This is a genomic window from Actinomadura monticuli (genome assembly GCF_041463655.1).
Lineage (GTDB): Bacteria > Actinomycetota > Actinomycetes > Streptosporangiales > Streptosporangiaceae > Spirillospora > Spirillospora monticuli.
Genome location: NZ_JAXCEI010000020.1, coordinates 54,621 through 108,908 on the forward strand (window position 1 = coordinate 54,621; position 54,288 = coordinate 108,908).

Annotated in this window: 62 protein-coding genes (2 of these 62 running past the window's edge); 32 read left to right on the forward strand and 30 right to left on the reverse strand. The window is 76.3% G+C overall.

The window, feature by feature from the left end; genetic code table 11:
* From SM611_RS32280 to SM611_RS32290, 3 genes are all read left to right on the forward strand, one after another.
* Positions 1–716, forward strand: the 3' portion of a protein-coding gene (locus tag SM611_RS32280) for a methylated-DNA--[protein]-cysteine S-methyltransferase (protein ID WP_371954112.1). It extends 76 nt beyond the left edge of the window; 716 of the gene's 792 nt are visible here — the last part of the coding sequence; the start codon falls outside the window, past its left edge; the stop codon is at positions 714–716.
* Positions 717–848: 132 nt separating this feature from the next.
* Entirely contained in the window at positions 849–1,970 is a 1,122-nt protein-coding gene (locus tag SM611_RS32285) for an NAD-dependent epimerase/dehydratase family protein (RefSeq protein WP_371954113.1), read from the forward strand.
* Between the two features lie 106 nt (positions 1,971–2,076).
* Complete coding sequence (locus tag SM611_RS32290; RefSeq protein ID WP_371954114.1) at positions 2,077–2,328, forward strand: hypothetical protein; 252 nt, start codon at positions 2,077–2,079, stop codon at positions 2,326–2,328.
* A 104-nt stretch (positions 2,329–2,432) separates the two neighbouring features.
* On the opposite strand, the gene SM611_RS32295 is transcribed toward SM611_RS32290, so the two are convergent.
* Genes SM611_RS32295 through SM611_RS32310 form a run of 4 tightly spaced genes read right to left on the reverse strand, consistent with a single transcriptional unit; the run spans position 2,433 to position 5,866 of the window.
* Entirely contained in the window at positions 2,433–2,687 is a 255-nt protein-coding gene (locus tag SM611_RS32295; protein ID WP_371954115.1) for a CDGSH iron-sulfur domain-containing protein, read from the reverse strand.
* A complete protein-coding gene (locus tag SM611_RS32300; protein ID WP_371954116.1) occupies positions 2,662–3,396 on the reverse strand; it encodes a HemK2/MTQ2 family protein methyltransferase in 735 nt (244 codons plus the stop codon). The genes SM611_RS32295 and SM611_RS32300 overlap by 26 nt, the downstream gene beginning before the upstream one ends.
* Positions 3,393–4,574 carry an iron-containing redox enzyme family protein gene (locus tag SM611_RS32305; protein ID WP_371954117.1) on the reverse strand — a complete coding sequence of 394 codons (1,182 nt, stop codon included), beginning with the start codon at positions 4,572–4,574 and terminating at the stop codon, positions 3,393–3,395. Before SM611_RS32305 ends, SM611_RS32300 begins: the two co-directional genes overlap by 4 nt.
* Positions 4,571–5,866, reverse strand: coding sequence for a carboxylate-amine ligase (locus SM611_RS32310; RefSeq protein WP_371954118.1), 1,296 nt, complete (start codon positions 5,864–5,866; stop codon positions 4,571–4,573). The genes SM611_RS32305 and SM611_RS32310 overlap by 4 nt, the downstream gene beginning before the upstream one ends.
* A gap of 177 nt (positions 5,867–6,043) precedes the next feature.
* Here SM611_RS32310 and SM611_RS32315 point away from each other — a divergent pair, with 177 nt between their 5' ends.
* Both SM611_RS32315 and SM611_RS32320 read left to right on the forward strand, forming a co-directional pair.
* Positions 6,044–6,637, forward strand: coding sequence for a cysteine hydrolase family protein (locus tag SM611_RS32315; RefSeq protein WP_371954119.1), 594 nt, complete (start codon positions 6,044–6,046; stop codon positions 6,635–6,637).
* 7 nt (positions 6,638–6,644) lie between these two features.
* Positions 6,645–7,613: a GlxA family transcriptional regulator gene (locus SM611_RS32320; RefSeq protein ID WP_371954120.1), complete on the forward strand. Its 969-nt coding sequence runs from the start codon at positions 6,645–6,647 to the stop codon at positions 7,611–7,613.
* Between the two features lie 17 nt (positions 7,614–7,630).
* Here SM611_RS32320 and SM611_RS32325 read toward each other — a convergent pair whose 3' ends face one another.
* Positions 7,631–8,401 carry a sulfite exporter TauE/SafE family protein gene (locus tag SM611_RS32325; RefSeq protein WP_371954121.1) on the reverse strand — a complete coding sequence of 257 codons (771 nt, stop codon included), beginning with the start codon at positions 8,399–8,401 and terminating at the stop codon, positions 7,631–7,633.
* A gap of 337 nt (positions 8,402–8,738) precedes the next feature.
* On the reverse strand, positions 8,739–9,362 hold the full coding sequence (locus tag SM611_RS32330; RefSeq protein ID WP_371954122.1) for a TetR/AcrR family transcriptional regulator: 624 nt from the start codon (positions 9,360–9,362) through the stop codon (positions 8,739–8,741).
* 207 nt (positions 9,363–9,569) lie between these two features.
* On the opposite strand from SM611_RS32330, the gene SM611_RS32335 reads away from it, so the two are divergent.
* Positions 9,570–9,734: a hypothetical protein gene (locus tag SM611_RS32335; protein ID WP_371954123.1), complete on the forward strand. Its 165-nt coding sequence runs from the start codon at positions 9,570–9,572 to the stop codon at positions 9,732–9,734.
* Between the two features lie 9 nt (positions 9,735–9,743).
* Here the strand turns inward: SM611_RS32335 and SM611_RS32340 are convergent, their stop codons facing one another.
* The gene (locus tag SM611_RS32340; protein ID WP_371954124.1) at positions 9,744–10,367 is read right to left on the reverse strand and encodes an IMPACT family protein; all 624 of its coding nucleotides are present in this window, start codon (positions 10,365–10,367) and stop codon (positions 9,744–9,746) included.
* A gap of 52 nt (positions 10,368–10,419) precedes the next feature.
* On the opposite strand from SM611_RS32340, the gene SM611_RS32345 reads away from it, so the two are divergent.
* Complete coding sequence (locus SM611_RS32345; RefSeq protein ID WP_371954125.1) at positions 10,420–10,827, forward strand: ester cyclase; 408 nt, start codon at positions 10,420–10,422, stop codon at positions 10,825–10,827.
* Between the two features lie 60 nt (positions 10,828–10,887).
* On the opposite strand, the gene SM611_RS32350 is transcribed toward SM611_RS32345, so the two are convergent.
* Entirely contained in the window at positions 10,888–11,667 is a 780-nt protein-coding gene (locus SM611_RS32350; protein WP_371954126.1) for an HAD-IIA family hydrolase, read from the reverse strand.
* Positions 11,668–11,845: 178 nt separating this feature from the next.
* Between SM611_RS32350 and SM611_RS32355 the strand changes: the two genes are divergently transcribed.
* Positions 11,846–13,615, forward strand: coding sequence for a class I adenylate-forming enzyme family protein (locus SM611_RS32355; RefSeq protein WP_371954127.1), 1,770 nt, complete (start codon positions 11,846–11,848; stop codon positions 13,613–13,615).
* 120 nt (positions 13,616–13,735) lie between these two features.
* On the opposite strand, the gene SM611_RS32360 is transcribed toward SM611_RS32355, so the two are convergent.
* Positions 13,736–14,311 carry a TerD family protein gene (locus tag SM611_RS32360; RefSeq protein WP_371954128.1) on the reverse strand — a complete coding sequence of 192 codons (576 nt, stop codon included), beginning with the start codon at positions 14,309–14,311 and terminating at the stop codon, positions 13,736–13,738.
* A gap of 510 nt (positions 14,312–14,821) precedes the next feature.
* On the opposite strand from SM611_RS32360, the gene SM611_RS32365 reads away from it, so the two are divergent.
* A complete protein-coding gene (locus SM611_RS32365; protein ID WP_371954189.1) occupies positions 14,822–14,890 on the forward strand; it encodes a hypothetical protein in 69 nt (22 codons plus the stop codon).
* A gap of 127 nt (positions 14,891–15,017) precedes the next feature.
* Positions 15,018–15,974, forward strand: a complete 957-nt coding sequence (locus SM611_RS32370) for an SgcJ/EcaC family oxidoreductase (RefSeq protein WP_371954129.1) — start codon at positions 15,018–15,020, stop codon at positions 15,972–15,974.
* A gap of 178 nt (positions 15,975–16,152) precedes the next feature.
* Here SM611_RS32370 and SM611_RS32375 read toward each other — a convergent pair whose 3' ends face one another.
* From SM611_RS32375 to SM611_RS32410, 8 genes are all read right to left on the reverse strand, one after another.
* Complete coding sequence (locus SM611_RS32375; RefSeq protein WP_371954130.1) at positions 16,153–17,505, reverse strand: hypothetical protein; 1,353 nt, start codon at positions 17,503–17,505, stop codon at positions 16,153–16,155.
* Positions 17,502–17,918 (reverse strand): hypothetical protein, encoded by a 417-nt coding sequence (locus SM611_RS32380; RefSeq protein WP_371954131.1) that lies wholly within the window; start codon positions 17,916–17,918, stop codon positions 17,502–17,504. The genes SM611_RS32375 and SM611_RS32380 overlap by 4 nt, the downstream gene beginning before the upstream one ends.
* Positions 17,915–19,072 (reverse strand): molybdopterin-dependent oxidoreductase, encoded by a 1,158-nt coding sequence (locus SM611_RS32385; RefSeq protein ID WP_371954132.1) that lies wholly within the window; start codon positions 19,070–19,072, stop codon positions 17,915–17,917. The genes SM611_RS32380 and SM611_RS32385 overlap by 4 nt, the downstream gene beginning before the upstream one ends.
* The gene (locus SM611_RS32390; RefSeq protein ID WP_371954133.1) at positions 19,048–19,665 is read right to left on the reverse strand and encodes a methyltransferase domain-containing protein; all 618 of its coding nucleotides are present in this window, start codon (positions 19,663–19,665) and stop codon (positions 19,048–19,050) included. Before SM611_RS32390 ends, SM611_RS32385 begins: the two co-directional genes overlap by 25 nt.
* Entirely contained in the window at positions 19,662–20,300 is a 639-nt protein-coding gene (locus SM611_RS32395) for a TIGR04282 family arsenosugar biosynthesis glycosyltransferase (RefSeq protein ID WP_371954134.1), read from the reverse strand. The genes SM611_RS32390 and SM611_RS32395 overlap by 4 nt, the downstream gene beginning before the upstream one ends.
* Positions 20,297–20,965, reverse strand: a complete 669-nt coding sequence (locus SM611_RS32400) for a glycosyltransferase (RefSeq protein ID WP_371954135.1) — start codon at positions 20,963–20,965, stop codon at positions 20,297–20,299. Before SM611_RS32400 ends, SM611_RS32395 begins: the two co-directional genes overlap by 4 nt.
* A 37-nt stretch (positions 20,966–21,002) precedes the next feature.
* Complete coding sequence (locus tag SM611_RS32405; protein ID WP_371954136.1) at positions 21,003–22,064, reverse strand: NAD-dependent epimerase/dehydratase family protein; 1,062 nt, start codon at positions 22,062–22,064, stop codon at positions 21,003–21,005.
* A 100-nt stretch (positions 22,065–22,164) separates the two neighbouring features.
* On the reverse strand, positions 22,165–23,247 hold the full coding sequence (locus SM611_RS32410) for an aminotransferase class V-fold PLP-dependent enzyme (RefSeq protein ID WP_371954137.1): 1,083 nt from the start codon (positions 23,245–23,247) through the stop codon (positions 22,165–22,167).
* An 84-nt stretch (positions 23,248–23,331) separates the two neighbouring features.
* Between SM611_RS32410 and SM611_RS32415 the strand changes: the two genes are divergently transcribed.
* Complete coding sequence (locus SM611_RS32415; protein ID WP_371954138.1) at positions 23,332–24,222, forward strand: LysR family transcriptional regulator; 891 nt, start codon at positions 23,332–23,334, stop codon at positions 24,220–24,222.
* Here SM611_RS32415 and SM611_RS32420 read toward each other — a convergent pair.
* Complete coding sequence (locus SM611_RS32420; RefSeq protein ID WP_371954139.1) at positions 24,219–24,995, reverse strand: IclR family transcriptional regulator; 777 nt, start codon at positions 24,993–24,995, stop codon at positions 24,219–24,221. The genes SM611_RS32415 and SM611_RS32420 overlap by 4 nt on opposite strands.
* 61 nt (positions 24,996–25,056) lie before the next feature.
* On the opposite strand from SM611_RS32420, the gene SM611_RS32425 reads away from it, so the two are divergent.
* On the forward strand, positions 25,057–26,436 hold the full coding sequence (locus tag SM611_RS32425; protein WP_371954140.1) for a cytochrome P450: 1,380 nt from the start codon (positions 25,057–25,059) through the stop codon (positions 26,434–26,436).
* Positions 26,437–26,468: 32 nt separating this feature from the next.
* On the opposite strand, the gene SM611_RS32430 is transcribed toward SM611_RS32425, so the two are convergent.
* Entirely contained in the window at positions 26,469–26,840 is a 372-nt protein-coding gene (locus SM611_RS32430) for a VOC family protein (RefSeq protein WP_371954141.1), read from the reverse strand.
* A gap of 97 nt (positions 26,841–26,937) precedes the next feature.
* The gene (locus SM611_RS32435) at positions 26,938–27,408 is read right to left on the reverse strand and encodes a PPOX class F420-dependent oxidoreductase (RefSeq protein ID WP_371954142.1); all 471 of its coding nucleotides are present in this window, start codon (positions 27,406–27,408) and stop codon (positions 26,938–26,940) included.
* A gap of 95 nt (positions 27,409–27,503) precedes the next feature.
* Here SM611_RS32435 and SM611_RS32440 point away from each other — a divergent pair, with 95 nt between their 5' ends.
* Entirely contained in the window at positions 27,504–28,028 is a 525-nt protein-coding gene (locus SM611_RS32440; RefSeq protein ID WP_371954143.1) for a pyridoxamine 5'-phosphate oxidase family protein, read from the forward strand.
* A gap of 768 nt (positions 28,029–28,796) precedes the next feature.
* Here the strand turns inward: SM611_RS32440 and SM611_RS32445 are convergent.
* On the reverse strand, positions 28,797–30,155 hold the full coding sequence (locus tag SM611_RS32445) for a hypothetical protein (RefSeq protein ID WP_371954144.1): 1,359 nt from the start codon (positions 30,153–30,155) through the stop codon (positions 28,797–28,799).
* A 2-nt stretch (positions 30,156–30,157) separates the two neighbouring features.
* A complete protein-coding gene (locus tag SM611_RS32450) occupies positions 30,158–30,574 on the reverse strand; it encodes a cupredoxin domain-containing protein (protein WP_371954145.1) in 417 nt (138 codons plus the stop codon).
* 129 nt (positions 30,575–30,703) lie between these two features.
* On the opposite strand from SM611_RS32450, the gene SM611_RS32455 reads away from it, so the two are divergent.
* From SM611_RS32455 to SM611_RS32465, 3 genes are read left to right on the forward strand one after another with little or no spacing between them, the layout of a single operon-like run.
* Complete coding sequence (locus tag SM611_RS32455; RefSeq protein ID WP_371954146.1) at positions 30,704–32,563, forward strand: hypothetical protein; 1,860 nt, start codon at positions 30,704–30,706, stop codon at positions 32,561–32,563.
* Entirely contained in the window at positions 32,560–32,778 is a 219-nt protein-coding gene (locus SM611_RS32460; RefSeq protein ID WP_371954147.1) for a hypothetical protein, read from the forward strand. The genes SM611_RS32455 and SM611_RS32460 overlap by 4 nt, the downstream gene beginning before the upstream one ends.
* A gap of 11 nt (positions 32,779–32,789) precedes the next feature.
* Positions 32,790–33,581: an SDR family NAD(P)-dependent oxidoreductase gene (locus tag SM611_RS32465; RefSeq protein WP_371954148.1), complete on the forward strand. Its 792-nt coding sequence runs from the start codon at positions 32,790–32,792 to the stop codon at positions 33,579–33,581.
* Between the two features lie 67 nt (positions 33,582–33,648).
* On the opposite strand, the gene SM611_RS32470 is transcribed toward SM611_RS32465, so the two are convergent.
* From SM611_RS32470 to SM611_RS32480, 3 genes are all read right to left on the reverse strand, one after another.
* A complete protein-coding gene (locus SM611_RS32470; protein WP_371954149.1) occupies positions 33,649–34,122 on the reverse strand; it encodes a TIGR00725 family protein in 474 nt (157 codons plus the stop codon).
* Positions 34,123–34,129: 7 nt separating this feature from the next.
* Entirely contained in the window at positions 34,130–34,429 is a 300-nt protein-coding gene (locus tag SM611_RS32475; RefSeq protein ID WP_371954150.1) for a 4a-hydroxytetrahydrobiopterin dehydratase, read from the reverse strand.
* Positions 34,430–34,908: 479 nt separating this feature from the next.
* The gene (locus SM611_RS32480; RefSeq protein ID WP_371954151.1) at positions 34,909–36,204 is read right to left on the reverse strand and encodes a hypothetical protein; all 1,296 of its coding nucleotides are present in this window, start codon (positions 36,202–36,204) and stop codon (positions 34,909–34,911) included.
* 394 nt (positions 36,205–36,598) lie between these two features.
* Here SM611_RS32480 and rsgA point away from each other — a divergent pair, with 394 nt between their 5' ends.
* Both rsgA and SM611_RS32490 read left to right on the forward strand, forming a co-directional pair.
* Positions 36,599–37,678 (forward strand): ribosome small subunit-dependent GTPase A, encoded by a 1,080-nt coding sequence (rsgA, locus tag SM611_RS32485; RefSeq protein ID WP_371954152.1) that lies wholly within the window; start codon positions 36,599–36,601, stop codon positions 37,676–37,678.
* The gene (locus tag SM611_RS32490) at positions 37,636–38,190 is read left to right on the forward strand and encodes a GNAT family N-acetyltransferase (RefSeq protein ID WP_371954153.1); all 555 of its coding nucleotides are present in this window, start codon (positions 37,636–37,638) and stop codon (positions 38,188–38,190) included. Before rsgA ends, SM611_RS32490 begins: the two co-directional genes overlap by 43 nt.
* Positions 38,191–38,260: 70 nt before the next feature.
* On the opposite strand, the gene SM611_RS32495 is transcribed toward SM611_RS32490, so the two are convergent.
* Positions 38,261–39,127: an ABC transporter permease gene (locus SM611_RS32495; protein ID WP_371954154.1), complete on the reverse strand. Its 867-nt coding sequence runs from the start codon at positions 39,125–39,127 to the stop codon at positions 38,261–38,263.
* Complete coding sequence (locus SM611_RS32500) at positions 39,124–40,095, reverse strand: ATP-binding cassette domain-containing protein (RefSeq protein ID WP_371954155.1); 972 nt, start codon at positions 40,093–40,095, stop codon at positions 39,124–39,126. The genes SM611_RS32495 and SM611_RS32500 overlap by 4 nt, the downstream gene beginning before the upstream one ends.
* A 95-nt stretch (positions 40,096–40,190) precedes the next feature.
* Here SM611_RS32500 and SM611_RS32505 point away from each other — a divergent pair, with 95 nt between their 5' ends.
* From SM611_RS32505 to SM611_RS32530, 6 genes are all read left to right on the forward strand, one after another.
* Positions 40,191–40,907 (forward strand): TetR/AcrR family transcriptional regulator, encoded by a 717-nt coding sequence (locus SM611_RS32505; RefSeq protein ID WP_371954156.1) that lies wholly within the window; start codon positions 40,191–40,193, stop codon positions 40,905–40,907.
* Between the two features lie 70 nt (positions 40,908–40,977).
* Complete coding sequence (locus SM611_RS32510; protein WP_371954157.1) at positions 40,978–41,454, forward strand: helix-turn-helix domain-containing protein; 477 nt, start codon at positions 40,978–40,980, stop codon at positions 41,452–41,454.
* Positions 41,447–41,815 (forward strand): DUF4180 domain-containing protein, encoded by a 369-nt coding sequence (locus SM611_RS32515; RefSeq protein WP_371954158.1) that lies wholly within the window; start codon positions 41,447–41,449, stop codon positions 41,813–41,815. Before SM611_RS32510 ends, SM611_RS32515 begins: the two co-directional genes overlap by 8 nt.
* 350 nt (positions 41,816–42,165) lie before the next feature.
* Positions 42,166–43,623, forward strand: coding sequence for a benzaldehyde dehydrogenase (locus SM611_RS32520; protein ID WP_371954159.1), 1,458 nt, complete (start codon positions 42,166–42,168; stop codon positions 43,621–43,623).
* A gap of 63 nt (positions 43,624–43,686) precedes the next feature.
* The gene (locus tag SM611_RS32525; RefSeq protein WP_371954190.1) at positions 43,687–44,655 is read left to right on the forward strand and encodes an alpha/beta hydrolase; all 969 of its coding nucleotides are present in this window, start codon (positions 43,687–43,689) and stop codon (positions 44,653–44,655) included.
* Between the two features lie 128 nt (positions 44,656–44,783).
* Positions 44,784–45,044 (forward strand): hypothetical protein, encoded by a 261-nt coding sequence (locus tag SM611_RS32530; RefSeq protein WP_371954160.1) that lies wholly within the window; start codon positions 44,784–44,786, stop codon positions 45,042–45,044.
* 90 nt (positions 45,045–45,134) lie between these two features.
* Here SM611_RS32530 and SM611_RS32535 read toward each other — a convergent pair whose 3' ends face one another.
* The 3 genes from SM611_RS32535 to SM611_RS32545 all read right to left on the reverse strand — a co-directional run bounded on the left by SM611_RS32535 (position 45,135) and on the right by SM611_RS32545 (position 48,379).
* Positions 45,135–46,781 carry a DUF885 domain-containing protein gene (locus tag SM611_RS32535; RefSeq protein WP_371954161.1) on the reverse strand — a complete coding sequence of 549 codons (1,647 nt, stop codon included), beginning with the start codon at positions 46,779–46,781 and terminating at the stop codon, positions 45,135–45,137.
* A 67-nt stretch (positions 46,782–46,848) separates the two neighbouring features.
* Positions 46,849–47,493: a LysE family translocator gene (locus SM611_RS32540; RefSeq protein ID WP_371954162.1), complete on the reverse strand. Its 645-nt coding sequence runs from the start codon at positions 47,491–47,493 to the stop codon at positions 46,849–46,851.
* 76 nt (positions 47,494–47,569) lie between these two features.
* On the reverse strand, positions 47,570–48,379 hold the full coding sequence (locus SM611_RS32545) for a hypothetical protein (RefSeq protein ID WP_371954163.1): 810 nt from the start codon (positions 48,377–48,379) through the stop codon (positions 47,570–47,572).
* Between the two features lie 204 nt (positions 48,380–48,583).
* Between SM611_RS32545 and SM611_RS32550 the strand changes: the two genes are divergently transcribed.
* The 8 genes from SM611_RS32550 to SM611_RS32585 form a co-directional block, all read left to right on the forward strand.
* Entirely contained in the window at positions 48,584–49,600 is a 1,017-nt protein-coding gene (locus tag SM611_RS32550) for an AAA family ATPase (RefSeq protein WP_371954164.1), read from the forward strand.
* Complete coding sequence (locus tag SM611_RS32555; RefSeq protein ID WP_371954165.1) at positions 49,597–50,640, forward strand: DUF58 domain-containing protein; 1,044 nt, start codon at positions 49,597–49,599, stop codon at positions 50,638–50,640. The genes SM611_RS32550 and SM611_RS32555 overlap by 4 nt, the downstream gene beginning before the upstream one ends.
* On the forward strand, positions 50,637–51,584 hold the full coding sequence (locus SM611_RS32560) for a VWA domain-containing protein (protein ID WP_371954166.1): 948 nt from the start codon (positions 50,637–50,639) through the stop codon (positions 51,582–51,584). The genes SM611_RS32555 and SM611_RS32560 overlap by 4 nt, the downstream gene beginning before the upstream one ends.
* Before the next feature lie 56 nt (positions 51,585–51,640).
* The gene (locus tag SM611_RS32565) at positions 51,641–52,255 is read left to right on the forward strand and encodes a class I SAM-dependent methyltransferase (RefSeq protein WP_371954167.1); all 615 of its coding nucleotides are present in this window, start codon (positions 51,641–51,643) and stop codon (positions 52,253–52,255) included.
* Positions 52,252–52,803, forward strand: a complete 552-nt coding sequence (locus SM611_RS32570; RefSeq protein WP_371954168.1) for a TrmH family RNA methyltransferase — start codon at positions 52,252–52,254, stop codon at positions 52,801–52,803. The genes SM611_RS32565 and SM611_RS32570 overlap by 4 nt, the downstream gene beginning before the upstream one ends.
* Positions 52,804–52,926: 123 nt before the next feature.
* Complete coding sequence (locus SM611_RS32575; RefSeq protein ID WP_371954169.1) at positions 52,927–53,271, forward strand: TraR/DksA family transcriptional regulator; 345 nt, start codon at positions 52,927–52,929, stop codon at positions 53,269–53,271.
* Positions 53,268–54,086 carry a rod shape-determining protein gene (locus SM611_RS32580; RefSeq protein ID WP_371954170.1) on the forward strand — a complete coding sequence of 273 codons (819 nt, stop codon included), beginning with the start codon at positions 53,268–53,270 and terminating at the stop codon, positions 54,084–54,086. Before SM611_RS32575 ends, SM611_RS32580 begins: the two co-directional genes overlap by 4 nt.
* Positions 54,087–54,230: 144 nt before the next feature.
* Positions 54,231–54,288, forward strand: the beginning of a protein-coding gene (locus SM611_RS32585) for an MFS transporter (protein WP_371954171.1). 1,778 nt of this gene lie beyond the right edge of the window; only the first 58 of its 1,836 coding nucleotides appear in the window; its start codon is at positions 54,231–54,233; its stop codon lies beyond the right edge, outside the window.

Consider the following 54,288-nt stretch of genomic DNA (forward strand, 5'->3'; position numbering starts at 1 on the left):
CGGCCGACGCGCCGCCCGGCCTGCTGGACCGCATCGCCGCGCGGCGGATCCGGCTGCCGGGGCCGCTGGAGGACGGGCCGCTGGCGGGCCTGCAGGTCGCCTTCACCGACCATGGCGTCGCCTACCTGCGCGCCGGGATGGGCGAGCGGGAGTTCGCCGAGGCGTTCCGGGAGCGGTTCGGGCGGCCGCTGCTGCCCGCCGACCGTCCGCCGGCCGGGCTGGTGCCGGCGCTGCGCGGCGGACGGCCGGGCGGCCTGGCGCTGGATCTGCGGGGGCTCAGCGGTTTCGAGGCCGCGGTGCTGGAGGCCGCCGCGCGGATCCCGCGCGGGCAGACCCGCCCGTACGCGTGGGTGGCGCGGCAGGCGGGGCGGCCGAAGGCGGTGCGGGCGGTGGGGTCGGCGCTGGGCCGCAACCCGGTTCCGCTGCTGATCCCCTGCCATCGGGTGACCCGGTCGGACGGGTCGCTGGGCGAGTACGTGTTCGGCGCCGACGCCAAGGAGCGGCTGCTGCGCGCCGAGGACGTGGACGTCGACGAGGCCGCGGAGCTGGCGCGGCGGGGGGTGCGGCTGGTGGGGTCGGACACGACCGGGATCGTGTGCTACCCGACGTGCGGGGACGCGCGGCGGATCGCGCCCGGGCACCGGCGCGGGTTCGGCGGGCTGGCGGCGGCGCTGGCTGCGGGATACCGGCCGTGCCTGCGCTGCCGCCCCGCCTGACCCCGCCCCGCCTCCCCCATCCGTGTGACCCGGCCGTGTGACCCGGCCGTGTGACCCGGCCGTGTGACCCGGCCGTGCGGGCATAGAACGGTGCAGGCCGGGAATGGGCCGTCCACCTGCGGGGACGAGTCCATGCCCGTCCCCGCTCCGAGGACCGCCGACGAGGGGGAGATCGCCATGCGCGTCGTCGTCACCGGCGCCACCGGCAACATCGGGACCAGTACGCTGCGCGCGCTCGCCGGGGACCCGGCCGTCACCGCGGTGATCGGCCTGGCGCGCCGCGTGCCGGGGCCCGGCGCGGAGCGGGAGGCCGATCCGGCCGGCACGGGGAAGATCGAATGGGCGGAGGCCGACGTCACCGACACCGACCTGGTGCCGCTGATGCGCGGCGCCGACGTCGTCGTCCATCTGGCGTGGCTGTTCCAGCCCACCCACCGGCCGGCGGTGACGTGGGACGCCAACGTCGTCGGCAGCAGCCGGGTGTTCGACGCCGTCGCCGAGGCGGGCGTGCCGGCGCTGGTGTACTCCTCGTCGGTCGGCGCCTACTCCCCCGGCCCCAAGGACCGGCCGGTCGACGAGTCGTGGCCGACGCACGGCTGGCCGGGCGCCGCCTACTCCCGGGAGAAGGCCTACGTGGAGCGGCTTCTGGACGTCTTCGAGTCGAATCGGCCGGACTGCCGGGTGGTGCGGATGCGGCCCGGGTTCGTCTTCGAGCGGCAGTCGGCGAGCGAGCAGCGGCGGCTGTTCGCCGGGCCGCTGCTGCCCGGGCGGCTCGCCCGCCCCGGCGGCGTCCCGGTCGTGCCGGACATGCCGGGCCTGCGGATGCAGTTCCTGCACTCGGCCGACGGGGGGCAGGCGTTCCATCTCGCCGTGACGGGCGACGCCCGGGGGGCGTTCAACATCGCGGCCGACCCGGTGATGGACGCGGCGGAGCTCGCCGACCTGCTGGGGGCGCGCACCGTCCGGGTCCCGCAGCGGGGGGTGCGGGCCGCGATCGCCGCGGCGTGGGGCCTGCACCTGGTGCCGGCCTCCCCCGGCCTGTTCGACCTGGCCATGGAGATACCGGTCATGGACACCGGGCGGGCCCGGACCGAGCTGGGCTGGACGCCCCGGCACACCGCACGCGAGGCGTTCACCGAGTTCCTGGACGGCCTGCGCGCCGGTTCCGGGCGCGACACGCCGCCGCTGGCCCCCGGCACGGGCGGGCCGGGCCGCGCCCGCGAGTTCGCCACCGGCGTCGGCCGCAGACCCTGACCCCGCCGGCCGACCCGTTGGCGGCCGGCCGCACCGGACGGCGCCGTCCTGCCGTCCACCGTTCTTCCGTCCACCGCAACGTCCGCGAACATCCGGAGGTCACCCGATGCCGACGATCACTTCCGACCACCTGCACACCCTGCTGGCCTCCACCGACCGCGACGCGGCGCTCGTCGTCGTGGGCGGCCGTGCCACGGTCGTCCCGAACGATCCGAGCCGCGGCGGCGGCCCGGAGGACGCCATGGTGATCACCACGCGGGACGCCGTCATCGCCGAGCTCGACACCGGCGCCAACCAGGAGCGGATCGAGGCCCTGGCGCAGCGCCTTGACGTCGCCCTGGACAGCCTCGGCGGCTGACCCGCCGCGCACCCGCGCCGCCCTGCCGTCGCGCTGCGGGCGGCCGTCCGTACGGCCCTGCGGGGCGGGCCCGGTGCCCGGCCCGCAGGGCCGCGCTCGCGTGCTCAGTCGCGGTTCTCGGCCGCGGTCCTGGTCCGGCGGCGGTGGCTGGTGTCGCAGAACGGGTAGGAGCGGCTGCGGCGGCACGCGCACAGCGCGACCAGCCACCGGTCCGACACGGCCGTGGTGCCGTCCTCCAGGACGACCTCGACCGGGCCCTCCACCAGGACCGGGCCGCCGGGCACCATCCGCACCCGCCGCCGGCCGGTGGCGGGCCGGCTCGCGGGGGCGGGCTCAGGCGGGCTGGTGTTCGCGGGCATGGCCGCCCCCGTCGTCGATGTCGCCGTGCCGCGCGCCGTGCCGCGCGCCGTGCCGGTCGGCGCGCACCACGACGAGGTCCTCGTGCCGCTGCCCCGGCCCCAGCAGGCCCCGTGCCGCCAGCCCGGCCGCGCGGCGCCGCATCACCGGCCCGAACGGCTCCCGATGCCGGGCCACGACCGACGCCCGCATCCCGGCCGAGCGCAGCGACGCCAGTGTCGCCGCCTCGCCGTTCAGCGCCGAGTGCACCAGCAGCAGCGTCCCCGAGGGCGCCAGGTGGTGCGGGGCGAGCGCGCAGATGCGGTCCAGGAGGGCGCGGCCGTCGTGGCCGGCCTCCCATGCGCGGGCGCGTCCGCGGACGGCGGCGGGGTCGGCGTCGCCCGCCACGTACGGGGGGTTGGCGACGATCACGTCGAACACCTCGCCGGCGACGGGGGCGAACAGGTCGCCGCGCAGGACCCGGACCGGCAGGCCGCGCATCCGGGCGTTCGCGCGGGCGGCCAGCACGGCGGTCGCCGACACGTCCACCGCGACGACGTCGCAGCCGGCGCGGGCCGCGGCCAGCGCCACGGCGCCCGTGCCGGTGCCGAGTTCCAGGACCCGGGCGCCGGCCGGGATCCCGGCGCGGGCCAGGGTGCGGGTCAGCGCGTCGGTGAGCAGCGAGGTGTCGGACTGCGGGCGGTACACGCCCGGCGGTCGCAGCAGCATCATGGCCCCTCCTCCTTCGGCTCGCCGTCTCGCCCGGCGGCGGGTGCGTCGGGGGGTGCGTCAGGGGGTGCGTCGGGGAACGGCCGGCGCAGCGCCGGGCGGCCGGCGCGCCAGCGGTCCAGCAGGTGGGCGCCCAGGCGGTCCTCCAGCAGCCCGGTCGCGCGCACGCCCAGCGCGACGTCGGCGGCCAGGCCCGGTTCGTCGGCCAGCAGCGGGCCGATCACGTCGTGGCGCAGGACCTGCTCGTGGACGGCGTCGGCCTCGATGTGCTCGGTGTAGAACAGCAGGGCGCGGGGGCCGGCGCCGAGGCGTTCCATGGCCTGGGCCATTCGCCGCGCGGACGGCGCCGTGGTGATCTCGGCGGCGGCGAAGTGGCCGACCAGGGCGCCGCGCAGCGACCGGTGCAGCCCGAACAGCGACATCATGTTGACCGTCGCGAGCATCTGGGCGGGGGCGGCGTCGACGTAGGCGCCGTAGGAGGGGTCCAGGCCCAGGTCGTCCAGGAGCCCGGCGTACAGGCCCTGGTGGATCATCTCGGGGCGGCCGCCGCCGAACTCGTCGTTCTCGACCGCGACCAGGGCGGTCTTGGCGCGGCCGCGCAGCCGCGGGATGACCCACGCGTGCGGGTCGGCCTCCTTCAGGTGGTACACCGACCGCATCGCGGCGTGCTCGCGGAGCTGCCACGGCTCGGCGTGGTCGCGCAGGTGGTGGGAGACGCCCGTGGAGTCCACCGGTTCGACGAGGAGTTCCCGGAGGGCGCCGTCCACGCCGGCGCCCCCATCGGCGCTCCCATCGGGGCCCGGGGCGGTGTCGCGGCGCAGGGCGGCCAGGAACGCCGTCTCCAGGGCGGCGCGCAGCCGCAGCAGCGCCGGGTCCCATTCCCAGTCGGGGTCGACGCCGGCGAAGCCGCGGTAGTGGAGCTCGTAGCAGGTGTGCAGGGCGAGGTGCAGGTCGTCGCCGTAGGGGTCGGCGGACGCGGTCGCGGCCGTGCCGGGGACGGGGCCGGTGCCCGGGAGGCGGGCCGGGTCGCCGGTGGGCGGGCCGCTCTCCAGGGCAGCGGTCACGGCGTGTGACAGCGGGCCGCGCGGCGGCGGCGGTGCCGGGGGCGCGTCGTGCGGGGCCGGGTCGCGCACGGCCGGGGCGTGCGCGCGGGCCCGGACCGGGGCCTGCGAAGCGGTCATGTGTCCTCCGTCGTGAGGGGTGCGTCCGGCTCCGTTACCCGCTCACACGCGTCCCATACGCCCGGTTTCTCCCCTGGTGCCGCATCGGGTGGCGCGGCGGGCGGGCCAGGGGGGCCGGCCGCCGCGGTCTGCCGCGCCAGCAGGTCCACCGCCGCGCGGGGGCCGCCCCGCCGGGCGGCGCGGCGCTGGCGGTCCGCGCCCGTCCCGGCGCGGCGGACCGCCTCCAGCAGCGCGAGGACGGTGTCCAGGTCGCCGGCGGCGGCCAGCGCGGGGGCGGCGCGGGCGACCAGGTCGTCCACCCTCCGCCACGCCGGGACCGGGCGCCGCGCGACGGGGTCGGTCAGCGTGCCGTCCAGGCCGCGGCGGGCGGCGTTCCACAGCGCCGCCGCGCACAGCTGCGCGTCCGCGCGCGGCGCCTCCCGACCCGCCTCCAGGTCGGCCAGCGCCGCGCCGACCAGGCCCCGCACCAGCGCGGCCTGCAGCAGCGCCTCGTCGGCGGTCGCCGCCGCGTCCGCCGCACGCACCTCCACCGTCGGCCACCGCGGCGACGGCCGCGCCAGCCAGAACGTCATCGCCTCGTCCACCAGGACGCCCGACGCCACCAGCGCCGCGACCCGCGCGTCCCATTCGGCCGCCGACGGCGACCACGGCGGCACCCCCGCCCCCGGGAAGCGCGCCATCTCCACCGCCCGGCGGGCGGCGTAGCCGGTGTCGCGGCCTCGGTCGAACGGCGAGTTCGCCGACAGCGCCAGCAGCACCGGCAGCCAGGGCCGCAGGTGGTTCACCACCGCCACCGCGGTGTCGCGGTCGGGGACGCCGACGTGGACGTGGCAGCCGCACGCCTGGTAGTCCTCCACCACGTCCCCGTAGGCGGCCGCGATCGCGGCGAAGCGGTCGCCGCGCGCGGGCGGCGGCGGGCGGCCGCCCAGCACCGGCGTGCCCGACGCCACCAGCAGCACGCCGGCGTCGCGGGCCGCCGCCGCCAGCCGGGCCCGCCCGAACCGCAGCTGGGCGCCCAGGCCGGCCAGGTCGCGGCACACCCCCGTGGTGGCCTCCACCTGCGAGGTCAGCAGCTCGGCCTGGAACGAGCCGCCCGACTCGGCCCACCGGTGCGCGCCGGCCGCGGCCAGGACGCGTTCGGCGTCCGGGACGCACTCCCCCGACACCGCGTCCACCAGCAGGAACTCCTCCTCCACGCCGACGCTCGCGCCGGGCGCGCGGGCGCCCGCCGCCCGGCGCCCGCCCGTGTGCCGCCCGCCTGTCTGCTGCCTGTCCGTGTGCTGCCCGCCCATGTGGTGTGCCCCCTGATCCGTGCGCGCTCCGTTCCCCGGGGGATGCCCGTCCAGGACGCCCCCTCCCGCCGTCGGCCAAGATCCTTTCCGCGTGCCCTGGGACGGTGACCGGATCGTTCCGCATCGTGCCGTGATGACGCCTGTCGCGCCGGGCGGCGGCGGGCCAGGATCGACCGCATGAACCGTGCGCTTCTCGTCATCGACGTCCAGGAGTCGTTCCGCCGCCGCCCCAACTGGGAGGCGGTGTCGGCGCCCGACATCGCCGCGCGCGCCGCCCGCCTCACCGCGGCGGCCCGCGACGCCGGCGACCTGGTCGTGTGGGTCCTGCACGCCGAGCCCGGCACCGGCGGGGTGTTCGACCCCGACACCGGCCACGTCCGCCTCATGGACGGCCTGGAGCCCGCGCCCGGCGAGCCCGTCCTCACCAAGACCTCGCGGAACGCCTTCACCACCACCGGCCTGCAGCAGCTGCTCACCGCCCGCGGGATCGGCGAGGTGGTGATCTGCGGCATCCAGACCGAGCAGTGCTGCGAGACCACCGCCCGGCTGGCCGCCGACCTCGGCTACCGCGTCACCTTCGTCACCGACGCCACCGCCACCTTCCCCATCGAGCACCGCGATGCCCCGCCCGGCCGGCCGCTCGCGCGGATCCTGGCCGACCCCGCCACCCTGCCCACCGACCAGATCATCGCCCGCACCGAGTACGCCCTGGCCGGGCGATTCGCCGCCATCGCCCGCCTCGACGACCTCGCCCCCACCCCGGTATCATGACCGGATCGTGAACCGCGTCGTCTTCGTGCTCGTCCCGGGCATGCACCTGCTCGACCTCGCCGGGCCCGCCCAGGTGTTCTCGACCGCCGCCGACACCGGCCTGCCCTACCGGCTCGCCTACGTCGCCGACCGGCCCGGCGGGGCCGGGCCGGAGGACGGGCCGGATGACGAGGTGGAGGTGCCGACCGCGCAGGGCCTGCCGGTGCGGGCGCCCGCCGCCTGGCCCGGCCTCACCGCCGCCGACACCGTCCTGGTCCCCGGATGGCGGTGGGGCTCCGGCGCGCCGCACGCCCCGCCGGTGTCCGCCGGCGCCGCCCGCCGCCTGGCCGCCCACCACGCCGCCGGCGGCACCGTCGCGTCCGTCTGCGCCGGCGCGTTCGCCCTCGCCCACGCCGGCCTGCTGGACGGGCGCCGCTGCACCACCCACCACGAGCTGCAGGACGCCCTCGCCCGCCGCCACCCCCGCGCCGCCGTCGTCCGCGACGTCCTGTACGTCACCGACGGCCGCGTCGTCACCTCCGCCGGCATCGCCAGCGGCATCGACCTCGCCCTGCACCTGGTCGCCGCCCGGCACGGCCCCGGCGCCGCCGCCCGCATCGCCCGCGCCATGGTCGTGTACGCGCGCCGCAACGGCGACCAGCCCCAGGCCGGCGCCATGCTCCGGCACCGCGCCCACCTGTCCGACGCGGTGCACCGCGCGCAGGACCTCATCGACGGCGGCTACACCCGTCCCCTCCCCCTGCACCGCCTGGCCGCCGCCGCGGGCGTCAGCGAACGCACCCTCACCCGCCGCTTCGCCGCCGCGACCGGCCTCACACCCCTGCGCTACCAGCAGGAACTGCGGCTGGAGCACGCCGAGCACCTCATCGGGCAGGGCGCCACCGCCGAGGCCGCCGCCCGCGCCGTCGGGTTCACCGACGCCCGCATGCTCCGCCGCCTGCGCGCCCGCGCTCCCGCCTCCCCGCCCCCCTCCTGACACGCCCGGGCGCGGGGTCAGCCGCGCAGCGCCACGTAGGGGGCCAGTACCAGCAGGCACACCACCAGGGCGCCCTTCAGCGCCGCCACCGGGACCGCCCGCGCGATCGCCCACCCCGCCAGCACGCCCGCCAGCTCCGGGACGCCCACCAGCGCCGCCAGCGGCCAGTCGACCGCGCCCGCCGCGACGTACCCGACCGTCCCGATGCCGGCGATCACCACCGACTGGGCCTGCGCCGCCGCCAGCGCCGGCAGCACCGGCATCCCCAGCGCCAGCAGCAGCGGGACGCTCAGCAGCGGCCCCCCGACGCCGAACATCGCGCCGACCACCGCCACCCCCGTCCCCACCGCGACGGCCGCCGGCCACCCCGGCCACCCCGGCTCCCCCGCGGCCTCCCCGCCGCCCGGGCGCCGCCACAGCACCAGCACCGCGACCAGCGCGACGAACGCCCCCAGCAGCACGCCGAACACCCGGCCCGTCACCAGCCCGTTCGTCAGCACGCCCAGCGGCGTCCCCACGACCGCGCCGGCCGCCAGCAGCGCCGCCGTCCGCCCCGTCGAGGCCTCCCGCAGCTGCCCCGACCGCGTGTAGGCGGCCGTGCCGAGCAGTCCCGTCGCGACGTTGGTGACGATCGCCGTCCCCGCCGCCTGCGCCGGCGACAGGTCGGTGAACGCCACCAGCCCCACCGTGATCAGCACCCCGCCCGGCCCCACCGCGGTGATCCCGACACCGGCCGCCACCGCCAGCAGCACCAGCCCCGCGACCACCGCCGGCTCCAGCCCCGTCACCGCCGCGCCGCCCGGAGAACGGGCGGATCCGGTGTGCGGAACCGGCACCCCGGCCCCGGCCGGCCGCGCCCGTTCACAGAGCGTGCCCGCACCGGCGAAGCAGGGCGCTCGATGGCGGCCCCGGGTGTTCCGTCGCCCATGGCCGTCCCGATCACCGCCACCAAACGCTGCTTCCCACCCATGCCAACGGGTTCCTCCAGGTGGACGCGCTCTACCGCGGCAACCGTCGTCTCCCGGGCGAGCTCGGAAATTGTACGTCCGGTCCCCAGCCCGTCCACGGTCTCCTCCGGCCGGGTCCGGGTGCCGCCGACCGGTGAAGCGCCGCGGGCCTCCGCGGCTACGCCTGCCCGGTCGTGGGACCCGGCCGTGTCGGGGTGGGCGGGGGCGGCGTGCCGGGGCGGGGGGCGGCGAGGGCGCCGGACAGGAACAGGGTGGTGACGGCGGCGCTGGCCTCCTCCACGCTCAGGCGGCGGCGGATGACGCGGGACACCACGCCCTCCAGGAGGCTGAAGTACATCTCGGCGAGCGTGTGGACGGGCAGGTCGCCGCGGAACCGGCCGCCGGCGGCGCCGCGCTCGAACACCGCGCGCAGCGTGCCCGCGAGCTGCCGCTCGACGCGGCGGGCCTCCCGCGGCCCCTTCTCGAACAGGCCGAGCGCCCGGTTCCGGCTGGTCGCGGCGATCGTCGCGCGGGTCATCCGGGCGACGGCCTCCTCGATCGGCACCGAGTCCAGGCGGGCGTCCTCCAGCCGGGCCGCCAGGTCGGTCAGCGCGGCCTCGTACAGGGCGCACAGCAGGGCGTCGCGGCTGGCGAAATAGCGGTAGAGCGTCGTGCGCGCGACCCCCGCGGCCCTGGCGATGTCGGTCATGCCCGCGGCGTCGCCGTGCTCGGCCAGCACCCCGGCGGCGACCTTCAGGATCTCCGCCCGCACCTGGTCGCCGGTGACCGTGCCCCTGCTCATCGCGGGAAACAGTACACCGCTCCCGCGGTGCGGGGCGGCCGGTCCGGTCCGCGCGGTGCCGTGCCGCCGACCGGAGGGCCGTGGATCCGCCGTCCCGCCCCGCGTGCGCGACGTGCTGATGATCCGCAGTGACGAGACCGCGGGGCCGATCGCCGGTGGGATGAGGACGGCCCCTTCCGGAGCCGCCAACCTGGGAAGGACACCTGCATGGAAATCGTGTACTCCAAGGACGGCACACGTATCGCCTGCGAGCGGACCGGCGAGGGCCCCGCGCTGGTCCATGTCGGCGGGGCGCTGCGCGTCCTGGACGGCCAGACCCACGACGTCGCGCCCGAGGCGCTCGCGCCCGTCCTGGCGGAGTTCCTCGCCTGACCCGGGCGGTCAGGCCACGGGGACCTCGATGTGTCCGGGCGCGCCGCGCCGCACCCGCGCGCGCCCGGCGGTGGCCCCGGCGGCCCAGGCCTCGAACGCCTCCAGGTCCGCTGCGGGGACGGCGACGTCGGCCTCCACGGCCGTCCCGTAGCGGACGTCGCCGGTCTGGTGTCCGGCGGCGTGCAGGTCGCCCAGGAACCGTCCCGCCAGCGCGTGGTCGACGCGGACGGTGACCGTCACCACCGGGCGCAGCTCCACGATCCCGACCGCGTCGACGGCGCCGGCGACCGCCTGGGAGTAGGCGCGCACCAGGCCGCCCGCGCCGAGCTTGACCCCGCCGAAGTAGCGGGTGACGACCGCGGCCGTGCCGGTCAGGCCGCGCCGCACCAGCACCTCCAGCATCGGGACGCCCGCCGTCCCGGCCGGTTCGCCGTCGTCGCTGCTCTTGGTGATCTCGCCGTGCTCGCCGACCACGTAGGCGGTGCAGTTGTGGGTGGCGTCGCGGTGCGCGCGCCGGTGCGCGGCGATGAACGCCGCGGCCTCGGCCTCGTCGGCGACGCGGGCGAGCGTGCACACGAACCGGGACCTGCGGATCTCCAGTTCGTGCGAGCCGCCGCGTCTGATCATGCGCATGACGTCTCCGAGTCTATGTTTGGCGCGGTGCGCGGCCGGTCACCTTGGGGGCATGGACGCATTGGACGGGCTGTACCGGCGGTGGCTGTTCGAGGTGTGGGCGGGCGACCCGGCCGTCGCACGGGAGATCCTCGCCCCCGGCTTCACCGGGCACTGGCCGGACCTGGAGGTGCACGGCCCGGACGAGGCGGCCGAGCAGGTCCGCCGCTCGCACGCCTACTTCGCCGACGTCCGCACCACCCTGGACGCGGGCCCGGTCGTCGGCGACGGGATGGTCGCCGCCGCGTGGAGCTTCCACGGCGCGTACCGGGGCGGCATCCCGGGGGCGACCGCCGCGCCCGGCACGCGGGTGTCGTTCCGCGGGCAGGACCTCTTCCGGGCGCGGGACGGCCGGTTCACCGAGTACTGGGTCGTGTCGGACGCGCTCGGCATGATGACCGCGCTCGGCGCCCTCGGCTGACCGGCCCCGCCCCGCGCTCCCCGGTCCACCCGCGTACCGGCGCACCCGTGCACCCGCGGATCAGACGAGGTCGATGAGGTCGGCGATCGAAGGGACGACGCGGCTCGGGCGGAACGGGAACCGGGCGATCTCCTCCTCGCGGGTCACGCCGGTCAGGACCAGGATCGTCTCCAGCCCGGCCTCGATGCCGGCGACGACGTCGGTGTCCATCCGGTCGCCGATCATGGCGGTGCACTCGCTGTGCCCGCCGACGACGTTCAGCGCCGTCCGCATCATCAGCGGGTTGGGCTTGCCGACGAAGTAGGGCTCCACGCCGGTCGCGCGGGTGATCATCGCGGCGACCGCGCCGCACGCGGGCAGCGACCCCTCCGGCGACGGCCCGACCGGGTCGGGGTTGGTCGCCACGAACCGGGCGCCGCCCTCGATCAGCCGGATCGCGCGGGTGATCTGGGAGAAGCTGTAGGTGCGGGTCTCACCGAGCACGACGTAGTCGGGGTCGATGTCGGTGAGGACGAAGTCGGACTGGTGCAGCGCCGTGGTCAGCCCCGCCTCCCCGATCACGTACGCCGAGCCGCCGGGCCGCTGGTCGGCCAGGAACCGGGCGGTGGCCAGCGCGGACGTCCAGATCGACTCGGCGGGCACCTGCAGGCCGGCCGCCGCGAGCCGGGCCGACAGGTCCCGGCGGGTGTAGATCGAGTTGTTGGTGAGGACGAGGAACGGGGTGCCGGACGCCGACAGCCGGCGGATGAACTCCTCGGCGCCGGGCACGGGGCGGCCCTCGTGGACCAGGACCCCGTCCATGTCCGACAGCCAGTACTCGATCGGCCTGCGTTCCGTCATGCCCCCATTGTCGCAGGTGGGGATCTTCGCTCGGGCCGCCCGCGCCGGGCGCCCGACGCGGCCGGGGACGTTGACCTGCACGTGATGTGGATCATAGATTTTCGGCACGGCGCACCCGAATCGTGTTCGGCGGTCCGGCCGCGCGGCGGGCGCGCCGACACCCCGCAGGAGGCGCGAAGTGCAGGACCCCGAAGTGCAGGACCCCGAAGTGCAGGACCCCGAAGTGCAGGACCCCGAAGTGCAGGCGGGCGGCGGCGGGCTGCCGGGCATCGCCGAGGTCAGGGCGGCGATGACGGCGCCCGGGCGGCTGTTCGAGATGGACGAGGCCGACATCCGCGGCGTCCGCACCCGGGTGTGGAAGAACGCCCCGGCCACCCTCCGCGACATCCTGGAGATCTCCCGCGCCCACGGCGACGCCGACTTCCTCGTCTACGAGGGCGACCGCCTCACCTTCGCCCGCCACTACGCGGCCGCCGCCGCGTTCGCGCGGCGCCTCATCGACCGGTACGGGGTGGCCAAGGGCGACCGGGTCGCGATCGCGATGCGCAACTATCCCGAGTGGTCGGTGGCGTTCTTCGGCGCCGCCGTCGCCGGCGCGGTCGTGGTGCCGCTGAACGCCTGGTGGACGGCCGGGGAGCTGGAGTACGGGCTGGCCGACAGCGGCGCCAAGGTGCTCGTCGCCGACGCCGAGCGCGCCGCGAGGCTGGCCGGTGTGCTGCCGGACCTGGGCGTCGCCTGCCTGGTCACCCGCCCCGACGGGCCCCTCCCGGACGGCGCGGAGCCGTTCGCCGGCGTCCCCGGCGACCCCGGCGACCCGGCCGCGGCGTCCCTGCCCGACGTGGCGATCGACCCCGACGACGAGGCCACCATCTTCTACACCTCGGGCACCACCGGGCGCCCCAAGGGCGCCCTCGGCACGCACCGCAACATCACCACCAACCCCGTCAGCCTCGCCTACGGGATCATGTCGGCGGGGGTCCGCGCCGGCCGGACGATCGAGGAGCTGACCGCGCCGCAGCCGCGGGTGACGCTGCTGAGCGTCCCGTTCTTCCACGCCACCGGCTGCCATTCGGTGCTGGTGACCAGCGCGCTGCAGGGCGGCACCGTGGTGCTGATGTACAAGTGGGACGTCCGCAAGGCGCTGGAGCTGATCGAGCGGGAGCGGGTCACCGGGTTCGGCGGCGTCCCCACCATGGCGTGGCAGGTGCTGACCTCCCCCGACTTCGGCGACTACGACACCTCCAGCCTCACCGGCGTCAGCTACGGCGGCGCCCCCGCCGCGCCCGCCCTCGTCGACAAGATCAGGGAGCGGCTCCCCGAGCGGGTGCCCGGCAACGGCTACGGGCTGACCGAGACCTCGTCGGTCACCACCTACAACGGCGGCGTCAACTACCTGGAGCGGCCCGAGAGCGTCGGCCCGCCCGTCGCGGTCTGCGACGTCAAGGTCGTCGGCCCGGACGGGGACGAGCTGACGGCCGGCGAGGTCGGCGAGTTGCTGATCAAGGGGCCCAACGTCATCAAGGGGTACTGGAACAAGCCCCAGGCGACCGCCGACGCGTTCGTGGACGGCTGGTTCCACAGCGGCGACCTGGCCCGCCTGGACGCCGACGGGTTCGTCTACATCGTCGACCGCGCCAAGGACATGCTCATCCGCGGCGGCGAGAACATCTACTGCGCCGAGGTCGAGGCCGCCCTCTACGAGCACCCGGCGGTCGCCGACTGCGCCGTCATCGGCGTCCCCCACGAGGTCCTCGGCGAGGAGGTCGGCGCGGTAATCGTGGCGCGCCCCGGCGCGAAGGTCGCCGCGGACGAGGTCCGGGCGTTCCTGGGCGAGCGGATCGCGGCGTTCAAGGTGCCCGCCCACCTGTGGTTCCGCGACGAACCGCTCCCCCGCAACCCCGGCGGCAAGATCCTCAAGACCCGGCTGCGGGAGGAGCTGCTGCCCTGACCCGTCCGGGCCCGGCCCCGTCCGGGCCCGGCCTCGGACGCGCCCGGACGCGCGGCGGGGCGCCCCGGAGGACCGGGACGCCCCGCAAGGCCCTGAAGGGGGACGCTCAGATGTCCGGCCTCAGACGTTCACGCCGAAGTCGGAGGCGATGCCCGACAGGCCCGAGGCGTAGCCCTGGCCCACCGCGCGGAACTTCCACTCGGCGCCGTTGCGGTACAGCTCGCCGAACACCATGGCGGTCTCGGTCGAGGCGTCCTCCGACAGGTCGTAGCGCGCGATCTCGCTGTTGTCGGCCTGGTTCACCACGCGGATGAACGCGTTGCGGACCTGCCCGAAGTTCTGCTGGCGGCTGTCGGCGTCGTAGATCGACACCGGGAACACGATCTTGGCGACCTCGGCCGGGACGGTGCTGAGGCTGACCTTGACCTGCTCGTCGTCGCCCTCGCCCTCACCGGTGAGGTTGTCGCCGGTGTGCTCGACCGAGCCGTCGGGGCTCTTGAGGTTGTTGAAGAACACGAAGTGCTGGTCCGACAGCACCTTGTTCTCCGCCGAGACCAGCAGGGCGCTGGCGTCGAGGTCGAAGTCGGTCCCGGTGGTGGTCCGCACGTCCCAGCCCAGACCGACCACGACGGCGGTCAGTCCGGGAGCCTCCTTGGTCAGCGAGACGTTGCCGCCCTTGCTCAGACTGACTCCCACTGTTGTCTACCTCCGTATCGGGACTGCGGGTGGGTCACCCGCGATCGGCCTGTCTTACATGAACGGTAGCCACCCCGCGCCGGTTCCCCCGGCTCCTTGGCGAATTCGCGGCGTGGCGTGCCGTTTCGTCCGATCCCGGCGCCCGGCCCCGGGCGCGGAGGGTGCGGTCACAGGCCGGGCAGGAACACGGCGGGCGCGGTGACGGGGGCGGTGGCGAGGATCTCCAGGACGACGCGGTCGGGGCAGGCCTCGGCGGTCCGCGCGGCCAGCGCGAGGTTGCCGTTCCAGGCGGCGAACGCGTCGTCCCCGGCGCCGAGAGCGGCCGCGACCCGCCCGGCGAGCCGGTCGCGCATCCGGCGTTCGGCGTCGCGCGCCAGGAACAGCCACACCGCCGGGGATCGCGGGTCGCCGCCATCGGGCGGGCCCGCCTCGGGCTCGGGCGGGACGTAGCGGTCCCGGCCGACCAGGGCGCCCACGCGGTGGGACGGCCGGCTCGCGCCCGGCGACCTGGTGCTGCTCGCCGGGTTCGGCGCGGGCGTGACCTGGGGCCACACCGTCTTCCCCTGGCCGCCCGCCTGACCGGCGCGCGAGGCCACTACATGCCTTGCCAGTTATATGCGGTGAGGGTTATGTTCTGGGAGGGGCGCGGACGGGCGTGCCCGCCCGCGCCCCCGGGCATGACCGAACCGAGGAAGGCGGGGCGAGGATGGACACCGGCGACACCGGCGACGGCACGGCCGACCAGCGCGGCGGGCGCACCCTGCTGCGCTTCGAGCGCCGCCTGCGCCACCCGCCCGAACGCGTCTGGCGCGCCCTCACCGACCCCGCCGAGCTGTCGGCGTGGCTGGCCGAGGCCGTCCTGGAACCCGCCGCGGGCGGCGCGTTCGAGCTGCGCTGGCTCAACGCCGGCGACGCCGCCGAGCAGACCACCGCGCGCGGCACCGTCACCGCGTTCGACCCGCCGCGCCTGCTGGAACTGGACTCCGACGTCCACGGCGTCCTGCGCTGGGAGCTCTCCCCGATCCCCGACGGGACGCGCCTGGTGTTCACCAGCGACGTCCGGCTGCCCGGCGAGTACCTGGTCCAGACCCTGGCCGGCTGGCACCTGCACCTGGACTACCTCGCCGAGGCCCTGGACGGCGCCCGCGTCGACTGGGCGAACTGGACCACCGCCCGCTGGCAGGTCCACCACGACCGCTACGCCGCGCGCCTGGGCGCCCTGGACGCCGTCCGCGCGCTGCACCGCCGGATCCTGGACGGCTGGAACGCCCGCGACGGCGCCGCGTTCGCCGCGCCGTTCCGCGACGACGGCGAGACCATCGGGTTCGACGGCAGCCTGCACGCCGGCCGCGAGCGCATCGCCGCCCAGATGGACCGGATCTTCGCCGACCACGAGACGGCCCGCTACGTCGCCGCCGTCCGGGACGTGCGGCTCATCGCGCCCGGCGCCGCCGTCCTGCGCGCCGTCGCCGGGATGGTCCCGCCGGGCGCCGCCGACGTGGCACCGGCCGCCAACGCGGTGCAGACGCTCACCGCGTCGCAGCTCATGGGCGAGTGGAAGGTCGCGCTGTTCCAGAACACCCCGGCCGCCTACCACGGCAGGCCCGAGGAGGCCGAGGCGCTGACCGCCGAACTCCGCGCGATCCTGCACGAGCACACCTGACCACACTGTCAGCGCTTGAGGGAGTGCAGCAGTTCGCGGGTTTCGGGGCGGCGGTCCCAGGCGATGGCGGCGGCATCGCGCTCCACGCGGGCTCCAGCACCAGCGTCACGACGGCGCCGGCCCGACCGGCGGGTTCTTCGACGACGCCGGCCCCGGCGGCCCGCCGCCTGGTAGGGGGTCACCAGGGCGACAGGACGAGCGCCTGGACGGCGAGCGCGGTCGCCGCCTGCGCCGCCAGCCACGGCCGCGCGGCGGGCCGCCGCAGGGACGCCGCGACGACCAGCCACGCCGCGAACGGCACCCAGATCCGCTCGACCTCGCCGCGCGTCACCCCGGACAGGTCCAGCACGAGCACCCCCGCAAGCGCCGCGCACGCCAGCACCGCGGCCGGAGACGCGGCCCGCTCCCGGGTCGCCAGGCGCAGCGCGGCGGGCAGGGCGCGGGCGGTCGCCGGGCCGGTCAGCAGCCCCAGCACCGCCACGTTGGCCAGCAGGAAGTAGGCGTAGGGGCGCTGCGCGGATCCGCGGCTGACCAGGTAGGTGTCGAAAGTGGCGCGGACGCCGTCGGGCCACCAGAACCCCAGCGCGGTGAACGCGGCCGGGACCACGAGCAGGCCCGCGCCCAGCGCCGCGAGCGCCGCGGCCCTGGGCCGGGTCAGCAGCAGCACCGCCAGCGGCACGGCGAACAGCGGCAGCAGCCCGTAGCTGAGGTAGGGCAGGCACCCCAGCAGCAGCCCGCCCGCCCCGGCCGGGACGGCGGCGCGCCACCCGGCCCGGCGGGCGGCCAGCGCCAGCAGCGCCGTGCCCCAGGCGCCCACGGCCAGGAAGAACGCGTCCATCGCCGTCGCGATCCACACCGCCAGCGGCGCCAGGGCGAGGAACGGCACGGCCGCGCGCGCCGCGCGCTCACCCGCCGCGCACCGCACCGTGACGGCGATGGCGGCGGCCGCGGAGGCGCCCGCCGCGATCACCAGCGCCGCCGCCGGGCCGGTGCCGCCGAGCCCGGCCTTCTCCAGCGCCCACAGCACCAGCACCGGCAGCGGCGGATGCCCCCGCACGTGCGTGGTGTAGCCGCCGAGCCGCTCGGTGAACGTCCGCAGCCACTCCAGCGGGTCGGGGCGCAGCTGCGCCAGGCCGGCCGGGTACTCGGTCGGCGCGTCCAGCGGGGCGGCGACCGCGTCCCGTCCGTCGCTCACCGCGAGCGCCACCGCCCATGCCGCGGCGGCCGCCCAGGCCAGCAGGGGCACCGCCCGCCAGGGCAGCCGCGCCGCGAGCGGCGGCAGCGCCGCCACGGCCGCCGCCGCGAACGCCGCAGCGGGCAGCATCTGCCATGTCAGGGGCCGCTCCCGTGCCCGCGCGTGCAGCGGGGGCAGCGGGTCCTCGGTCTCCAGGCCGGCGCGGCGCAGGTACCAGCCGGCGGCGAACGCCGCCGCGATCCCGGCGGCCCACACCGCGACCGCGACCCATCCGGCCCGTCCGGTCCGGGCGCGCCGCTGCGTCCCGGCGCGGCTCCGCTCGCCGGTGAGGGTCACCGCTCCCGCCCCCTGCGGCCGGCGATGAGGCGCGCCGCGGCCGCCGCGGCGGCGACGGCGGTGATCGCGGCCAGGACGAGCGCGAGGTTGCGGCCGTAGGGCAGCGGGAGGCGCGACGGCTCGTCGGCGCGGCGCCCGTACCCGAGGACGAGCGGGAGCGCGATCGCGGTGACGCAGCCGCCGATGATCAGCGCGGCCCGCGCGATGCGCCGGTACGGGCCCGGCAGCCGCCCGGTGGCCAGGCCCGCGAGCAGGACCGCCGGGACCAGCACGCCGTCGTGCAAGACCGCCGCCCCCGCGAACCACGCCGCCCATCTGGCGACCGGGACGTCGGCGGCGACGCCGCCGAGCCCGAGGCCGATGAGCGCCAGCCCGGCCGCGTACGCCGCGCCGACCCCCATCCGGGCCTTCACGACACCACCAGCCGGTGCACCCATTTGGTCTGCATGACCCCGGGGCGGTTCGGCGCGATCAGCCGGCAGGGGTGGCCGTGGTCGAGGGCCAGGGGCGCGCCGTTCATGCCGAGGGCCAGCAGTGTCAGCGGGTCGTGCCAGTGCGGCGGGTCGACCCGCGAGGAGCGGTAGAGGCCGCCGCGCTGCAGCGACTCCACCCGCACCCGCGCGTCGCCGGCGACGCCGGCGAGGCGCAGGACGTCCCGCAGCCGCACGCCGTGCCAGTCCGCCTCCACGCTCCACCCCTCGACGCACGCGATGGGCAGCCGCGCGGTGCGCTGGGGCAGGGCGCGCAGGTCGGCCAGTGACAGGGTGACCTCGCGGTCGACGCGGCCGGTCACGGTGAGCCGCCAGCGGGGGTCGCGGGCCGCCGCGGTGACGCCGGTCGCGGCGGCCGACTTGTTGACCGGGACGTCCTGCGGCCCGGTGCCGGGACGGCGCGGCGCCAGCACCGCCAGCGGCGCCAGCGGGGTGACCGCCTCCCCCACCGTGGTCAGCGCGATGGCGCCGCCCGCGCCGGCGACGGTGAGCAGGAACCCGCGGCGGCCCACCGCGTCCCGCGGCCGGGTCATCACGGTCCTGCGCGCCTTGCCACCCTCGTTGGCGACGTGGATGACGAGCGACCCGATGAGAATGTAGGCGGTCCAGTAGTGCGCGGTGGTGAAGTAGAACCGGAACACGTACCAGTAGGCGATGTTCAGCACGCCGGTGACGAACTGGAACAGCGCGGCGCCGACCAGGACGAACACCAGCAGCCGCTGCACGGCGTGGCCGATCGAGCGGACCGGCGGCCACTGCCACAGCTTCGGGTAGACCGTCCACAGCTTGGCCAGCAGCAGCGGCACCGTCGCCAGGCCGCCGATGACGTGGACGCCCTGGGTGACCCGGTACAGGTTCACCGGCCGCGACGGCCACCGCATCCAGCCGGCCGGCTGCTGCATGAAGTGGCTGACCAGCCCCGTCCCGAACGAGACCAGGACGGCGGCGCCGAGGGCGATGCCGAGCCAGGACGCGACCCGCTCGTCGTGCAGCCGGCTGGTGAACCGCTCCGGCAGGCCCGTGACCAGCGCGGGCGGTTTCAGCGCGGGTTTCAGTGACGCAGGGCGACGAACCACCGTCCCGCCTCCTCCCACAGCTCGGTGACGGTCGCGGCGCAGCCGGCGGCGAGCGCGGCGGCGGCGTCGGCGGACACGTGCGCCCAGGTGAACCATTCGCCGACCGCGCGGCCCGACCGCAGCCGCAGCGGCTCGACGCGGGACGCGGCGCCGGGCGGGTCGACCTCGACGAGGGCGCGGCCGCCGGGGGCCAGCAGCGCCAGGACGCGGCGCAGCAGCGCGGCGGGGTCGCCGCCGATGCCGATGTTGCCGTCGGCGAGCAGCACGGTGCTCCAGCGCCCGGCGCCGGGGACGCGGCCGAACACGTCCCGGCACAGGGCGGGGCCGCCCGCCGCGACGGTCAGCGCGACCGCGGCGGGCGCCAGGTCGATGCCGAGGACGGGGACGCCGCGGCGGGCGAGCGCCACGGTGAGGCGGCCCGGCCCGGAGCCGACGTCCAGGGTGGCGCCGGCGCAGCGGTCCAGCAGCCCGGCGTCGCCGGGCCGGGCCGCGAGCCAGTCCTGGACGGGCAGGGGGCGGCGGCGGCCGTCGGCGTGCTCGATCTCCACGGGGGCGCGCCCGCGCAGCGCCTCCTCGTACAGTTCGCCGATCATGCCGGGACGGTCCTGAACCCGAGGCCGCGCAGGGTGGCGGCGAACCGCCCGCCGGCGGCGAGCGCGGCGACGGCGTGCGCGTCGGCGGGGGTGTCGACGTCGGTCAGCTCGGGCAGCAGCCCGACGTCCAGGCCGGCGCCGCGCAGCCGCGCGAGCTGGACGGCGCCGGTGTCGGGCCGCGACATCGGGACCCCGCGCAGCAGCCGCGCGTCGGGGCGGCGCAGCCCGAGCAGCCAGAACCCCCCGTCGGACGCGGGCCCGAACACCGCGTCGCGGCGCCCGAGCTCGCGGGCGGCGCGGGCCAGGAGCGCGGGCGTGACCTGCGGGGTGTCCATGCCGATGAGGACCAGGGGGCGGCCCGCCCACGCGTCGTCGAACGCGGCGGCCAGGCGCTCGTCCAGGCCGCCGCCGCGCTGGGCGGCGACGGCGAACCCGGCGGGCAGCCACGGGCCGGGTGTGCCGGCGAGCGCGAGGGTCCGCCGCCGGGCCGGGGCGGCGGCGGCCGCGGCGAGGGTGTCGCGCAGCGCCGCCTCGGCGAGCGCGGCGGCCTCGGCCGGGGTGTAGGCGGGCGTCAGGCGGGTCTTGACCCGCCCGGGCACGGGCTCCTTGGCGATGACGATGAGGTCGGCGGTCATCGGCCGGCCTCGGCGAGGACGCGGCGCATGTCGCGGACGGCGCGGACCGTCCCGGGCAGGGTCCCGGTGACCTTGGAGTCGCCGGTGCGGGGACGGTAGGCGACGTCGATCTCGCCGATCCGCCAGCCGGCGGACGCGGCGCGCAGCACCATCTCCAGCGGGTACCCGAACCGGCGGTCGCGCAGGCCGAGGGCGAGGAGCGCGTCGCGGCGGGCGGCGCGCATGGGGCCGAGGTCGTGCAGGCGGGTGCCGGCGCGGCGGTTGAGGGAGCGGGCCAGGACGGCGTTGCCGAGGCGGGCGTGCGGCGGCCACGCGCCGCGCCCCGACGGCCGCCGCCGTCCCAGCACCAGGCCCGTCGCGCCCGCCGCCTGGATCGCGGCGAGCGCGGCGGCCAGGCGGGGCAGCTCGGCGGGGTCGAGGGAGGCGTCGGCGTCCATCACGCACACGACCTCGGTCTCGGCCGCCGCCAGCCCGGCGTGGCAGGCGGCGCCGAAGCCGCGGTCGGGGGCGGGGACGACGCGGGCGCCGTGGTCCGCGGCGACGCGCGCGGAACCGTCGGTGGAGGCGTTGTCCACCACCAGGGGCCGGAAGCCGTCCGGCATCCGGGTCAGCACCCAGGGCAGCGCCTCGGCCTCGTTGAGGCACGGGAGAACGACATCGATCACGGGTCAGACGCTACTTTCAGTGATGGGACGGCAACCCTTACGAACTGGTGACGGGCGAACCGGCGGGCATCTCCGCAGGCATCTCCGCAGGCGTCGCGGCGAACTCGGCCATGCCGTCGGTGAACGCCACCGACGGGGAGAAGCCCAGCTCGCGGCGGGCGCGGTCGGGCCGGGCGACGATGTGGCGGACGTCGCCGAGCCGGTAGCCGCCGGTGACGACCGGGGCCGGCCCGCCGGCCGCGGCGGCGAGCGCCCGCGCCATGGCGCCGATCGTGCGGGGCTCGCCGCTGGCGATGTTGTAGGCGCGCACCCCGCCGGGCTCGGGCGGGCCGGCCGCGACCCGCTCCAGCGCCAGCACGTTGGCGCGGGCGACGTCGCGGACGTGCACGAAGTCGCGGCGCTGCCCGCCGTCCTCGAACACCAGCGGCGCCTCGCCGTTCAGCAGCCGCGACCGGAAGATCGCCGCGACGCCCGCGTAGGGGGTGTCGCGCGGCATCCGCGGCCCGTACACGTTGTGGTAGCGCAGCGCGGCGGCCGACCCGCCCGTGGCGCGCGCCCACGACGCGGCAAGGTGCTCCTGGGCGAGCTTGGTGTCGGCGTAGGCGTTGCGGGGGTCGGGCGGGGTCTCCTCCCCGACGGCGCCGGGGGCCAGCGGCCGCCCGCAGCGGGGGCAGGGCGGCTCGAACCGCCCGGCCTCCAGCGCCTCCCGCGGGCGGGGCCCGGGACGGACGGGCCCGTGGCTCGCGCAGGCGTAGGCGCCCTCCCCGTACACCACCATCGAGGACGCCAGCACGAGGGCGCCGACGCCGGCGCGGGCCATCTCCGCCAGCAGCACGGCGGTGCCCTGCACGTTCGCGGAGGTGTAGGCGGGCAGGTCGGACACGTCGACGCCGAGGCCGACCTTGGCGGCCTGGTGGCACACGGCCTCCACACCGGCCAGGCGCCGCGCGACCGCGGCGGCGTCGCGGGCGTCGGCGGGCGCCGCGCCCAGCCCGTCGGGACGCAGGTCGAGGCCGCGGACGCGGTGCCCGGCGGCGGTGAGCGCCGCCGCGATGTGCGAGCCGATGAATCCGGCCGACCCGGTGAGCAGTACGTTCATGGCGACGAACGTAGGCCGCGCGGCGCGGCCGGGACGGCGTGCGGGGCACGGTCAAGGCACCTTGTTCGAACCTTGTAAGAACTTCACCCGGCCCGGCGGGTCACGCGGCGACGAGGGGGGCGAGCAGCCCGACGGCGGCGTCGACGTCGGCCTCGGTGGTGGTGAGGTGGAACGCGCAGCGCAGCCGTCCCGCGCGCACGGTGGCGATCACCCCGTTGCGGCGCAGCATCTCGGCGGTGCCGTCCGGGACGGCGACCGACACGATCGCCGAGTCGCCGGGCGGCAGGCCGAGCCCGGCGGCGAACCGGCGGGCCAGCGCCACGTCGTGGTCGTGGATCGCGGCGACCCCGACCCGTTCGAGGAGTTCCAGGGCGGGGGCGTGCCCGGCCCAGCACTGCCACGCCGGGGACAGGTCCAGGCGGCGCGCGTCGCCGGCGAGCCGCAGCGGCAGCCCGTAGACCGAGTCCCAGATGTCGGCGCCCGCGTACCAGCCGGCGCCGATGGCGGGCAGCGCGTCCAGGGCCTCGCGGGTGCCGGTGAGGAAGCAGGTGCCGCGCGGGCCGAGCAGCCACTTGTAGCCGCCGGCGACGAGCCAGTCGACCTGCCCGGCGGGTAGCGGCAGCCACCCGGCGGCCTGGGTGGCGTCCAGCAGGATCCGGGCGCCGTGCGCGCGGGCCGCGCCGATCAGGTCGTCGATGGGGGCGATGCGGCCGTCGGCGGACTGCACCGCCGACACCGCGACGACGTCGGCGCCGCCGGCGACCTCCTCGGCGATCCGCTCCAGCGGGACGGACCGCACGGCCAGTTCGGGCCGCGCGGCGAACGGGAACAGCAGCGAGGTGAAGTCGCCGTCGGCGACCAGGACCCGCGCGCCGGCGGGCAGTGACGCCGCGACCAGCCCGACGTAGTAGGACACCTGCGGCCCGCACGCGACCCTTGCGGCGGGGACGCCGAGCAGCCGCGCGAACGCCTCCCGCGACCGGGTGACCGCCTCGTCCAGCGCGGTGGGGACCATCAGCCCGGCGGCCCGGTCGCGTTCGGCGGCGAGCATCGCCTCGTGCGCGGCGCGCGGCGGGAGCCCGTAGGTGGCGGTGTCGAGGTAGGCGGCGCCGGCGGCGAACTCGCGCTGCGCCCGCGCAACGGTCGGCAGCCCGGTGGAGACGCGCTCATTGGAGGAGGTCATGCACCGATCGTGGTGCACCCGCGTCCCATAGCACAAAGTACGGTTTTCTGGGTGTTCCATCAGCCGGGTTGATACCTTGCGGGGATGCTGGACCTGCACCGGGGCCGGATCCTGCGGGAGGTGGCGCGGCTCGGCTCGATGACCGCCGCCGCGCGGTCCCTCGCCTACACCCAGCCCGCCGTCTCGCACCACATCGCGCGGCTGGAGGCCGAGGTCGGCACGCCGCTGGTGGTGCGGCACGGCCGCGGCGTGCGGCTGACGGAGGCGGGGCGGGTCCTGGTCGAGCACGTCGAGGACGTCCTGGCCCGCATGGACGACGCGCAGGAGCGGATCGCGGCGATCGCGGGGCTGCGGGCGGGGCGGGTGCGGGTCGCGGTGTTCCCGACGGCGGCCGGGGGCCTGCTGCCGGACGCGCTGGCCCGGCTGCGGGAGCGGGCGCCGGGCGTGTCGGTGACGCTGGTGGACGCCGAGCCGCCGGAGGCCCTGTCCCTGCTGCGCGCCGGGGAGACCGACATCGCGGTCGTGTTCCGGTACGCGCACATGCCGCCCGACGCCGACGCCCGGTTCCGCGAGGTCGCGCTGGCCGAGGACCCGGTGAGGCTGCTGGTCCCCGCCGGGCACCGGCTGGCCGCCGCGGACCGGCCGCGGCTGGAGGACCTGGCGGCCGAGACGTGGGCGTCGGGCTGCGCCCGCTGCCGCGACCACCTGCGGTGGGCGTGCGAGCGGGCCGGGTTCGTCCCCGACATCGCGTTCGCCACCGAGGACCATGTCGCGATCCAGCGGCTCGTCGCGCGGGGCCTGGCGGTCACGACGCTGCCGGCGCTGGCGCTCGGCCTGCACAGCGAGCCGGGCGTCGCCGCCCCGGACGTGCCCGCCGTGGGGAGCCGCCGCATCAGCGCGGTCGTCGCGGCCGGTCCGCGGCCGCCTGCGGTGGCGGCGCTGCTGGACGAACTGACGGCCTGCGCGACCCCTTAGGACAGGTGGCGGTGCAGGTCGGTGAGGCGGCCGGCGGCGGCGAGGACGGCCTCGGCCAGGCCGGGCAGCCGGTCGTCGCCGAACCGCACCGCCGGGCCCTGCAGCGCCACGGCCGCGAACACCCGCCCGGAGCCGTCGCGGACCGGCGCGGCCACGGCGCGGACCCCGGGCAGGCGCTCCTCGTCGCTGACGGAGTAGCCGCGCTCGCGGACGAGCCGCAGGTCGGCGTCCAGTTCGCGGCGGCTGGTGAGGGTGGCGGGAGTGTAGCGGCGGTACGGCTCGTCCATCGCGACGGGGTCCTCGCCGTAGGCGAGCAGCACCTTGCCCATCGCGCACGTGTGGATCGGGTTGCGGTCGCCGGGCGGCTGGTCGTAGCGCAGCGGATGCGGCGACGGCAGGTGCAGCAGGATCGCGACCTCGTCGCCGGCCCGCGCGCCGAGGCTGACGGACTCGCCGATGCCGTCGCGCAGCGCGGTCAGCTCCGGCTGCAGCAGCGTGGCGCCCATCCGCTCCAGCGCGAGCCGGCCGAGGATCGCGGTGGTGGGGCCGAGGAAGTACCGCTCGGTCGCGGGGTCCTGCGCGAGCATGCCGGTGGCGTGCAGGGCGTGCACGATGCGGTGCGCGGTGCTGACCGACAGGCCGAGCCGGTGCGCGATCTCGGTGGGGGTCTGCCGGGCGGCGTCCTCGAAGGAGCGGAGCACGGCCACCGACCGGTCCACGGTCTGGGTTCCCGGCTTGGGGTGCTGTGTCCCTTCTCCGCGCTCGCTGGTCACGCGTCCCATACTCCCACCGGACCGGGACGCGCCTCGCGCAGGGGCGTGCCATAGTGGGCGAGTGGCCTCCCAGACCCCGGTACGCCAGACCCGTCCGTCCAGGACCAGCGGGGCCCGGGGCCCGTCCCCGTCGCTGACCGCCCGGCACGGGGTCGCGTTCGCGCTGAACCCGTGCGCGAGCCTGCTGCGCCTGTACGCCGAGGCCGGCCCGGTCGCGGCCGTCGGGACGCGCCGCCGCCCGTTCGTGCACCTGTTCGGCCCGGACGCCAACGCGTTCGTGTTCGCCAACTCGGGGCTGTTCCGCTGGCGGGAGGCGTTCGACCTGCTGGTGCCGGTGAACGGGGAGACCGCGCTGATCGTCAGCGACGGCGCCGACCACCGGCGGCGGCGCCGCCTCGTCCAGCCGGCGTTCCACCACCGCCGCGTCGCCGGGTACGTGGCGCGGATGGCGGACAACACCGACGCGGCGCTGCGGGCGTGGCGGCCGGGCCGGACGCTGGACGCCTACGCCGAGCTGCGGTCGGTGATCCGCCGCAGCACCGTTGAGGTGCTGTTCGGGGACCGCCTCGCCGCCGACGCCGAGGTGATCGGGCGGCGGCTGCAGGTCGCGCTCGCCGCGGTCGACCAGAACTTCGTCCTGCAGATGGCGTTGCGGTCGCTGCCCAACCCGTACATGCGGCGCGTCGCCGCGGCCCGCGCGCAGGTGGTCCGCCGGGTGGACGAGGAGATCGACCGGCGGCTGGCCGGCGGCACCGGTGAGGACGAGCGGGACGGGCAGGGCGACGTGCTGGGCATGCTGCTGGCGGCCCGCGACGAGGACGGCGCCGGCCTGACCCGCCAGGAGCTGCAGGACCAGGTCATCTCGCTGATCTCCGCCGGGTACGACACCACGAGCGCGGCGATGGCGTGGGCGGTGTACGCGCTGCTGGCGCATCCGGACGCGGCGGAGCGGGCCCGGCGGGAGGTCGCCGAGGTCGTCGGCGACCGTCCCGTGCGGGCCGCCGATCTCCCGGCGCTCACCTACCTGGACGGGGTGGTGAACGAGACGCTGCGGCTGTTCCCGCCGGCCGTGCTGAGCGCCCGCGTCCCGGTGGAGGACTTCACCTACGCCGGGCACCGCGTCCCGGCGGGCGCGATGGTGCTGTACTCCCCGTTCGTGACGCACCGGATGCCGGAGGTGTGGCCGCAGGCGGGACGGTTCCGGCCCGAGCGCTGGGACCCGGCGTCGCGGCTGCACCGTCCCGCGACCGCGTCGACGTACCTGCCGTTCGGCGGCGGGCCGCACCGCTGCATCGGCTCGACGCTGGCGACGGTGGAGATCAAGACGATGCTGGCGTGCCTGCTGCGCGGCCCCCGGCTGCGCCTGGTCTCCCCCGCCGCCGTCCCGACGAGCGTGACCGCGATGCGGCCCCGCGGCGGCCTGCCCGTCGAGGTCCTGTAACGCGGGGCACCCGGCCGGGCGCCCCGCGGCGGTCAGGTCTGCCGCAGGCAGGCGCAGAACGGGTGCCCGGCCGGGTCGGAGAGCACCCGCCACCGGTCCTGGCCGGGCTGGAACTCGAACGTGCCGCCGCCCAGCTCGGCGACCCGGGCCTCGGCCTTGTCGAGGTCGTCGACGTAGAGGTCGAGGTGGAACTGCTGGGGCCGGTCCCCCTCGGGCCACGTCGGCGCCCGGTGGCCGGGAACGCCCTGGAAGTAGACGTCCAGGCCGTTGGGCAGCTTCACCGCGGCGGCCTCCGGCGTGTCGTAGGTGATCTCGCCGCCGGTGAGGGCCGCGTAGAACGCCGCGAGCGCCGGCGGCTCCGGGCAGTCGAGGGTGACGGCGGCGAATTCCGCGATACCGGACATGGGCAACTCCTCTGTCGTTGGGACGCACCCACCCTCGCAGGAGAAGCTGACACCTTCTGTCAGGTACCGCGGCGCGATCAGCGGGCGGGCCCGACGGTCACCGGCCGGTGGCGAGGCGGGCGGGGAACCCGCCGGTGGCGACGGGGCCCCAGCGGTCGATGGTGACGCGGATCAGGGACTTGCCCTGGGCGCGCATCGCCTCCCGGTACTCGTCCCAGTCGGGGTGCTCCCCGGCGATGCGGCGGTAGTAGTCGACGAGCGCGTCGGCGGCGTCGGGCATGTCGATGACCTCGGCGGTCCCGTCGACCTGGACGTAGGGGCCGTTGAAGTCGTCCGACAGCACGCACGCCGACACGCGCGGGTCGCGGCGGGCGTTGCGGGCCTTGGCGCGTTCGGGGTAGGTGGAGATCACGAGGCGGCCGCGGTCGTCGACCCCGCACGTCACCGGGGACATCTGGGGGCTGCCGTCGGAGCGGACGGTGGACAGCAGCGCACGGTGGCGGGGACGCAGGAATTCGAGCAGTTCGGCGCGGCCGACGCGGTTCGCGGTGGCGATGGAAGGAGCCATGGTCCCCACTTTAGGGACCGGGCGGCGATGAGTTCGGGGGCGCCGCGTCGTCTACACCGTGACGACCCGGCCGACGAGGGAGAAGGAGGAGGACGATGAGCGAGCGTGAGCCCGTCGAGGCCCGCAATCTCGACATCTACGGCGCCGGCGAGCTGGCGTGGGAGACCGTCCGGGACGCGCTGGTGGAGGCGCTGCCCCGGATGGAGACGGCGGCGTTCCTGGGGACGGTCCGCCCTGACGGGCGGCCGCACTCGGCGGGCATCGGCCCGCAGTGGCGCGACGGCGACGTCTTCTTCGTCAGCGGGCCGGGCACCCGCAAGTCGCGGAATCTGGCGGCCAATCCGGCGTGCACGCTGTCGGTGCGCACGGCGAGCGGGGACGTGGTGCTGGAGGGGACGGCGGAGCGCGTCACCGACCCGGCCGTCCTGGAGCCGGTCGCGGCCGGGTACCGGGAGGGCGGCTGGCCGGCGCAGGTGGAGGGGGACGCCTTCACCGCGCCCTACAGCGCGCAGAGCGCGGGCCCGCCGCCCTGGCACGTGTACCGGTTCACCATCCACGCCGCGGTGGCGCTCAGCACGGTGGAGCCGTACGGCGCGATGCGGTGGAGCTTCGGCTCCTGATCGTCGACTTTGGTCTACGGTCCGGTCGCCGTTCGGGCGTTGGGCGGGCCGCCGGCCGGCGGCGAGACTGGCGGCATGGCAGGGGGCATTCCACCGGCCGGCCGCTGGACGCTCGTGGACGGCGGGCGCCGGCTTGAGGTCGAGACCGAGCGCGCGGGCCGGGAGTACAGGGCGCGCCTGTACGCGGACGGCGACCATGCCGCGGAGGCTGCGGGGTTCCCGGGGGTCGAGCTGCCCTTCGGGGAGTCGACCGTGGCCGTCGTGTTCGGCGCCGCGGGGCTGCTGGACGGGCAGGCCGCCCGCTGCGAGCTGCGCCCGCCCGACCCCGGCGAGGAGGACGGCGAGAACGACGAAGAGCGTGAGGGCGGCGGGCCGCGCGCCGAGCCGGTGCCGTTCGCGCCGCCCGAGGGGACGCGGGCGGCGCGGCGGGAGGCGTTCGCGCGGGCGCATCCGGTCCTGTACGCCTCCCGGCACGTGGCGGCGGCGGCCGGGAAGGTGCTGTTCCCGCTGCTGGGGCTGGGCGTGCTGGTGAAGGTGCTGCTGGGCATGGTCCCGCGCCCGGACGTGCGGCTTCCCGACATCGACCCGCCGTCGCCGCCGTGGCGGTCGATCCGGCCGGTCCCGTGGCCGGACGCGGGCCTCCCCGATCTGCCGGAGGTGTCGCTGCCGCCGTGGGCGCGGGCGGTGCTGGGGACGACGAAGCTCTGGGTGCCGGTCGTGATCGCGGTGGGGGTGGCGGCGCGGGAGGTGCGGCGGCGTGCCGGGCGGTCAGCCGCTGAGCAGGGCGAACAGTCCGGCGCAGGTGAGCGCGACCATGACGGCCGCGACGGGGAGCTGCCCGCGCGGGGCCGGGCCGGGGCCGCGCAGGGCGAGGTCGTGCGCGGCGATGGTCCCGGCGATGTGGCCGAGGACGATGGCGTTGACCTGGACCTGGGCGGTGAGGGTGGGCCCGGCGAGGTCGTAGTCGATCCGGTTGCCGGTGGAGCCGAGCAGGTTCGCGCCCGTCCCGAAGGGGTCGCTGGCCAGGATGAACGTGGTCTGGCCCTCCAGGACGAGGAACGAGAAGTAGTGGGCGAGGGTGTAGCCGAGCGCGATCGGCAGCAGGGTCGCGGCGAACCGTGCGGGCAGCGCGGCGGGGTCCTGGCCGGTCAGGCGTGCGCTGAGCCGCAGCGCGGCGGCGTATCCGGCGGTGACGGCGGCGATGGCGGCGGCGAGGCCCAGCGTCCCGGCGGGGACGCTGGAGGGGTCGACGTTGTCGCGCCAGTAGGTGGTGCGGGTGATGCCGTCGAACCCGGTGGAGCCGATGAGGACGCACGCGGTCGCGGTGAGGCCGGGTTCGGCGGCGCCGCCCATGAGGCCGGTGAGCGGGGTGCGCAGCACGAGCGTCCCGTCGCCGCGCCGCCCGATGGGGCAGAGCCGGGCCAGGAGGCTGGAGTAGGCCTCGAACCCGTCCCCGCGGGTGAACCAGTCGCGGCCGAACCACCAGGCCGGGGCGAGGTTGGCGGCGGCGTAGGCGAGGATGAGCGTCCCGACGAGCCGGGGGTCGGAGCGGTGCGGCGCGACCAGTTCCAGCCATACGAACCCGGTGAGCCACGCGGCGGCCGGCCAGTAGCCGAGGCACGCCGGGAGGGGGCGGCGGCCGTCGGGCGGGGTGCGGGTGGCGCGGCAGAGGGCGGCGTGCAGGGTCCGCAGCGGGTTGACGCGCCGCCATACGGGCCCGAGCAGGACGCTGGCGGGGACGAGCCCGACCCAGAACGTCACGAACAGCGCCCAAGGCGCCAGGTTGGCGCCGTCGGAGCGCGGCCCGGCGAACGCGACGGCGACGACGAACGCGGCGGCGGCGAGGGCCAGGAGGCGTCCGGCGAGGGTGAGGGCGGGCGAGTCCAGGGCGCGGGCGAGCGCGGCGGGCAGCGGGCGGCCGGCGTCGGGGTGCAGGCGGGGGCGTTTCCACGCGGCGGTGAGGGCGGCGAATGAGGCGGCCACCGCGATCCCGCCGCCGGCGATGGCGGCGACGGCGTCCAGGGGCAGGTCGGTGCGTCCGCCGAGGCCGTGGGCCAGGACGTGCGCCCCGCCGGTGAATCCGCCGGTGAATCCGCCCGCGAGGCCGCCGGTGATGCCGCCGGTCACGGTCAGCCGACCTGCAGTTCGAGCACGCGGGCGCCGGAGTGGTGCAGTTCGGCCTCGAACACGCCGGGGGTGGCGGCGGTGAAGCGCAGGGTGGCGGGGCGCCCGGGGGTGATCTCCAGTTCGCGGTCGTAGCCGTGCAAATGGAACTCGTCGGCGGTGTCGCCGGTGACGGTGATCTCGACGACGGCGCCGCGCGCGACCTTCACGCGCCGCTGCGCGGTGCGGACCTTCCCGCCGGTCACGGTCACCGCGATCCGGACGGCCGGCGGTCCCGGGGCGGCCGGGGACGACGGCGCACCGGTGGCGGAGGGGGCGGCGGGGGTCCCGGACGGCGCGGCGGGCGCGGGCTCCCCGCATCCGGCGGACGCCGCCAGCGTCAGGGCGGCGGTGGCGGCCCCCGCGATGATCCGCAGCCTCATGGCGTCCCCCTCGTCCCGGTGTCCCACACCACAGATTGTGACACTAGACAATGACACATTCAAAAATGACATACTCCTGTCGGGGTTGTTCGCCCCTTCTGTTCTGGTTCCTGAGGCGAGGGAGCACCGGTGTCGGACCACCTGACGGGCACGCGAGCGCAAGCCGTGCTGCGGCTGGCCGCCGAGGCGCCGGCCAAGCCGGCGGGCGGCGCGGCCCTCGACCAGATCCTCATCGCCTCGACCGGCGCCGCCGCGCTGACCGCGGTGCTGCTCGTCCTCGGCTGGGGGCACCGCACCGGCCGCATCACCGTGCTGGACCGCATGGCGCGGGCGGCCGCGCGCGGCGCCGGTCGCGGCGTGCCGGGCTGGGCGGCGCTGCCGCTCCAGGTCGCGATGGTGTCGCTGCTCGTCGCGCTCCTCGGCATGTACTGGGACATCTCCCTGCACATCTCGCACGGCCGCGACGAGGGGCCGCTGGCCAACATCGCCCACTACCCGATCCTGATCGGGCTGTTCGGCATCTTCACCGCCGGCGTGCTGGCCGTGGTGCTGCCCAGGGGCGAGCGTCCCGGCGCGGCGTCGGTGCGGATCACCCGGGACTGGCACGCGCCGGCCGGCGGCGTCCTGCTGGCCGGGGCCGGGTTCTACGCGCTGCTCGGCTTCCCCCTCGACGACGTGTGGCACCGCATCTTCGGGCAGGACGTGACGCTGTGGGGGCCGACGCACCTGATGCTGATCGGCGGGGCCGGGCTGTCGCTGGTGGCGCTGGCGATCCTGGAGCGGGAGGGCCGGAGCGCGTGGCGGGGCCCGGAGTCCGAGCAGCCGCCCGGCTGGATCCGCTACGCGCGGCGCTGCATGCTCGGCGGCGGGCTGCTGATCGGGCTGTCGGTGTTCCAGGCCGAGTACGACTTCGGGGTGCCGCAGTTCCGGCTCGTCCACCAGCCGCTGCTGATCGCGCTGGCGGCGGGCTGCGCCCTGGTCGCGGTGCGGCTGTGGGCGGGACGCGGCGCCGCGCTGCTCGCCACCGCGTTCTACATGCTCGTGCGGGGCGGGGTGTCGGTCCTGGTCGGCGGCGTCATCGGCGAGCTGTGGGCGGCGGTCCCGCTGTACTTCGCCGAGGCGCTCTGCGTGGAGGTCGCGGCGCTGGCGCTGGCGCGGCGGCCGCTGGCGATGGGCGCGCTGTCGGGGGTGCTGATCGGCACGGCCGGGTTCGGCGCCGAGTACGCCTACGGGCAGGTCGCGTTCCGGCTGCCGTGGACGCCCGACATCCTCACCGAGGGCATGGCGATGGCGGTCACCGGCGGCGTCGCGGGCGGGCTGTGCGGGGCGCTGCTGGCCGAGGGCCTGGCGGGCCGGGCGCCGCGCCGGGCGGTGTCGCGCGGGATCTTCGCGGGGGCGATCCTGGCGGTGTCGGCGGCGGTCGCCAACGGCCTGGTGATCGACGTCCCGCAGGGCCGGACGGCCACCGTGACGCTCACCGGCGTCAGCGGCGACGCCGCGCACCGCACCGCCGGAGCCCGCGTCGAGTTCTCCCCGGCGGACGCGGTCGACGGGCCGGCGTGGGTGACGGTGACCGGCTGGCAGGGGCAGGGCCTGCACGTCGACCACCTGGTGCGCGAGCGCGAGGACGTCTACCGGACGAGCGAGCCGATGCCGCTGCACGGCGGCTGGAAGACGCTGATCCGCGTGCACGACGGGCGGACCCTGGCCGGCGTCCCGGTCTACATGCCCGCCGACCCGGCGATCGGCGCGGGCGAGCTGCCCGCCGCCGCGCGGTTCACCCGGCCTGTGCAGAGCGAGCGGTCGGTCCTGCAGCGGGAGCTGAAGTCCGATGTGCCGGGCTGGCTGTGGGCGGTGTGCTCGGCGGTGGTGCTGGCGTGCACGCTGGCGCTGGTGATCTCGTTGGGCTGGGGCGTCGCGCGGATCGCCCGCCGGCTGCCCGACACCGAGCCCGCCGCGACCGCGCCCCGGGAGAGGGCGGGCGCGTGACCGCCGCGGGCGTGCTGGCGTCCCATCCGATCATCACGGCGGTGCCGTTCTTCGTGCCCACGTTCATCGTGGTCGCGGTGATCGCGGTGGTGATCTGGCGGGACCGCCGCCGCGGCGACGACCCGGCCCAGGACGACCCGGCCCAGGACGATCCCCGTCCGGATGGCCCCGGTTCGGGCGGCGCCGCCTCGGGCGGGCCGCCGCAGCAACCGTAGACTCTGCCGTCATGAGCGACCGGCCGTCCCCCTCCCCGTACCTGTCGGAGCTGTTCTCGCTGGAGGGGCGGGTGGCGGTCGTGACGGGCGGCAGCTCGGGCATCGGCCGGGCGATCGCGGTGGCGCTGGGCCGCTCGGGCGCGTCCGTCGTGGTGGTCGCGCGGCGGGAGGGCGAGCTGGCCTCGGCGGTCGCCGAACTGGAGGGGCACGGGTGCCGGGCGGCGGCGGTCAGCGCCGACCTCGGGTCGCGGGCCGCGGTCGCCGGGGCCGCCGAGGAGGCCGCGGCGGCGTTCGGGGAGCCCGACATCCTGGTCAACGCGGCGGGGGTCAACCTGCGCCCGCCGATGGACGACCTCGGCGCCGACGTGTGGGACACCACGATGGCGGTGAACCTGGACGCGCCGTTCCTGCTCGGGCAGCGGTTCGGGCCGGGCATGGCGGCGCGCGGCTTCGGGCGGCTGATCCACATCGCCTCGCAGCAGGCGTTCCGCGCGTCGGTGACCAGCGGCGCCTACGGGGTGTCCAAGGCGGGCCTGGTGGCGCTGGCCCGGTCGCAGGCCGAGGCGTGGTCGCCGCGCGGCGTGACCGCCAACACCCTCGTGCCGGGGTTCGTGATGACGCCGCTCAACGCCCGGCTGTCGGCCGACCCGGTGCGGGTGAAGGCGCTCGCCGACCGCACCCTGACCGGCCGCAACGGCCTGGCCGCGGACTTCGCGGGCGCGGCGGTGTTCCTGGCCTCGGCCTCCTCCGGTTACGTCACCGGGCAGTCGATCTTCGTGGACGGCGGCTTCTCCGCCCACTAGGCCCCGGAGCCCCGTCGAGGCGGGCCCGGCGTCAGGCCCGGCGTCTGTCCTGGGGTCAGGTTCGGGGTCAGGCCCAGAGTCCGGTCGCGTCGACGGCCGCGGCCGGGTCGGCGGCGTGCACGATCCCGCCGGGCGGCCGCCCGTCCCCGTCCAGGACGCGCCAGCCGCCGAGCTGCACGACGGGGACGCGCCCGGCGCGCATGGCCAGCGCGATCTCCGACAGCGTCCCCCAGGAGCCCCCGACGGCGATCAGCGCGTCGGCGGCGTTGACGATGACGGTGTTGCGGGCCTGGCCGAGGCCGGTGGGGACGGCGACGGTGAGGTCGGGCCCGGCGGCGGCGCGGTCGGCGGCGGGCAGCACGCCGACCACGGTCCCCCCGCCGCCGCGGGCGCCGGCCGCGGCGGCGGCCATCACCCCGCCGAGCCCGCCGCAGACCACGACGGCGCCGCGCCCGGCCAGCAGCCGCCCGGTCTCGCAGGCCAGGTCCCATTCCCGTTCGGTGCACTCCCCCGGCCCGCACACCGCGACCTGCACGGCCATGGCGGCGCTACCCGGCGCCGTGCCGGGCCGCGATCTCGTCGATCGCGGCGGCGAGCGCGAAGTCCTTGCCGGTGAGGCCGCCGGCACTGTGGGTGGACAGGGTGAACGTCAGGGTGCGCCAGCGGATGTCGATGTCGGGGTGGTGGTCGGCGTCCTCGGCGGCGCGGGCCACATCGGTGACCACGTCGATCCCGGCCAGGAACGACGGCGCCCTCACCTGCCTGCGGATCGCGTTCCCGTCCCGCGCCCACCCGGGCAGCTCCCGCAGGCGTCCGGCGACGGCGTCGTCGTCGAGCGTGTCGGCCATCATTCGCTCCCTGTCCTGGTCGGCCCCCGGCGCTGATGCCCTGCCTTCCCTACCTTCCCAACGCTCCCAACCTTCCCATCCGGCTTGCTTCCCCGTTCCTTCCCCGCATGCGGGCGCGGTCACGCCTTGCCCGGGGACAGGTCGTACAGGGTGGTGCCGCCGACGGCGAAGGTGGTGAAGTTCGCGGCGACCCAGGCGCTGAGGCATGAGGACGTCCAGGACGACCAGGTCGGGGGTGCCGCGTTCCAGGCGCTCCAGGGCCATGACGCCGTCGGCGGTCGTCGACCCGGTACCCCTCGAACTCCGGGCTGCTGGACAGCGATTCGCGGGCGGCGGGCTCGTCGTCCACGACAAGTATCCGCGCGGGTCCGCTCTCCCGGGTGCCGGGCTCCATGCACTCACCGTAAGCACCGCCGGTGGGCGTCCTGCGCACCGGCGGGTGTTTCTCATGGTTCTCTCAGAATCTTCTGAGCGGCGGTTCAGGGCCCGGCCTGCGGTTCGGCGGTCACCTCGATGATTTCGGCGGTGATCTCGGCGGTGGCCTCGGCCCACACGTCGCCGGTCCCGGTCTCGGCGCCGGTGCGGGTCTGGACGACGACGGTGACGTCGGCGGTGACGTCGGCGGGGGCCGGGGCGGGGCGGGTGGCGGTGGTCCAGGTGGTCTTGGCGACGTCCACGACCACGTCGCGGGACACGTCCAGGATCATGCCGCGCAGCCGCTCCTTCATCGCGAGCCGGAGGGCGTCGCGGAGCAGTTCGCGCAGGACGGCCTCCATGGCGGCGGCGGCGGCGCGGCTCGCGGCGCGGGCGGCCAGGTCGCGGGCGGTGCGGGCGAACACGCTGCCGGCGGCGGCGGTGAGCAGGTCCCCGGCGGTGCGAGCGGCCGGCGAGCCGGCGGCGCGGGCGGCCAGGTCCCCCGCCGCGCCGGTGAGCGGGGCCAGGTCGGCGGCCAGCCCGGTGTCGCGGGCGGTGTCGCGCACGGCGGCGGCGAGGTCGCGGGCGGCCTGCTCGGCGGTCTCGCGGACGACCCGGGCGACGACGTCGCGGGCGACGATCATCGCGGCGTCGACGGCGGCGTCGGCGACGGTGTCGACCGCGGCGTCCACGACGGCGCGGGTGGCGGCCTGCACGACGGCCTGCACGACGGCCTGCACCACGGGCTGGGCGGCGGTCGCGGACGCGGTGCGCCCGGCGACGTCCAGGGCGGTGGCGGTCGCGGCGCGGGCCAGCGGGCTGCGGACGGCCAGGCGGCGCGCGGCGACCGTCAGCGGGTGCTGCGCGGCCTGCTCGGCGAGCGCCATCGCGGCGGCGGCGGCCTCCAGCGCGCCGGCGGTGGCGGGGTTGGCCGCGACGGCCGCGCGGGCCTCGGTGACGGCGCGTTCGGCGGCGCCGCGCGCGGCCCGGACGGCGGCGTCGCGGGCGGCCCGCTCGATCGCCCGCATGGCGGGCGTGCCGGACACCTGCTCCAGGATGCGGTCGGCGGCCAGCGCCGCGGCGTCCCGGGCGGCGTCGCGGACCGGTTCCCCCGCCTGCGCGGCGAGCCGCGCGGCCGACGCGGCGGCGGGGGCCAGCCCGTCCCAGATCTCCTCCAGCCGCTGCGCGGCGGCCCGGTCGGCCCGCCCCGCCCGCTCGGCGAGCCCGGCGCCGCGCCGGTCCACGGCGTCCGCGCCCCGCGCGGCCGGTTCCTCGTTCGGTTCCTCGTTCGGGCCCGAGTCGTTCACGTCCGAGTCGTTCACGTTCTTGCCGGTCACGTTCTTGCCGGTCACGTCGTCCACGGCCACGCCCCTCATCGCGATCCGCCCCACAAATCACCATAACTGCCGTCCGGCGAGGTCACGCCCGTGCCGCTCCCCCGGTTTCGCGGCAGGCTCGCGCCCGCCGCGGCCGATCCAGCTCCCCGCCCGGGGAGCGCCCGGAAATAATGGGTGGCGTGGTGCCGGGGCGGGCGAGTAATGTCGCGTGCGCAAGCACAGTGGGACATGCACGGTGAGACAAGCGTGATGAGAGGGGTGGGGATGTATGGCCGTCGTCGCGGTCGCTGCCGCGCGCAGCACTCGGTCCGTCCTCATCCCCGGGGCCGCCGGCTGACCTGAACCCGCACGGCCGCGTCCGCGGCCGGTTCGCGGTGTCCGCGCGCCGGGCCCCCTTCACGCAAGGGTTTCCAAAGCAGTGTCTTCCGTATTCGCGGGGTCGTCCCCTCTGGCCGCCTACGGCTGGGACGAGACCCTGGAGAACGAGTTCACCTCTCATCGCGCCGCGGGGCTGGTCCCCGGGCGCGTGGCCGCGGTCGACCGCGGCCTGTGCGACGTGGTCACCGAGGACGGCCCGGTCCGGGCGTCCACGGGGCCCGTCACCTCCGATGACCCGGCGCCGTGCACCGGCGACTGGGCCGCGCTGGACCCGGACGGCCCGGACGAGCGGCCGGCGGTGGCGGCGCTGCTGCCGCGCCGGACCGCGATCGTGCGGTCGTCGGCGGCGCGGGACTCGCGCGGCCAGGTGCTGGCCGCCAACGTCGACACCGTCGCGATCGCGGTGTCGCTCGCCACGAGCCCGGACCTCGGCCGCGTCGAGCGGCTGCTGGCGCTGGCGTGGGAGAGCGGTGCGCGGCCGGTGGTCGTGCTGACCAAGGCCGACCGGGTGCCCGGCACCGCCGCCGCCGAGGCGGAGGCCGCCGCCGCGGCCCCGGGCGTGGACGTGGTGGCGTGCAGCGCGGCGACGGGCGACGGCGTCGAGGCGGTCCGGGCCGTCCTGTCCGGGACGGTGGTGCTGGTGGGGCCGTCGGGCGCGGGCAAGTCCACGCTCGGCAACGCGCTGCTGGGCGCCGACGCCCTGGCGACCGGCGCGGTCCGCGAGGGCGACGGGAAGGGCCGGCACACCACCGTCCGGCGGGAGCTGCTGCCGCTGCCGGGCGGCGGCGTCCTCATCGACACGCCGGGGCTGCGGGGCGTGGGACTGTTCGAGGCGTCGCAGGGCCTGGAGCGGACGTTCGCCGACATCGAGGAGCTGGCCGCCGGGTGCCGGTTCGGGGACTGCGCGCACCGGTCGGAGCCGGGGTGCGCCGTGCTGGCCGCCGTCGAGGACGGGACGCTGCCGCGCCGCCGCCTGGACAGCTACCGCAAGCTGCTGCGCGAGAACGCGTGGGCGGCGTCCCGTACCGACGCGCGGCTGCGCGCCGAGCGGGAGGACCGGCGCAAGGTGATCAGCAGATGGCAGCGGCAGCTGTACCGGGAGCGGGGGCGGGACCGGTGAGGTGGACGGTCAGGCCGGAGACGGCCGCGGACGCCGGCGCGGTGCGGCGGGTGCTCACGGCGGCGTTCCCGACCGCCGGGGAGGCCGACCTGGTGGAGGCGCTGCGCGGCGACGCGGCGTGGGTGCCGGGACTGTCGGCGGTGGCCGAGACGCCCGGCGGCCGGGCCGCCGGGTATGCGCTGGCGACCCGCTGCCGGGTCGGCGGCGGGCCCGCGCTGGCGCTGGCGCCGGTGGCGGTCCTGCCGGAGCTGCAGCGGCGGGGGGCGGGCGGCGCGGCCGTCCGGGCCGTGCTCGCTGCGGCGGCGCGGCGCGCGGCGTCGGGAGGTGAGCGGCTGGTGGTGGTGCTCGGGCATCCGGAGTACTACCCGCGGTTCGGTTTCGCGCGGGCGTCGGGCCTGGGCGTCTCGGTGGCGTTCGCGGCGCCCGTCGAGGCGCTGATGGCGCTCGTGCTGGACGGGCCGGGCCCGGTCCCGTCCGGGACGGTCGCCTACCCGGCCCCGTTCGGCGTGTGAGACGGCCCGCGGCCCGCGGCCTGTGAGGTCGCGGGCCGCGGGTGCCGGGCCGCGGGTGCCGGGGCGGGTGTCAGCGGCCGCGGCGCCGGTAGGTCCGCACCGACAACGGCACGAAGATCGCCAGCAGCAGCGCCGCCCACCCGAGGGTCGCGGCGACCGGGTGGGCGACGGGCCAGGCGAGCCCGGCGCCGTCCCCGGCGGGCGCGCCGGGGTTGCCGAACAGGTCGCGGCAGGCGGCGGTGAGGGCGCTGACGGGGTTCCAGTCGGCGATGACCTGCAGCGGCCCGGGCATGCCGCCGGTCGGGACGAAAGAGTTGGACAGCATCGTGACCGGGAACACCAGCGGGAGGAGCTGGTCGGCGGTCTGCTCGTTCTTGACCACCAGGCCGAGGTAGCAGCCGGCCCAGGACAGCGCGTACCGCATGAGGGCCAGCAGCGCGAACGCCTCGGCGGCGTGCAGGAGGCCGTCGCGGGCGCGCCAGCCGACGACCAGCCCGGCGCAGGCCATGATCGTCATGCCGAGGAGGCCGTTGAGGATCTCGGCGCCGGTCTGCCCGAACGGGACGGCGGAGCGGGCCATCGGCATGGAGCGGAACCGGTCCATGACGCCGCGGGAGGCGTCGGTGGCGACCCGCATGGCGACGGCCATGGTCGCGGTGAAGGTGACCATGGCGAACAGGCCGGGCATCAGGTACTCGCGGTAGTCGCCGCCGCCGGGGACGGAGATCGCGCTGCCGAACACGTACCCGAACAGCACGACCATGACGGCGGGGAAGATCAGCGCTGCGACGAGCTCGCCGGGTTCCTGGCGGATGCGCGACAGTTCGCGGCCGATGAGGGTGAGGCCGTCGGCGGCGGTCCAGCGCAGCCGCGCGGCGCGGGCGCCCCGCGCGCCGGGGCCGCCGTGCGCGGCGGGTGCGGTGGTGAGGGCGGTCATCGGGCGGTCTCCTTCTCGCGTTCGCCCTCGCGTTCGCCGGCGTCGCCGGTGAGGCGCAGGAACACCTCGTCGAGGGTGGGGCGGCGCAGCCCGGCATCGGCGGCGGTGACGCCGGCGCGGTCGAGTTCGCGGACGACGTCGGCCAGGCGGGCGGAGCCGGCGGGCAGCGGGACCGAGAGCCGGTCGCCGTCCAGGGCGGGGTAGGCACCGGTGAGGGCGTGCAGGACGTCGGCGGCGACGCCGGCCATGGCGGGGTCGTCCAGGACGACGTCGAGGCGGTCGCCGATGGAGGCCTTGAGCTGGTCGGGGGTGCCGGTGGCGATGACGCGCCCGTGGTCGACGACGGCGATGTCGTCGGCGAGGCGGTCGGCCTCGTCCAGGTACTGGGTGGTGAGCAGGACGGTGGTGCCCTCGGCGACCAGGCCGCGGACGGTGTCCCAGATCTCGCCGCGGCTGCGGGGGTCCAGGCCGGTGCTGGGCTCGTCCAGGAACAGCACCTGGGGGCGCAGGATCAGGCTGGTGACGAGGTCGAGGCGGCGGCGCATCCCGCCGGAGTAGCCGGCGACCTGGCGGTCGGCGGCGCCGGTGAGGCCGAACCGCTCCAGCAGCTCGTCGGCGCGGCGGCGCGCCTCGCGCCGGGGCAGGTGGTAGAGGCGGCCGAACATGCGCAGGTTGCCTCGTCCGGTGAGCTTCTCGTCGACGGCGGCGTACTGGCCGGCGAGCCCGATGCGGGCGCGGACCTGGTCGGGCCGGCGGGCCACGTCGTACCCGGCGATGCGGGCGTGCCCGGAGTCGGCGTCGGCCAGGGTGGCCAGGATCCGCACGGCGGTCGTCTTGCCGGCGCCGTTGGGGCCGAGGACCCCGCAGACCGTCCCGGCGGGGACGGCGAGGTCGAGGCCGTCCAGGGCCTGGGTGGCGCCGTAGCGCTTGCGCAGCGCCTCGGCCACCACGATCGGTTCCTCCGCCACGATGCCTCCTCTGGGTACGGCGTACGCAACTACCGTAGACAACTGGGTACGACGTACGCAACTAGGATGCTCGGAAAGGACGACGAGGAGGTCCGGTGGCAGGCGCCGAGCGGCAGGTCAGCATCTGGTCGGTCCCCGAGCGGCAGGGCCGGGGGCCGCGCCCCGCCTACAGCCGCGCCCAGATCACCGAGGCCGCGATCCGCATCGCCGACGCCGACGGGCTGGAGGCCGCCTCGATGCGCCGCATCGCCGCCGACCTCGGCACCGGCGCGATGTCGCTGTACCGCTACGTCCCCTCCCGCGACGACCTGCTGGACCTGATGATCGACCACGTCCTGCTGGAGGCCGACATCCCCGCGCACCCGTCCGGGGACTGGCGTGCCGACCTCACGCTGATCGCCGAGAGCACCCGGCGGATGTGGCTGCGCCACCCGTGGCTGGCCGGCCAGCAGCGGCCCCGCGCCGCCTTCGGCCCCAACCGGCTGCGGCTGCTGGAGTTCGCGTTCGGCGCCCTGGACGTCGGGATCCCCGTCGACGAGATGTTCATCCTGCTGGACATGCTGAACGGCTACGTCGAGCGCGTCGTGCGCGGCGAGATCGAGTGGGCGCGGGAGATGCGCCAGAGCGGCCTGACGCCCGAGCGCTGGATGCTCGACAGCGCCCCCTACGTCCGCGAACTGCTCGACAGCGGCCGGTACCCGATGTTCAGGCGCATCGTGGTGGACGCCCGGCTCCCCCACATGACGCCCGAGGAGCAGTTCCGCTACGGCCTGGACCGCGTCCTGGACTGCATCGCCGGCGCGCTCCCCTGACCCCGGCGTCCTCCTTCGTTAACTTCCCTAACTTCCCTATCGTTACGTGTATGCGTTACTTTAGGGAGTGATGGAGGAGAAACTGTACTCCGTGGAGGAGGTCGCCGCGCTGCTCGGGCTGCACGTGCGGACCGTGCGCGGCTACATCCGGGACGGGCGGCTCAAGGCGGCGCGGATCGGCAAGCAGTACCGCGTCGCGCGCGCCGACCTGGAGGCGCTGACCGGGCGGCCCGCGCCGGGCCCCGGCCCCGCGGCGGTCGAGGTGTCGAGCATCGTGCAGGTCGACGGGGTCGGGCGGGAGGCCGCCGGGCGGCTGGCGACGCTGGTGCAGGCGGGCGCCAACACCGGCGACCCGGGCCGGGCGCTGCGCCTGCAGGTCGTCCACGACGAGGAGAGGAACCGGTTGAAGATCGTCATCCTGGGCGGGGCGGCCGAGACCGCCGACCTGCTGCGCATGCTGGACGCCGTGATCGGCGGCGGCAACGACCTGCTCGACGGGCCCCCGCGGCCCTTGCGGCCCTTGCGGAACGAGGCCGCCGATGGCTGACGTGATCGAGGAGCGCGCCGGGACGCCGGTCCTGGTGTGCGACCCCGGCGGCCCGCCCATCGCCACCGAACAGGACGCCCTCGACCTGATCGGCGCCACGTACCTGGGCGCCGACGTGGTGGCGGTCCCGGCGTCGCGGCTGGACCGGCGGTTCTTCTCGCTCGGCACCCGCTTCGCCGGAGAGGTCATGCAGAAGTTCGCCAACTACCGGGTGCGGCTGGTGGTCGTCGGCGACATCTCCGCGCTCGTCGCGGCCAGCCCGGCACTGGCGGCCCTGGTGCGGGAGTCGAACACGGCCGGCCACGTGTGGTTCGTCCCCGACCTGGACGCCCTGGACGACCGGCTCCGCCACGCGGCCTGACCCGCCGCCCCCGCGAACGCGGGATCCCGCCCCCAGGGTGACAGCGGGGACGGGACCAGAGACGTCGGCGGGATTCGAACCCGCCCGGCGACGGCACTGCGTGCGGGCCCCCGCTCGAACCGCCCGTACCGCTCGGCCGAACCGCTCGGCCGCGGCGCCCGGAACGCCCGCCCGATCAGGGTGCCCTGCGTCCCGCCGGCACCGCAACACCATTTCCCGCCGCGGATGTTTCCGCTGGATGGAACGATGACGTTCCCGCGGGCGTCCGGCATGGTGAGGGTGGGAACGTGGCCCGCGCGCGGGCCCGCCCGGGCGCACCGAAACCGCGCGCACCGAAACGAGGAGGAACGATGGCGTTGCTCGACGCCGGCGTCTGGGCCGGGAAGATCTTCGACGGCGGCTGGCGGACCGTGGACGGCGGCGTCTACGACGTCACCGAACCCGCGACCGGCGCCACGCTCGGCACGCTCGGGCAGGCCGACGCCGGCGACGTGGCCCGCGCCGCACGCGCCGCCGCGGCCGCACAGCGCGACTGGGCGGCCCGCACCTACGAGGAGCGCGCCGCGGTCCTGCGCGCGGCGGGACGCCTCTTCGAAGAGCACGCCGCCGAGATCGGCGACTGGATCGTCCGGGAGGCCGGATCGATCCCCCCGAAGGCGCAGCTGGAGACCCACTTCGCCGAAAGCCTGTGCTACGAGGCGGCCGCGCTCGCCTCCCACCCCCAGGGCCTGGTGCTGCCGTCGGCGCAACCGCGCTGGAGCCTGGCGCGCCGCCGCCCCGCCGGCGTCGTCACCGTGATCGCGCCGTTCAACTTCCCCCTGATCCTGGCGATGCGGTCGGTCGCGCCCGCGCTCGCCCTCGGCAACGCCGTCCTGCTCAAGCCCGACCCGCGCACCGCGGTGTGCGCCGGCGTGTCCATCGCCCGCGTCTTCCAGGAGGCCGGCCTGCCCGAGGGCCTGCTGCAGCTCCTGCCGGGCGGCCGCGAGGCCGGCGAGGCGGTCGTCGCGGCGCCGGAGGTGCGGGTGGTGTCCTTCACCGGCTCCACCGCCGCCGGACGCAAGATCGGCGAAGTGTGCGGACGGCTCCTCAAGCGCGCCCACCTCGAACTCGGCGGCAACAACGCCCTGATCGTCCTGCCCGGCGCCGACGTGCCCGCCGCCGTGTCGGCCGGCGCGTGGGGCGCGTTCCTGCACCAGGGCCAGATCTGCATGACCGCCGGACGCCACCTCGTCCACGAGAGCCTGCACGCCGAGTACGTCGCGGCGCTCGCCGACAAGGCCGACAAGCTGCCCGTCGGCGACCCCGCCGCCGGGCAGGTCGCGCTCGGCCCGATCATCGACCAGGCCCAGCTCGCCCGCATCGACGACCTCGTCACCGGCACCGTCGCCGCCGGCGCCCGCCTCGCCGCCGGCGGCACCCACGAGGGCCTGTTCTACCGGCCGACCGTCCTGGACGAGGTCACCCCCGACATGCCCGCCTACGCCCAGGAGGTCTTCGGGCCGGTCGCGCCCGTCGTGCCGTTCTCCACCCCCGAGGAGGCCGTCGAACTGGCCTCGGCCACCGAGTACGGCCTGTCCCTGGGCATCCTCGGCGACGTCGGCCAGGCCATGAAAATCGCCGACGCGATCCCCACCGGCCTGGTCCACATCAACGACCAGACCGTCAACGACGAGCCCGTCGTCCCGTTCGGCGGGGTCGGCGCGTCCGGCAACGGGTCCCGGTTCGGCGGCCCCGACGCCAACATCGAGGCGTTCACCGAGACGCAGTGGGTCACCGTCCGCGGCGAGATCGCCACCTACCCGTTCTGACCAGCGGCCCGACCCGCCGGTTCCGGTGCGGGCGGCGGCCCGCCCGCTAGGCTCCGGGGTGTGATGGGACGCGACCCGGAGTACCTGGCGTTCCTGCGCCGCCGCCTCACCGAACCCCCCGAACCCCCCGAGAAGACCGGGACGGGCGGGCCGCGCGGGACGGTCGAGGACGCGCGCCGCGAGCACGCGGCCGACCTCGCCCGCTCCCCCCGCCCGCCCGTCGCCGCCGTCCGCGACCTCACCGTCGACGGCCCGGCCGGCCCCCTGCCCGCGCGCCTGTACCGGCCCGCATGGGACGGCCCGGCCCCCGTCCTGGTCTACTTCCACGGCGGCGGCTGGGTCCTCGGCGACGTCGACTCCTACGACCCCGTCGTACGCGCCCTCGCCGTCGCCAGCGGCGTCGCCTGGCTGTCGGTCGGGTACCGGCGCCCGCCCGAGGACCCCTTCCCCGCCGCGCTCGACGACGCCGTCGCCGCCGTCCGCTGGACCGTCCGCAACGCCCCCGCCCTCGGCCTGGACCCCGCCCGCACCGGCGTCGCCGGCGACAGCGCCGGCGGCCAGCTCGCCGCCGCGGCCGCCGGGCTCCTGCGCGCCCCCGGCCCCGACCGGCCCGTCCTGCAGGTGCTGCTGTACCCCGCCCTCGACCTGCGGGACGTCCCGCCGCCCCCACCCGACCCCGACGGCCTGCAACTCCCCCGCTCCGGCGTCGACCGCGCCCTGCGCGCCTACCTGCGCGGCACCGACCGCACCCGCCCCGAAGTGTCCCCGCTCCTGGACCCCGACCCGGCCACCCTCCCCCCGGCGGTCATCGCGACCGCCGAGCACGACCGGCTGCGCCCCCAGGCCGAGCACCACGCCGCCCGGCTGTCCGCCGCCGGCGTCCCCGTCACCCTCGTCACCGGCACCGGACTCGACCACGGATTCCTCGGCTGGGGCGCGTTCGCGCGCCGCCCCGCCGAGGCGATCAACGAGATCGGCGCCGCCGTCCACCGCGCCCTCACCGGCGTTCCGGACGGCCCGCCCACCGCCTGACATGCGACCTTAAAGACACTTGCCCCCGCCGTTTAGCTGGCTTGACGCGGGAAATCACAAAGGCACGACCCCCACGCCGGAACCCGACGACGGTCGAGGAGGCCACCGTCTTGTACAGGACGCACGAGATGCGGAACACCCGGACCGCCGAGTCCGGCCTGGAGGAATGGGCCTGCCCCACCTGCGGCCGCCGCATACTGCTGCGCTGGCCGCCCCACTACGTCAAAGAGGTCATCGACGCCGGCGACGAACAGGCATGCCACATCGCCAGCACCGCGGACGCCCCGCCCACCGACCCGGCCGGCGAACGCCGCCGGCTCCGCGAGACCGGCGTCCACGCCCTCACCGCACCCGTCCGGGCCGGCCTCAACCCTCCCGAACCCGTCTGACACGAACCCGTCCCCGCACCGCAACCCGACCGCACGCGCCCACCCGAACCAGCCGCGCCCGCATCAGCCGGCAGAATCCGGCACGCCCGGTCAACCCTTCGCCAGCTCCGCGCGCAGCAGATCCAACCCCATCGGGCCCAGATCCAGCGCCCGCCGGTGAAACCCCTTCAAATCGAACGCCGCACCCGCCCGCCGCCGCGCCGCCTCCCGCGCCTCCAGCCACACCCGCTCACCCAGCTTGTAGGCGATCGCCTGCCCCGGACGCCCCAGATACCGGTCGATCTCGAACGCCACCACCGAATCCGGATCCGGGCCCTTACGCGACCGCAGGAACGCCGCCCCCAGCTCCGGCGTCCACCGCTCCCCCTCATGGAACCCCGCCCCCGCCGGAATCGGCAGCTCCAGATGCAACCCGATGTCCAGCACCACCCGCGCCGCCCGGAACCGCTGACCGCCCGCCAGCATCCCCAGCCGGTGCGCCGGATCCCCGTAATGGCCCAGCTCGTCCATCAACCGCTCCGCATACAGGCCCCACCCCTCGCAATGCCCCGGATGCAGCTCGCTCGACAACCGCTGGAACCGGTTCAGCCGCGGATTCAGCGTCGTCACCCCCAGCTGCAGATGATGACCCGGCACCCCCTCGTGGAACATCGTCGTCGGCACCGTCCACGTCACCACCTCCGCCGACGGATCCCCCACCGTCCACCACACCGTCCCCGGACGCGACAGATCCTCCGCCGGCGCCAGATAGTAGATCCCCGACTCCACCGGCGGGATCCGGCACTCGATCCGCCGCAACGGCTCCGGAATGTCGAAATGCGCCCCGTCCAGATCCTCGATCGCCCGATCCGCCAGCTCCTGGATCCACGCCCGGAACGCCTCCGCCCCCTCGATCCGGTACGCCGGATCCGCGTCCAGCGCCGCCATCACCGCGGGCACCGGCTCACCCGGCAGGATCCGCGCCGCCGCCTCCGCCATCTCCGACTCGATCCGCGCCAGCTCCTCCCAGCCCCACGCGTACGTCTCCGCCAGATCCAGCTCCGTCCCCAGGAAATCACGCACCCCCAGCCGGTACCGGTCCGCGCCCAACGCGTCCCGCTCCGGCGCCCGCCCCGCCAGCGTCCCCCTCAGGAACCCCGCGAACTCCGCCAGCGCCGCCGACGCGCCCCGCACCGCCTCCCCCAGACCGTCCCGCAGCGCCCCGTCACCATGCCGGGACACCAGACCCCCCAGATACGCCGGGAACTCCGCGCACTCCCGCGCATTCCGCAGCACCTGCCGCCGCGCCGCAACACGCCCCCGCCCGCACGCCCGCTCCAGCGACACCCGCAACCCCGCCAGCGCACCCGGCAGCGCCCGCAACCGCCCGCACACCGCATCCCAATCGGTCTCCGCACCCTGATCCAGCAGTTCCACCGCCATCCGCAGCCGCTGCACCGGCCCGTCGGTGGTGTCCAGGAACCCTTCCCGCACCCCCGCCTCCTCCAGCGCCACCTCCACCTCGAGCCGCTCCCGCAGCACCGCCGCCGCGACCCGCCCCGCATCCCCCTCCACCCGCACCCGGCCCAGCTCCGCCAGCGTCCGCCGCGCCAGGTCCGCCCGCGCCGCCACCCCGTCCGGGCCGTAGTCGGTCAACCGCGCGTCCTGCCCCGCGATCCCCATCAGCGCCGCCAGACACGGATCCAGCGCGGCCAACTCGTCCGCGTACCGGTCGGCGAGATCATCCAGTGCGGTCATCGCCCCAGGCTACGACCCGCACCCCCAAAAGCGATCATGAAAATGTGCCAAAAGCGCCGCACCCCGCTCAGCGCGCCTCCGCCGCCAGCCGCACACCCAGCCCCACCAGCACCACACCCGACACCTGATCCAGCCGCCGCCGCACCACCGGACGCCCCAGCACCCGCCGCGCCGCCCCCACCAGCCACACAACCACCGCATACCACGCCAGATCGATCAACGCCCACAGCACCGAGAACCCCACCAGCACCCACGCCACCGGCCACCCCGCCGGCACGAACTGCGGCAGGAACGACACCGCGAACACCCCCGCCTTCGGATTCGCGAAATTCGTCACCAGCCCCAACCGGAAACACCGCCACCACGACAACCCCGGCCCGTCATCCGCCCCCGCACCCGCCCCGCCCGGCGCACCCGGCGCGCCACCGCGCCGCGCATGCCACAACGCCCGCACCCCGAACCACACCAGCACCACCGCACCCGCCACCCGCAACCCCTCGTACGCCAGCCGCGACGCCGCCAGCAGAGCCGACAACCCCACCGCCGCCGCCACCCCCCACACCAGCACCCCGGCCTCGTTCCCCAGCACCGTCGCCAGCCCGCCGCGCCGCCCCGACCGCACCGACTGCCGCATGATCACCACCGTGCTCGGCCCCGGCGCCATCGCGATCAGCACCGCCGCACCCGCGAACGCCAGCAGACTCTCCACCATCCGCCCATGCTCGCCACCCGCACCCGCCCGCGCAACGCCCTTTCCAGCAGCACCTTTTCCAGCAGCACGGTCCGCGCTACAGCGGCGCCCCGTCATCACCGCCGGTCCCGCCCGACGGCGTCTGGGACGGCGACGGGCTCGGCGGCGTCGTCGGCACCCGCGACGGCGACGGAGACGGCGACCTCGGCGACTGCGACGGAGACGGGAACGACGGCGTCGGCTCCGGCGGCGGAGGAGGCGGCTCCTTCACCACCGGCTGGCACGCGAACAGCACCCCCATCAACAGCGCCAGCGCCACCAGCGCCGCCGCCAACGCCACGATCGCCGCCACCAGAGAACGCTCCGGCGGACGCTCCCCCACCGGAACCCCCGCACCCGGCGCCGGGCCCGGCACCGGACGCGGCGGACCCTCCAACGCCGGCTCCCCCGACCCCAGCCAATACGGCTGGAACTGCGGACCACGCCGCCGCCCACCCCACCAGCCGCGCCCCGCCCCCTGGAACACCACCGGCTCCAGAAACCGCTCCGCCCCCACCCGATCGACCTCGTACAACGTCGCCACCCACGGCGCCGGACCATCCGGCTGCGCCGCCACCACCGGCGCCGCCCCACCCGGCCCACCACCGGAACCACCGCCCGGCAACCCCTCCGAACCCCGCCCCGGCACACCACCCGCCGCCGGCACCGCCGCATTGATCGCCGCACGAAACCGGCCCCGCGCCGCCGCGTCCCCCGCCGCACCCCGGTTCAGCACCGCCACACTCGCGCGCCGCCCCTCACCGTCCACCCCCAGGAACACGATCCCCGCGGCGGACTCCGACAGACGCGCCGACAGACGGAACGGCCCCAACTGAACAGGATCACCCGGCGGCAACGGCCTCGACATGGCCGCCACACTAACAACCACGCCCTACGATCGGGCCCAGGACCGGCACCGCGCCCCCGACCATCCCCGGCACACCGCTGAACCGATCATCGCCCGCACGCACGTATCCCGAACGAACGGGTACAAGTGATCGCGTAGGGTCAGAACACGCCCACCCGGCACCCGACGGACAGGCCCGCCAGGGACAGCGAGGGGACTCCCACCATGACCATCGCCGCCACGGACGTCGACGAGGCCGCGGCACTCCTGCAGAACACCCTCGCCGAGGTCAAGAAGGTCATCGTCGGCCAGGACCACATGGTCGAACGCATGATCGTCGCACTCCTCGCCCGCGGCCACTGCCTCGTCGAAGGCGTCCCCGGCGTCGCCAAGACCCTCGCCGTCGGCACCCTCGCCCGCGTCGTCGGCGGCACCTTCGCCCGCCTCCAGTTCACCCCCGACCTCGTCCCCTCCGACATCGTCGGCACCCGCATCTACCACCCCTCCACCGAGCAGTTCGACGTCGAACTCGGCCCCGTCTTCGTCAACTTCATCCTCGCCGACGAGATCAACCGCGCCCCCGCCAAAGTCCAGTCCGCCCTCCTGGAGGTCATGGCCGAACGCCAGGTCTCCATCGGCGGCACCACCTACCCCCTCCCCCGCCCCTTCATCGTCCTCGCCACCCAGAACCCCATCGAGTCCGAAGGCGTCTACCCCCTCCCCGAAGCCCAGCGCGACCGCTTCCTCATGAAGATCGACGTCCACCACCCCGCCGCCCACGAGGAACTCCAGATCCTCCAGCGGATGAGCGTCGACCCGCCCGAAGCCGCCCAGATCCTCGACACCGACCACCTCGCCGGACTCCAGCGCGCCGCCGAAGAGGTCTCCGTCCACGAACTCATCGCCGACTACATCGTCCGGCTCGTCATGGCCACCCGCGAACCCGACCAGTACCGCCTCCCCGACCTGCGCGGCGTCATCGAGATCGGCGCCAGCCCCCGCGCCACCCTCGGCATCGCCTCCGCCGCCCGCGCCCTCGCCCTGCTGTCCGGACGCGACTACGTCCTGCCCGACGACGTCCGCGCCGTCGCCTGCGACGTCATGGCCCACCGCCTCGTCCTCACCTTCGACTCCCTCGCCGACGGCATCGACCCCGGCGACGTCATCGCCCAGATCCTCGCCGCCGTCCCCCCGCCCCGCGTCGTCTGGAACCACGGAGCGGCGGCGGTGACCACCGCATGACCGCCAGGCGGACCACAGGCCGGCGCCCGCGCAGCGGCAAACTCGCCCACCTCGCACCCGAACGCACCCTGCGCCGCCTCGAACTCCAGGTCACCCGCCGCCTCGACGGACTCCTCAACGGCGAACACCTCGGCCTCATCCCCGGCCCCGGCACCGAACTCGCCGAAGCCCGCCTCTACCAGCCCGGCGAGGACGACGTCCGGCACATGGACTGGGCCGTCACCGCCCGCACCACCACCCCCCACGTCCGCGACCTCATCGCCGACCACGAACTCGAGGCCTGGGCGCTCGTCGACCTCACCCCCAGCATGGACTTCGGCACCCAGACCATGATCAAACGCGACCTCGCGGTCGCCGCCCTCGCCGCCGTCGGCTTCCTCACCGTCCGCCTCGGCGACCGCGTCGGCGCCTACCTCCTGCACGCGGACGGCATGCGCCGAAGGCCCGCCCGCACCGGCAAGGCCGCCATGTACGCCCTCCTCCAGGCCGTCCTGGACGCCCAGTCCGTGCACGACGGCGCCCACCGCGCCGACACCGCCCGCACCGCCGCACCGCCCCGCGACCTCGCCGCCGCCATCGCCTCCCTCGACCGCGGCCAGACCCGCCGCGGCCTCCGCGTGATCATCTCCGACTTCCTCGCCCCCGACGGCGCCGACCCCGCCGGCGACCCCGCCGGCGGCCGGCACGGGCAGCCCGGCTGGGAACGCCCGCTGCGCCGCCTCGCCGCCCGCCACCAGGTCCTCGCCATCGAGATCATCGACCCCCGCGAACTCGACCTCCCCGACGTCGGACTCGTCGAGATGGCCGACCCCGAGACAGGAACCGTCCACGAGATCGTGCTCAGCCGCCGCGTCCGCGAACGGTACGCCGCGGCCGCCGCCGCCCAGCGCGAGCGCACCCGCGACGCCCTCCGCCGCAGCGGCGCCCACCATCTCGTCCTGCGCACCGACCGCGACTGGATCGCCGACGTCGCCCGCTTCGCCCTCCGCCAGCGCCGCGCCGCAGGCCGGCCCTTCACCACCGCGGGAGTGCGCCCATGACCTTCCTGTCACCCGAACGCCTCTGGCTCCTCGGCCTCCTGCCGCTGCTCGCCGCCGCCTACCTGCTCATGCAGCTGCGCCGGCAGCGGTACGCCGTCCGCTTCACCAACCTCGCACTGCTGTCCCAGGTCGCCCCCAGGCGGCCCGGATGGCGCCGGCACGTCACCGCCGTCCTGTTCCTCGCCATGATCCTGCTGATGATGGTCGGGTTCGCGCGGCCGGCGACGTCCGTCAAGGTCCCCCGCGACCGCGCGACCATCATGGTCGCCGTCGACGTCTCGCTGTCCATGATGGCCAGGGACGTTTCGCCCAGCCGTTTCGACGCCGCCAAGGCCGCCGCCAAGAAGTTCATCGGGGACCTGCCCGGACGCTTCAACGTCGGCGTCGTCGGATTCGCCGGCAACGCCAACCTCGTCGCCGCGCCGTCCGCCGACCGGGACGCCGCCGTCGCCTCCCTCGACCAGCTCGTCCTGGCCAAGCGCACCGCGATCGGCGAGGCCGTCTTCACCTCCCTGCAGGCCGTCCGGTCCTTCGACGCCGAGGCCCGCCAGGACCCGCCGCCCGCCCACATCGTCCTGCTGTCCGACGGGGACAACACCACCGGGCGCTCCGTCCAGGAGGCCATCGACGCCAGCCGCGTCGCCCACATCCCCGTCTCCACCATCGCGTTCGGCACCCCCTACGGCACCGTCGACATCGAGGGCGAGACCACCAGCGTCTCGGTGAACAAGGAGACGCTGAAGACCCTGGCCGACAGCACCGAGGGCAAGGCCTACGAGGCCGCCGACGCCGGCCAGCTCGACGACGTCTACGGCAACATCGGCACCTCCCTTGGCTTCAAGACCGAGCACCGCGACGTCGCCGCCCGCTACCTCGGGATCGCGCTGCTGTTCGCCTTCGCCGCCGGCGGCGCCTCCCTCGCCTGGTTCTCCCGCCTGCCCTGAGTCCCCCCGCCCGACCGCGTCTTTCCGCCGCTCCCGCACTGGTAGCGTCGGCGGACGTGGGGGATCACTACTTCACCGAGCGGCCCGGAGCCGCCGGCCGGCGCCGCACCGTCGACCTCGTCCTGCCCGACCTGCACCTGCGGCTCGACACCGACAGCGGCGTGTTCTCCCCCGACCGCGTCGATCCCGGTACCCGCGTCCTGCTGGAGACGGTCCCGCCGCCCCCGCAGGACGGCGACCTCCTCGACCTCGGCTGCGGGTACGGCCCGATCGCCCTGACCCTCGCCAAGCGTTCGCCTTCGGCGATGGTGTGGGGCGTGGACGTTAACCGGCGGGCGTTGGAGATGGCGGAGGGCAATGCCAAAGCCGCCGGCCTTGACAATGTAAGGTTCGTAGTGGCTGACGAGATCGACCCCGGCCTCCGCTTCACCGCGATCTGGTCCAACCCCCCGATCCGCATCGGCAAGGCCGCGCTGCACGACCTCCTCCTCGCCTGGCTCCCCCGCCTGGCCCCCGGCGGCCTCGCCCACCTCGTCGTCCAGAAGCACCTCGGCTCCGACTCCCTGCAGCGGTGGCTAACCGGCCAGGGCTTCCCCACCGAGCGGATCGCCTCCCGGTCCGCCTACCGCGTCCTGCGCATCTCGTCCCGTACGGAAGGCCCCGCCCGATGAGCACCCCCGACCCCGCGACCGGCCGCCGGCAGCTGCGCGCCACCGACGTCAAGCGCCTCAACCGCGACTGGCGCCGCCGCACCGGCGCCCGCCTCGGCCTGCTCGTCGAATCCGTCACCCAGCCGTTCAACATGGGCTCGATCATCCGCAGCGCCGCCGTCTTCGGCGTCGAGCACCTCTGGCTCGCCGGGAACGCCACGCCGCCCACCCACCGGGGCGTCGCCAAGACCGCCCTCGGCACCGACCGCCTCGTCCCCTGGGAGCACGCCGGCACCCCCGCCGAGGCCGCCGCCGCCGTCCGCAAGGAGGGCCTGCGCCTCGTCGCCGTCGAACTCGCCACCGACGCCGTCCCCCTGCACGACGCCCCCCTCGACGGCGACGTCTGCATCGCCGTCGGCGGCGAGGACCACGGCTGCTCCCCCGCCCTCCTCGCCGCGGCCGACGCCGTCGCCTACATCCCGCAGATCGGACGCGTCGGCTCCCTCAACGTCGCCGTCGCCACCGCCATCGCCCTCGCCGAGGCCCGCCGCCGCGAATGGAGCGGCTGAGCCGCCTGCACCCCCGCACCCACCGCGAATGGGTGCTGCACCCCATGGCCGTCCCGGCCCCCTTGCCGCATGGTGGAGGTTCGCCACGCATTTACCTCCGGCGACCGAAGGGAGCCCATTGCGATGACGGTCAACAGCGCGGTCAACGGCGCGGCCGGCGATGCCCTCGGCGGCCACCCGCCGGGCGGCACGGCGGCACGGCAGGCCCGCGAGCTGCTGGAGCGCGAGCGCCGGACCCACATCGCAGAACTCGGGCTCCTCGAAGGCGAGAGCGCCCCCGACGAGGCCGTCATGGCCCGCCGCGGAACCCTGCAGAGCAACCTGGAGGAGATCGACGCCGCCCTCGCCCGCCTCGACGACGGCACCTACGGCCGCTGCGAGGACTGCCGCAAGCCCGTCCCCGAAGGCCGCCTGGAGATCATCCCGTACGCACGCCGCTGCGTGGTCTGCCAGCAGCGGCGGCGGTGACGGCCGCCACCGGGGCGGCACCGGACGGCCCGCGCGCCGCCCTCGACCTCGGCAGCAGCCGCGTCCGCGCGAGCGTGCCCGCCCTGGACGTGATCGTCGACCGCCCGTCTGCGGCCGGCGGACCCGGCCACGGCGGGCTGGCCGCCGCCGGGCGCCGCCGCCCGCGCGCGGGCGCGGCACGCCCCATCGAGCACGGCATGGTCGCCGACGCCGGCGCCTGCACCCGCCTCGCCCGCCTGACGCTGCTGGAGGCCGACCCCGGCCTCCGGCTCCGGCAGGTGCTGCTGGCCGTCCCCACCGCCGCCAGCGACGTCCAGGAGGGCCGCGCGGCCGCCGCCGTCCGCGCGGCCGCCGGGTGCCCGGTCCGGACGATGGAGGCGCCCCTCGCCGCCGCCATCGGCGCCGGGATCGACATCGGCGACCCGCGGCCACGGCTCGTCCTCGACATCGGCGCCGGCATCGTCGAGGCGGCCGTCGTCATGCGGGGCCGCGTGCACTCCGCGCGGTCCGTCCAGTACGTCCCCGACCAGCGGGTCGGGCACAGCGTGCCGCGGCTGCCCGAGCACGTCCGGGAGCGGCTCGCGGCGAGCGTCCACCACGTACTGGCCGACCTGCCCGCCCCGCTGCGCCGCACCGCCCGCGACGGCGGCCTCCTGCTCACCGGAGGCGGCGCCCGGCTCCCGTCCCTGCCCGGACGCCTCGCCGCCGAGATGGGCCTCACCGTCACGATCGCCCCGGATCCGGCACGCGCCACCATCCGCGGCCTCGCCCACGCCTGCCGGTCCCCCGGCGCCTGGGCCCTCACCCGCGCCTGACCGGCCCGCCCCTCGGCCCGCTACACTCCCTCCCGTGCTGTTCCTCATCTACGCGTAGGACGCCCCCGCCGCCGCGCTCGCGACGGCGGCCTCCGGCGTCCCCGTAAACGCCCCTCCGCGGGCCTCCCCTGAGGAACAACCCCCATGCCACCGTCGTACGCGGCCGTCCTGCGCGCCCCGCACGCCCTCCGCACCTTCGGCC

Coding starts and splice junctions, on each gene's coding strand:
- SM611_RS32285 (WP_371954113.1), top strand. CDS start 849: ATGCCCGTCCCCGCTCCGAGGACCGCCGACGAGGGGGAGATCGCCATG.
- SM611_RS32290 (WP_371954114.1), top strand. CDS start 2,077: ATGCCGACGATCACTTCCGACCACCTGCACACCCTGCTGGCCTCCACC.
- SM611_RS32295 (WP_371954115.1), bottom strand. CDS start 2,687: ATGCCCGCGAACACCAGCCCGCCTGAGCCCGCCCCCGCGAGCCGGCCC.
- SM611_RS32300 (WP_371954116.1), bottom strand. CDS start 3,396: ATGATGCTGCTGCGACCGCCGGGCGTGTACCGCCCGCAGTCCGACACC.
- SM611_RS32305 (WP_371954117.1), bottom strand. CDS start 4,574: ATGACCGCTTCGCAGGCCCCGGTCCGGGCCCGCGCGCACGCCCCGGCC.
- SM611_RS32310 (WP_371954118.1), bottom strand. CDS start 5,866: ATGGGCGGGCAGCACACGGACAGGCAGCAGACAGGCGGGCGGCACACG.
- SM611_RS32315 (WP_371954119.1), top strand. CDS start 6,044: ATGAACCGTGCGCTTCTCGTCATCGACGTCCAGGAGTCGTTCCGCCGC.
- SM611_RS32330 (WP_371954122.1), bottom strand. CDS start 9,362: ATGAGCAGGGGCACGGTCACCGGCGACCAGGTGCGGGCGGAGATCCTG.
- SM611_RS32335 (WP_371954123.1), top strand. CDS start 9,570: ATGGAAATCGTGTACTCCAAGGACGGCACACGTATCGCCTGCGAGCGG.
- SM611_RS32340 (WP_371954124.1), bottom strand. CDS start 10,367: ATGCGCATGATCAGACGCGGCGGCTCGCACGAACTGGAGATCCGCAGG.
- SM611_RS32345 (WP_371954125.1), top strand. CDS start 10,420: ATGGACGCATTGGACGGGCTGTACCGGCGGTGGCTGTTCGAGGTGTGG.
- SM611_RS32350 (WP_371954126.1), bottom strand. CDS start 11,667: ATGACGGAACGCAGGCCGATCGAGTACTGGCTGTCGGACATGGACGGG.
- SM611_RS32370 (WP_371954129.1), top strand. CDS start 15,018: ATGGACACCGGCGACACCGGCGACGGCACGGCCGACCAGCGCGGCGGG.
- SM611_RS32390 (WP_371954133.1), bottom strand. CDS start 19,665: ATGATCGGCGAACTGTACGAGGAGGCGCTGCGCGGGCGCGCCCCCGTG.
- SM611_RS32395 (WP_371954134.1), bottom strand. CDS start 20,300: ATGACCGCCGACCTCATCGTCATCGCCAAGGAGCCCGTGCCCGGGCGG.
- SM611_RS32405 (WP_371954136.1), bottom strand. CDS start 22,064: ATGAACGTACTGCTCACCGGGTCGGCCGGATTCATCGGCTCGCACATC.
- SM611_RS32410 (WP_371954137.1), bottom strand. CDS start 23,247: ATGACCTCCTCCAATGAGCGCGTCTCCACCGGGCTGCCGACCGTTGCG.
- SM611_RS32415 (WP_371954138.1), top strand. CDS start 23,332: ATGCTGGACCTGCACCGGGGCCGGATCCTGCGGGAGGTGGCGCGGCTC.
- SM611_RS32430 (WP_371954141.1), bottom strand. CDS start 26,840: ATGTCCGGTATCGCGGAATTCGCCGCCGTCACCCTCGACTGCCCGGAG.
- SM611_RS32435 (WP_371954142.1), bottom strand. CDS start 27,408: ATGGCTCCTTCCATCGCCACCGCGAACCGCGTCGGCCGCGCCGAACTG.
- SM611_RS32440 (WP_371954143.1), top strand. CDS start 27,504: ATGAGCGAGCGTGAGCCCGTCGAGGCCCGCAATCTCGACATCTACGGC.
- SM611_RS32450 (WP_371954145.1), bottom strand. CDS start 30,574: ATGAGGCTGCGGATCATCGCGGGGGCCGCCACCGCCGCCCTGACGCTG.
- SM611_RS32465 (WP_371954148.1), top strand. CDS start 32,790: ATGAGCGACCGGCCGTCCCCCTCCCCGTACCTGTCGGAGCTGTTCTCG.
- SM611_RS32470 (WP_371954149.1), bottom strand. CDS start 34,122: ATGGCCGTGCAGGTCGCGGTGTGCGGGCCGGGGGAGTGCACCGAACGG.
- SM611_RS32475 (WP_371954150.1), bottom strand. CDS start 34,429: ATGGCCGACACGCTCGACGACGACGCCGTCGCCGGACGCCTGCGGGAG.
- SM611_RS32490 (WP_371954153.1), top strand. CDS start 37,636: ATGGCAGCGGCAGCTGTACCGGGAGCGGGGGCGGGACCGGTGAGGTGG.
- SM611_RS32495 (WP_371954154.1), bottom strand. CDS start 39,127: ATGACCGCCCTCACCACCGCACCCGCCGCGCACGGCGGCCCCGGCGCG.
- SM611_RS32510 (WP_371954157.1), top strand. CDS start 40,978: ATGGAGGAGAAACTGTACTCCGTGGAGGAGGTCGCCGCGCTGCTCGGG.
- SM611_RS32515 (WP_371954158.1), top strand. CDS start 41,447: ATGGCTGACGTGATCGAGGAGCGCGCCGGGACGCCGGTCCTGGTGTGC.
- SM611_RS32520 (WP_371954159.1), top strand. CDS start 42,166: ATGGCGTTGCTCGACGCCGGCGTCTGGGCCGGGAAGATCTTCGACGGC.
- SM611_RS32525 (WP_371954190.1), top strand. CDS start 43,687: ATGGGACGCGACCCGGAGTACCTGGCGTTCCTGCGCCGCCGCCTCACC.
- SM611_RS32530 (WP_371954160.1), top strand. CDS start 44,784: ATGCGGAACACCCGGACCGCCGAGTCCGGCCTGGAGGAATGGGCCTGC.
- SM611_RS32535 (WP_371954161.1), bottom strand. CDS start 46,781: ATGACCGCACTGGATGATCTCGCCGACCGGTACGCGGACGAGTTGGCC.
- SM611_RS32540 (WP_371954162.1), bottom strand. CDS start 47,493: ATGGTGGAGAGTCTGCTGGCGTTCGCGGGTGCGGCGGTGCTGATCGCG.
- SM611_RS32545 (WP_371954163.1), bottom strand. CDS start 48,379: ATGTCGAGGCCGTTGCCGCCGGGTGATCCTGTTCAGTTGGGGCCGTTC.
- SM611_RS32550 (WP_371954164.1), top strand. CDS start 48,584: ATGACCATCGCCGCCACGGACGTCGACGAGGCCGCGGCACTCCTGCAG.
- SM611_RS32555 (WP_371954165.1), top strand. CDS start 49,597: ATGACCGCCAGGCGGACCACAGGCCGGCGCCCGCGCAGCGGCAAACTC.
- SM611_RS32560 (WP_371954166.1), top strand. CDS start 50,637: ATGACCTTCCTGTCACCCGAACGCCTCTGGCTCCTCGGCCTCCTGCCG.
- SM611_RS32570 (WP_371954168.1), top strand. CDS start 52,252: ATGAGCACCCCCGACCCCGCGACCGGCCGCCGGCAGCTGCGCGCCACC.
- SM611_RS32575 (WP_371954169.1), top strand. CDS start 52,927: ATGACGGTCAACAGCGCGGTCAACGGCGCGGCCGGCGATGCCCTCGGC.